Below are 57,546 nucleotides of genomic sequence, written 5' to 3' on the forward strand. Positions count from 1 at the left end.
ATATGAAATGTTAAGTATGCTATTTCTGAAAGGCCAGGCTCCCTTTAATCTTCAAATGATTCCGATTATTAAATAATATGTATGAAGTATGAAATAATACCTCATGCCTCATACCTCATACCTCATAAAGTTTAAATGATGAGTTTTTTGGGCGCAAGGTTGAGACATGGCGGATTAGGAGTCATCGCGGTGAAATGACTTAATTCAGGAACTGCGTGGGGTGAGTTCACTTTTCAAGAACAGAGGATAGCTGATCAATGTAATGGCCGTGTAGGGTATTATTTCATACTTATGAATGCATAATTATTACTTATTAGACGTTGTTAATGAATGTTGAATTAACATAAATTTCAGGTGCATTGATATGGCAGCTCCAGACTGAACTGCTGGCCCTTTAGAAAGGGGGGAGTGAGAATAATAAGTAATATTTACTCCTTTTAAAGTATTAACTCACAACTCACTCTTGACGGTTCCTGCCACCTCTAACGTAATAAATATGAGTTCATATCTAATAAGTTATAAGAAACGATAAATCAATACCAAGTGTGATTTCACACTTCACACTTCACACTTAATGTTTCATATTTCATATTTCATATTTCATGTTTAACCATTCATACTTAACACATAATCATCGAATATGAATGCTGACCTGTGCCCAGATTTATTCACAGAAACAGCGGGTAAGGCTTTGGAACAAAAATGGGTAATAATTTTTTGTTTAACCGGGTAACCCGATCCCGAAATCCTGCTCCATTTTTTCAGTAAGCAGGGCCTGGCGCCGCGCCGCCAGTGTCTACGTCGTAACAAATCAGCGCAGCTGTGGCCGCCTCAGCCTCAGGGTTTATATCCTCATCATATCTGAACCACACCAATACAGAGTTGCATAAAAACTTTTTTGTTCATGATTCGTGAACAAACATCAGGCGTGAACAAATGAAGCCTTAACGACTTGTCACAAAAGCTGCCGAAAATATGCCCTACGGCATCAGATTAGATTATGAACTTACTGAAGGGGAGGGCGGTACTGATGGAAGCGCCACACTGACTACCTCATATGGGCAGAAAACACATTTTACTCTGGAAGTAAAAACGGTCCACCGAATGGAGACCCTTTCTGGCGTTGAAAGACGGACTCTCACGCCAGTCAATAGTTTGCCGGTGTTGCTTATTTGTAATCGGCTTTCCCCGGCGCGGGTGGATTACTGCTCGCAAAACCGCATTAACTTTATCGACAGCGCCGGAAATGCGTGCATTGATGTACCGGGACTTTACATCATCATCCAGGGAAGGCAGGAAGAAAAAAAGGTTACTGCAGCAGGAGGGATATTCCCTGCTGGGGTCATGAAACTTCTGTTTGTTGTGCTTTCCGAACCTGATGCACTCAATAAAACCTATCGGCAGCTGGCAGAATTGTCGGGTCTATCATTAGGAATGGTCAGTAAAGCGTTCGATGTTTTAGAGCAACGGCGGCATTACCGCAAGGCCAAAAGCGGCAGACGTATCATGGATACTGATGGGCTTTGCGTTATGTGGATTAAAGATTCCGCTCTCTTCAGTGACTGAAACCTTGCTGCTGCGGATCCAACATATCTGCGGCGCTCAGGGTATTCATTACTTTATTGCGGGTGCAACGGCGCGCGAAATCCTGCTTCACCATGTGTATGGGAGAGCCATCGGCCGCCGTACCCGTGATATTGATTTCGCAGTTTTTGTTCAGGAGTGGCAACTGTTTGACGACCTGAAGCAAGCATTAACTGCAGCGGGTGCAAACACGATAAAAGGGAATGCCCATCGTCTAGTACTGGAGGATATTGAACTCGACATCATTCCTTTTGGCGGCGTTGCTGAGGCAAATAAAATTGCCTGGCCACCAGACCGGGAAGTTGTAATGGCGGTTGATGGTTTTGAGGAAGCATTCAGCCATACGATATTGATAACAATGCAATCTGGTGAAGAGATCCCTTTCTGCTCAGTGCCTGGTCTCGCGCTGGAGCAGCCACTCGCCTTTGTCGACGAGGTGCGCGCCACGTTCGCCAGGCTGCGTTAGCATGTCGGATCCGGGGTCCGGAACGTTAGAAATCAACGTGACTTATAGCGAACGTAACCTACAACCGGCCCGGCTCTGTACGAAAACATTCCTCCTAAAAGGCCAGCAGAATACGGGTCTTTTCACACTCATTTCTCCCGAAACCCGCCATCGGTTTGTTTGTTTTATAACAAACTGTACGCAGATTGTTTTCTCTGCTTCTAATATTTCCAACTCATTAAATTTAAAACGCATATTTTTCAATGGGTTTACAGCTTTGGCATGGTGGTACAAACACTGCAATAGCCTGTATGTCAACTGGACACTACAGGAGAGAAAACAATGGCAATGCGTCAATGTGCAATCTACGGGAAAGGGGGTATTGGGAAATCCACCACTACCCAAAACCTTGTAGCGGCTCTGGCCGAAATGAATAAGAAGGTCATGATCGTCGGCTGTGACCCTAAGGCTGATTCAACCCGCCTCATTCTGCATGCGAAAGCACAGAACACCATCATGGAAATGGCCGCTGAAGTAGGCTCCGTGGAAGATCTGGAGCTGGAAGATGTGATGCAAATCGGCTATGGCGGCGTGCGCTGTGCGGAATCAGGCGGCCCTGAGCCTGGTGTGGGTTGTGCCGGACGCGGGGTGATCACCGCCATCAACTTCCTCGAAGAAGAAGGCGCGTATGTGCCGGATTTGGATTTCGTGTTTTACGACGTATTGGGCGATGTGGTCTGTGGCGGTTTCGCGATGCCAATTCGCGAAAACAAAGCGCAGGAAATCTACATCGTGTGCTCCGGTGAAATGATGGCGATGTATGCCGCCAACAACATTTCCAAAGGCATCGTGAAATACGCGAAATCGGGCAAAGTTCGCCTGGCCGGGCTGATCTGTAACTCCCGCCAGACGGATCGCGAAGATGAACTGATCATCGCGCTGGCTGAAAAACTTGGCACGCAAATGATCCACTTCGTGCCGCGTGACAACATTGTGCAACGCGCTGAAATCCGCCGCATGACGGTCATCGAATACGACCCGACTTGTGCGCAGGCAGATCAGTATCGTGCACTGGCGAACAAAATCGTCAACAACACCAAAATGGTGGTGCCGACACCGGTCACCATGGATGAGCTGGAAGCCCTGTTAATGGAATTTGGCATTATGGAAGAAGAAGACCTGACCATCGTCGGTCGTACCGCCGCCGAAGAGGCGTGATTTCGTCCCCTTTATCCAGAGATGCACAGACCTGCGGGAATGTGCACCTTTTCAGGCAATCAGCGGAGTCTTTATGACCAGTGAAACACGCGAACGTAACGAGGCATTGATCCAGGAAGTGCTGGAGATCTTCCCCGAGAAGGCGCTTAAAGATCGTAAGAAACACATGATGACCACCGACCCGGCGATGGAATCTGTCGGCAAGTGTATTGTCTCAAACCGCAAATCACAGCCGGGCGTGATGACCGTGCGAGGCTGCGCTTACGCCGGTTCCAAAGGCGTGGTCTTTGGCCCGATCAAAGACATGGCGCATATCTCCCACGGCCCGGTTGGTTGCGGCCAGTATTCTCGTGCCGGACGCCGTAACTATTACACCGGCTGGAGCGGCGTGAACAGCTTTGGCACCCTCAACTTCACCAGTGATTTTCAGGAGCGGGACATCGTATTTGGCGGCGATAAAAAGCTCGACAAACTGATCGACGAACTGGAGATGTTGTTCCCGCTGACCAAAGGCATTTCGGTGCAGTCGGAATGTCCGGTCGGTCTGATCGGCGATGACATTTCTGCCGTCGCCAAAGCCAGCAGCGCCAAAATCGGTAAGCCGGTCGTGCCGGTACGCTGCGAGGGGTTCCGCGGTGTGTCGCAATCGCTCGGCCATCACATTGCTAACGATGTCATCCGCGACTGGGTGCTGGATAACCGCGAAGGCAATGAATTTGAAACCACGCCTTACGACGTGGCGATTATCGGCGACTACAACATCGGCGGTGACGCCTGGGCCTCACGTATTCTGCTCGAAGAAATGGGGCTGCGTGTGGTGGCGCAGTGGTCCGGCGACGGCACGCTGGTGGAGATGGAAAACACCCCGAAAGTCGCACTCAATCTGGTGCACTGCTACCGCTCGATGAACTACATCTCCCGTCATATGGAAGAAAAACACGGCATTCCGTGGATGGAATACAACTTCTTTGGCCCGACCAAAATTGCGGAATCTCTGCGCGAAATCGCGGCGCGTTTTGACGATACCATCCGGAAAAACGCCGAAGCGGTGATTGAAAAATATCAGGCGCAAACGCAGGCGGTGATCGACAAATACCGTCCGCGTCTGGAAGGCAAAAAGGTGCTGTTGTATCTCGGCGGTTTACGTCCGCGCCACATCATCGGGGCGTATGAAGATCTGGGAATGGAAATCATCGGTACCGGCTATGAATTCGGTCATAACGATGATTACGACCGCACCTTACCGATGCTCAAAGAAGGCACGTTGCTGTTCGATGACCTGAGCAGTTATGAGCTGGAAGCGTTCGTTAAAGCGCTGAAACCGGATCTTGTCGGGTCAGGCATCAAAGAAAAATACATTTTCCAGAAAATGGGCGTGCCGTTCCGCCAGATGCACTCCTGGGATTATTCCGGCCCTTATCACGGCTACGACGGTTTCGGCATTTTTGCCCGTGACATGGACATGACGCTGAACAATCCGGGCTGGAGTCAGCTGACCGCCCCCTGGTTGAAATCGGCCTGACAGAGACGACAAACATTCCGTCAGTTCACAGATTTGTGGCGCGGAAGGAGAGAAACATGAGTCAAGATCTTGGCACCCCAAAATCCTGTTTCCCGCTGTTCGAGCAGGATGAATACCAGAATATGTTTACCCACAAACGCGCGCTGGAAGAAGCACACGGCGAGGCGAAAGTGCGGGAAGTGTTTGAATGGACCACCACGCAGGAATATCAGGATCTGAACTTCTCGCGTGAAGCGCTGACCGTCGACCCGGCGAAAGCCTGCCAGCCGTTAGGCGCGGTACTTTGCGCGCTGGGTTTTGCCAACACGTTGCCGTATGTCCACGGTTCACAAGGCTGTGTGGCGTATTTCCGTACCTATTTTAATCGTCATTTCAAAGAGCCGGTGGCCTGTGTTTCCGACTCAATGACCGAAGATGCCGCCGTTTTTGGCGGAAATAACAACATGAATGTCGGTCTGGAAAACGCCAGCGCGCTGTACAAGCCGGAAATTATTGCTGTCTCCACCACCTGTATGGCGGAAGTGATCGGTGATGACCTGCAGGCTTTTATCGCCAACGCCAAAAAAGACGGATTTGTGGATGCCGGTATGCCAATCCCGTATGCCCATACACCGAGTTTTCTGGGCAGTCATGTCACCGGCTGGGACAACATGTTTGAAGGCTTCGCCCGTACCTTTACCACCGACGCCACGCGGGAATATCAGCCGGGCAAACTTGCCAAACTGAACGTGGTGACCGGTTTTGAAACTTATCTCGGCAACTACCGGGTTATTCACCGCATGATGAGCCAGATGGGGGTCGAATGCAGCGTCTTGTCCGATCCGTCTGAAGTGCTCGACACCCCGGCTGACGGCCAATACCGCATGTATGCCGGCGGCACCACGCAAACCGAAATGCGTGATGCACCGGATGCCATCGACACCTTGCTGCTGCAACCGTGGCAATTACAGAAAACCAAAAAGGTGGTGCAGGGCGACTGGAATCAGCCGGGCACCGAAGTCAGTGTACCGATTGGCCTGGCGGCGACCGATGCCTTGCTGATGACGGTAAGCGAACTGACCGGCAAACCGATAGCTGACGCGCTGGCGACTGAACGTGGCCGTCTGGTGGACATGATGCTCGATTCTCACACCTGGCTGCATGGCAAGCGTTTCGGTCTCTACGGTGACCCGGATTTTGTGATGGGCATGACCGCATTCCTGCTGGAACTGGGCTGTGAACCGACCACCATTCTCAGCCATAACGGCAACAAGCGCTGGCAGAAAGCCATGAAGAAAATGCTGGCTGATTCGCCTTACGGACAGGACAGCGAAGTGTATGTGAACTGCGATCTGTGGCATTTCCGCTCGCTGATGTTTACCCGTAAACCGGACTTTATGATCGGCAACTCTTACGGAAAATTCATTCAGCGTGACACGCTGGCCAAAGGCGAACAGTTCGAAGTGCCGCTGATCCGCATCGGTTTTCCGATTTTTGACCGGCACCATTTGCACCGTCAGACCACCTGGGGATACGAAGGGGCGATGAGCATCCTGACGCAACTGGTGAATGCGGTACTTGAACAACTGGATCGCGAAACCATGAAGCTCGGCAAAACCGACTACAACTTCGACCTGATCCGCTAAAACCCTCGCCCCGTCACTGAACTGTGCCGGGGCTTTTCTCTTTACCGCCGGGGCGCGTGTCGCCGGGAGGGGCTTATGCCGATGGTTATTTTCCGACTGCATAATAACAGTCTTTATTGCTATATCGCGAAACAGGATATGGAAGCCAAAGTGGTGCAACTGGAGCATAACCATCCGCAACAGTGGGGCGGACGTGTTTGTCTGGAAGGAGGAAAAGCCTATTACGTGGAACCTCAGCCGGGCATTCCGTCGTTTCCCGTCAGCCTGCGGGCAACACGATCAGAACTGTGAGAGGAGTGAATCCGATGTCAAAAGACGATCTGCTGTTCTGGCGTTTATTCGCCGTGGTGCAATTATTCCCGGAAATCCCGCCGCCGGAGGTGCTGGCCTGGCTGACACAGGGCAGTCGCGAAGGTGACGGCAATATCGGGCTGGCGCATTTACAGGCCATGAGTCTGGAAGAGCTGGAGGCGACATTTCCGGGAGATGCCGGAAAGGTGACTGTCAGCCGCTGGCAGTCGCTGATGAGCTGCCTGCAGGGGCAACTGCCATCACATCTGACTCTGGCTGAAAATCGCCGCCAGCCACAGCAGTTAAGGGTGGCATTTTCGTCTTTGGACGGCATCACGGTGAATGGTCATTTTGGGCAGTCGCATCTGTTTTTCATTTATGCGTTCGACAGCGACGGGCCGTATCTGATGGCGCTGCGCCGTACGCCGGTATCGCCCGAAGGTGAAGAGTCCAATGAAACCCGTGCGCGGCTGATCAGCGATTGCCATTTGCTGTTCTGTGAAGCCATTGGCGGCCCGGCAGCGGCGCGGGTCATCCGCCATAATATTCATCCGATCAAAGTGCTGCCCGGCGTGAGCATTGCGTCACAGCTTGCTGCGCTGCAACGCATGCTGACCGAAAACATGCCGCCGTGGCTGGCGCGCCGGTTAGGCAAAAGTAATCCGCTGGAAAACCGTCTGTTCAGTTAACGTCCCTCTGCGGGGCGCGGTCTGCGCCCCGACATCCGTTGTCTCCTTTGTTTTCTTTGTGTCGTTTGTCATAAACACGACAATGAGATCCTGTTTAAAATCAGCAGGTAATCCGCTGGCCTGCTCCTTGCAACCTTCACCCTGATACTTATCTGTCATGACGAGGTTGCGATGAAGGCAAAAGAGATTCTGGCGCTGATTGATGAGCCAGCCTGTGAGCATAACCACAAGCAGAAGTCGGGTTGCAGCCTGCCGAAACCGGGCGCGACGGCAGGCGGTTGTGCGTTTGATGGCGCGCAGATTGCGCTGCTGCCGGTCGCGGACGTTGCGCATCTGGTGCACGGCCCGATTGGCTGTACCGGCAGTTCATGGGACAACCGTGGCAGCCGCAGTTCCGGGCCTTCCATCAACCGCATGGGCTTCACCACCGACATGAGCGAGCAGGATGTGATTATGGGGCGCGGCGAGCGACGCTTATTTCACGCCGTGCAGCACATCGTCAGCCATTACCATCCGGTGGCGGTCTTTATTTACAACACCTGCGTACCGGCGATGGAAGGGGATGACGTTGAAGCCGTGTGTCGCGCCGCATCGGCCGCCGCCGGTGTGCCGGTTATTTCAGTCGATGCCGCCGGTTTCTACGGCAGCAAAAATCTCGGTAACCGCATTGCCGGGGACGTGATGGTCAAAAAGGTGATCGGCCAGCGCGAACCTGCGCCGTGGCCGGAAAACTCACCGATCCCCGCCGGACACCGCCACAGCATCAGCCTGATTGGCGAATTCAATATTGCCGGCGAGTTCTGGCACGTTCTGCCGCTGCTCGATGAGCTCGGGATCCGCGTGCTGTGCAGCCTTTCCGGGGATTCCCGTTTTGCTGAAATCCAGACTATGCACCGTGGCGAAGCCAACATGCTGGTGTGCTCGCGGGCGCTGATCAACGTCGCCCGCAAAATGGAAGAGCGTTACCAGATCCCATGGTTTGAAGGCAGTTTTTATGGCCTGCGTTCCATGGCTGATTCCCTGCGCACGATCGCCGTGCTGCTCAAAGACCCGGATTTACAGGCGCGCACAGAACGTCTGATTGAGCGCGAGGAGGCGGCGACACATCTTGCGCTTGCGCCTTACCGTGCGCGGCTCAGCGGGCGCAAGGCACTGCTGTATACCGGTGGCGTGAAATCCTGGTCGGTGGTCTCGGCGTTACAGGATTTAGGCATCACGGTGGTGGCGACCGGCACCCGAAAATCAACCGAAGAAGATAAGCAGCGTATTCGCGAACTGATGGGTGAAGACGTGCTGATGCTCGACGAAGGCAATGCCAGAACCTTGCTCGACACCCTCTATCGTTTCGGCGGCGACATCATGATCGCCGGGGGCCGCAACATGTATACCGCGTACAAAGCCCGCCTGCCGTTCCTGGATATCAATCAGGAGCGCGAGCATGCGTTTGCCGGATATCACGGGCTGGTAAATCTGGCCGAACAGTTGTGTATCACCCTGGAAAGCCCGGTCTGGGCGCAGGTCAACCGTCTGGCGCCGTGGCGCTAAACAGACACATTGTGAGCGATGTTTCGACTCATTGTTTTGGAGACTGTGTATGGCTCAAATTCTGCGTAATGCCAAGCCGCTTGCCACCACGCCTGTCAAAAGCGGGCAACCGCTCGGGGCGATCCTGGCCAGTCAGGGGCTGGAAAATTGCATCCCGCTGGTTCACGGCGCGCAAGGTTGCAGCGCGTTCGCCAAAGTTTTCTTCATCCAGCATTTTCACGATCCGATCCCGTTGCAGTCCACGGCGATGGAATCGACCACGACTATCATGGGCTCGGATGGCAACGTCAGTACTGCGCTGACCACGTTGTGTCAGCGCAGTAATCCAAAAGCCATTGTGATTTTGAGCACCGGACTGTCAGAAGCGCAGGGCAGTGATTTGTCGATGGCGCTGCGTGAGTTTCGCGACAAAGAACCGCGCTTTAATGCCATCGCCATTCTGACCGTTAACACGCCGGATTTTTACGGCTCGCTGGAAAACGGCTACAGCGCGCTGATGGAAAGCGTGATCACTCAGTGGGTGCCGGAAAAGCCGCCGACCGGCATGCGTAACAAGCGCGTGAACCTGCTGGTGAGCCATCTGCTGACGCCGGGGGATCTGGAATTACTGCGCAGCTATGTCGAAGCCTTTGGCCTGCAACCGGTAATGCTGCCGGATTTATCACAGTCGCTGGACGGACATCTGGCGAATGGCGATTTCAATCCGGTCACGCAGGGCGGCACGTCGCAACGCCAGATTGAACAAATGGGGCAGAGCCTGACCACCATTACCATTGGCAGTTCGCTCAACTGCGCCGCCAGTCTGATGGCGATGCGCAGCCGTGGCATGGCGCTGAACCTGCCGCACCTGATGACCCTGGAAAACATGGACAGTCTGATCCGCCATTTGCATCAGGTGTCAGGCCGCGAGGTACCGGCATGGATTGAGCGCCAGCGTGGACAACTGCTGGACGCCATGATCGACTGCCATACATGGCTGCAGTCACAGCGTATTGCGCTGGCGGCAGAAGCGGATTTGCTGGTGGCGTGGTGCGATTTCGCTCAGAGCCAGGGAATGCGCGTCGGGCCGGTGATTGCGCCGGTTAATCAGCAGTCACTGGCCGGGCTGCCGGTCGAACAGGTGGTGATCGGCGATCTGGAAGATTTACAAACCCGGCTCGACAGCTACCCGGTTTCATTGCTGGTGGCGAACTCCCACGCTGCACCATTGGCGGAAAAAAACGGTATCGCGCTGGTACGTGCCGGTTTCCCGCTTTACGACCGTCTCGGGGAATTTCGCCGCGTGCGGCAGGGCTATACGGGTATTCGCGACACCTTGTTCGAACTCGCGAACCTAATGCAGGCGCGCCATCACATGCTGGCGGCGTATCACTCACCGCTCAAGCAAGTGTTCAACCTGAGCCCGGTACCGGAGGCCAGTCATGAGGCGCGCTAACCGTTATCTCGATACCGTCAGCATCACGCAGTGGCCGATGCAGGTGGCATTCGCAAGTTCCGATTATCACCACGTCGACCAGCATTTCGGTGCCAGCACCCGGCTGGTGGTGTACGGCGTAAAACAGGATCAGGTGCAACTGCTGCGGGTGGCGGAATTCAGCGCCGAATCTGGCCATCAGCAGGAAAAAATCGCCTGCCGGATGGCGGCGCTGGAAGACTGCGTGACGCTCTATTGCCTGGCGATTGGCGATTCAGTTTTCCGCCAGTTGCTGGAAATTGGCGTACGGGCGATCAAAGTGCCGCAAGACACCGACATCGCACATTTGCTCAAGCAGACGCAGCAACACTGGTCGGCTGCAGAGCGTCAGGTGACGCGCCGCAGCCGCGACCCTGGCCGTTTCGACAAACTGCTGGCGGGGGACGAATGGCAGGAGGAAGACCGCCCGTAACCTTGTGTCATCTGTATGACAAACCTGACAAATAGCGCGACATCCGTGTGGGATTTGATGCGGGCATCAGGGGCTATGTGGTTGAAATAACGCTGATAATGTGACTGGCATCACAATTGCTCAGTAGTCATAAACCCGTACAGGAGGTGACCCGATGATGGTAATTGAACCGGCGGTTTTTGACCGCTTGCTGGCGTTACAGCGGCAACTGTCGCCGCAGGGGGGCGGCCTGCGGATGACATTAGGCGGCGACCCGTGCGGCGGCTGGCAAGTGGGGCTGCACTGGAGCGCGGCCTTTCGGCCGCGTGACCACGTAGAAATGATTAACGGGTTACGCCTGCTGGCGGATCCGCTGCACTGGACGCTATTACAACATGCCACGCTGTCTGCCGGTGAACAGAACAGCCGCGCCGGAATACGGGTGGTTTTGCCAGCGGCATCCGCTTGTCACTGCGAAAGCGGCAGTTGTACGACATCACCCGAACCGGACTAACCAAAGGGGTTAAAGACATGTGGAATTATTCTGAGAAAGTGAAAGAACATTTTTTTAATCCGCGTAACGCCAAAGTCGTGGACGACGCGAATGCCATCGGTGACGTCGGTTCACTGAGTTGCGGCGACGCGTTGCGCCTGATGCTGAAAGTGGATCCTGAGACGGAAATTATTCTTGATGCCGGATTCCAGACCTTCGGCTGCGGCAGCGCCATTGCGTCCTCGTCGGCGCTGACCGAACTGATTATCGGCCGCAGCCTGACGCAGGCGCAGCAGGTGAGCAACCAGCAAATCGCCGACTATCTCGACGGTCTGCCACCGGAAAAAATGCACTGTTCGGTGATGGGGCAGGAAGCGCTGCGGGCTGCCATCAATAATTTCCGGGGTGAAGCGCCGGATGAAGATCATGAAGAAGGCGCGCTTATCTGCAAATGTTTTGCGGTCGATGAAGCGCAGATCCGCCGTGCGGTGCTCGCCAACGGCCTGACCACGCTCGAAGATGTGATCAACTACACCAAAGCCGGGGGCGGCTGCACCTCCTGCCACGAAAAAATCGAGCTGTGTCTGGAAGAAATCCTAAAAGAACATCCGGTAAAAAACCCGGTGGCGGCAAAAGTCAGGGATGAAAACTGGCTGGCGGTGGAAGAAGTCGTGGCGTCTTTGCGCCCGCACATCAGGGCTGACGGCGGCGACATGTCGCTGGTGCGCGTCGACGGGCAGGAAGTGACGGTGGAGCTTTCCGGCAGTTGCAGCGGCTGCATGATGACTGACATGACGCTGGCCTGGCTGCAACAGAAACTGGTTGAGCGTATGGGCCGTTATATACGCGTGGTCTCCGCCGCCTGACTGGGAAAAGAACAAACACATCCGCCCGGTAATGAGGAACAGACAATGAAAAATGTGTATCTGGATAACAACGCCACCACCCGTATTGATCCGATGGTGCTGGAAGCGATGATGCCGTATCTGCGCGATTATTACGGTAATCCGTCCTCGATTCATGATTTCGGTGGACCGTGCCGGGCGGGGCTGGAGTGCGCCCGCGAACAGGTGGCGAGCCTGCTGGGCGCGGCGTATACCAGCGAAATTATTTTCACCTCCTGCGCCACCGAAGCCACGTCGACGGCCATTTACTCGGCCATTGCGCTGGCACCGGAACGCCGTGAAATTATCACCACCGCCGTTGAACATCCGGCCACGCTGGCAGTGTGCGAACACCTTGAGCGTCAGGGTTACATGATCCACCGTATCGGCGTCTCCGAAGAAGGCGCGCTGGATACCGCCCATTATTACGATGCGCTGAGTGAAAACGTCGCGCTGGTCACCATGATGTGGGCGAACAACGAAACCGGCGTGCTATTCCCGGTCAGCGAAATGGCCACTGCCGCCCATGAACGCGGCATTCTGTTCCACTGCGACGCCGTGCAGGCGGTGGGCAAAATTCCGATTTCGCTGCGTGCCACCGATATCGACATGCTGTCCTGCTCGGCGCATAAAATTCACGGGCCGAAAGGTTGTGGCTGCCTGTATCTGCGGCGCAACACCCGTTTCCGCCCGCTGGTGCGCGGCGGCCATCAGGAGCGCGGACGCCGTGCCGGGACCGAGAATATCGCCGGGATTGTCGGTATGGGTGCGGCCTGTGAACTGGCGGACGTGCATATGCCCATGATGGCGTCGGTGCAGGAAATGCGGGACCGGCTGGAAACCGGCCTGCTGACCACCATTTCGCACACCTTGCTGATGGGCGCTAACCAGCCGCGCACGCCGAATACTGTCAACATTGCGTTTGAATATATCGAAGGTGAGGCCATTTTGCTGTTGCTTAATCATTGCGGTATAGCGGCATCCAGCGGCAGTGCCTGCACATCGGGTTCGCTCGAGCCTTCGCACGTAATGCGTGCCATGAATATTCCTTATACCGCCGCGCACGGCAGTATCCGTTTCTCCCTGTCACGGTTTACCCGTGAGCGGGAAATAGAATGGGCGATTGAACAGATGCCGGACATCGTGGCACGCCTGCGCACGCTGTCACCTTACTGGCGGCAGGATAAAGTGCAAATTGCACAGGGCGGCCTGTTTGCGCCGACCTACGGCTGAGACAGGAGACGGGTGATGGCGGCTTCAGAATCGGAACGGACTGGCGGCGGTAACAGGCCCGTGGCGGTCATAATCAACGACACCACTTTGCGTGATGGCGAACAAAGCCCCGGCGTGGCATTTCGCGCCAGTGAAAAACTGGAAATTGCCCAGGCGCTGGTGAATGCCGGTGTCCGTGAGCTGGAAGCGGGGACACCGGCGCTCGGCGAGGAAGAGTGCGTGCGGCTGGCAATTTTGCGCAGACAACTGCCGGACACGGTGATGATGTCGTGGTGCCGGATGAATTCAGCAGAAATTCACGATTCTGCGCGGGTGGGCATGGACTGGGTAGATATCTCGGTACCGGCGTCAGATTTACTGCGCGAGCAGAAACTACATCGGCCATGGCCTGCGGTGATTGCCTCACTTAAACCGCTGGTGCAGCTTGCGCACCGTCTCGGTATGCGGGTGTGTATGGGCTGTGAGGATGCCTCGCGCTCTGCCGATGAAACTTTGCACATGCTGGCGGAAGTGGCGGCGGATCTGGGCATAGAACGGATGCGGTTTGCCGATACGCTGGGCATTCTCGATCCCTTCAGTACCTTTACCCGTATTTCGGCATTACGCCAGCACTGGCACGGCGGGTTGGAAATACATGCGCATAACGATCTGGGTATGGCAACTGCCAACACGCTGGCGGCGGTCAGGGCGGGTGCGACGCATGTGAACACTACGGTGCTCGGGCTTGGCGAACGGGCGGGGAATGCGGCGCTCGAAAGCGTGACCTTGTCACTCGACCGTTGCCTGCATCTCGACTGTGGTATCGATTTCACCGAACTGCCGGCGTTGTGCCGCCTTGTGGCTGCTGCGGCGGGGAGAACCATTGACGTGCAGCATCCACTGGTCGGCGGGCAGGTTTTCACCCACGAATCCGGCTTGCATGTGGCGGCACTGCTGCGCGACCCGCGCAGTTATCAGGGCATCGATCCCTCTCTGGTCGGACGGGAATTTAATCTGGTGCTTGGCAAACACTCAGGCAGGCAGGCGGTGAGCGGCATCTGCGCGCGTCTGGGGTATATCCTCAGCGAGACACAAACCCTGTTGATATTGCAGGAGGTGAAACGCTTTGCCGAACATTTCAAACGTAATCCGGGTGAGGATGAAGTGATCGCCATGTGCCAGATGCGGATGGACGATCAGATCCCGTTCGAAGGACAACTTCAGGCTCAGGGAGGCTGACATGGACTGGTTTACCTGTATTGAAGGTGTTGATGAGCTGGAATCGGCGCAGTCGTTTTTCGATTTTTTCGAACTGGAGGTGGACCCGGTCCTGTTACGCAGCCGCCATCTGCACATCATGGCGCAGTTTAACCAGCGGCTGACGGCAGCCGTGCCGGTACACTTTGTCGATGAGGAAGAATCAGACCGCGCTGACTGGCGGCTGGCCCGGCGTCTGCTGGCCGAAAGCTATCAGCACACCGTTGCCGGGCCGCTGAATACGCAGTCCGGGCTGGCGGTGTATCAGCGCAATAACGGCAGCTTTATCGACTGGAACGATTTGCTGGAGGTAAGGCCATGAAACCGGTATTTGAGGTCGACCAGCAGGTGAGAGTGACACGCATCGTACGCGATGACGGTACGTTCGCGGGTAAAACGCGCGGCGACTTACTGATCCGCCGCGGCAGTCTGGGATACGTGCGTGAATGGGGAGTGTTTTTGCAGGACACCATCGTGTATCAGGTGCATTTTCTCGACGACGATCTGATTATTGGCTGCCGCGAACAGGAGCTGATCGCCGGTGATGCCCCCTGGCTGGCGGGGGCTTTTCAATACGGTGACCGGGTCAGTTCGCGTCGCAGTCTGGTTATCCGTGGTGAAGTGGTGGTGCCGCAGGGCGGTATGGGCCGCGTGATGGGCTGTGAACCGCTGGACAGCATTTTTCATTATCAGGTTTTGTTTGCGCAGCGGATATTTCAGGTGCCTGAACATGCGCTGAAGCTCGAAGGGGAACTGGCATGAGTATACCTGTGTGGCACCGTTACAGCCGCTGGAAGCTGGCAAAACAGATGAAACTGAGTGAAGAACTCAACCCGACGCCAGCGCAATATCAGCAGTTTATCGAAGCCTGGCAGCGTCAGCAGGTGATAGAAGAAGCTGTGGCGCAGGTGGCCCTGGAACACGCGTTGAATATTGAACCGCAGTCGGTGGAAGTCACGCGGCAGGCGCTGGCCGCCGAGCTGCCAGAGCTGGAACTGACGGCGACCGAGACCGAAGAACTGCTGTTACATCAGACGCTGTTGCGCGAACAGTTAAACTGGGTGCAGCAACAGGCACCGCTGCCGGATGATGCGCAGGTTGAGGCGTGGTATCGCGGACATGCGCAGCATTTTGTTCGCCCCGAACAGCGTTACACCCGCCATCTGCTGCTGACCGTCGAGGGCAATTCTCCGGCGGTTCGTGAACAGATTAATGCCATTGCGCGCCGTTTGCGTGACGGGCATGCGCTGTTTGCCCGCCAGGCACTGCGCTATTCCCACTGCCCGAGTGCGATGGGCGGCGGCATACTGGGCTGGGTCGGGCGCGGCATTCTTTATCCGCAGCTTGAAGATGTGTTGTTTCGTCTCGAAGCCGGGCAACTGAGCAGCCCCGTTGAAACCGAACTGGGCTGGCATCTGTTGTTGTGCGAACAAATTCGCCTGCCGCAACCCTTGCCGAAAGCCGAAGCCTTAACGCGGGTGCGTCAGCAACTGATTGCCCGGCAACAGAAACATTATCAGCGCCAGTGGCTGCAACAACTGATCAACGCCTGAGCCTGTTCTCCTTCTTGTTGGTGCAGACGGGTTAATGCCCGTCTTGCACGAAAAATGAACATAAACTGCCTGCGTTGCATTATAACGGCGCATGGAAATCCTGCCTCCGGCCTTGTGCCACGCCGCGCTTTGCCTGGTTTGTGGTAAAAACTGGCCCGCTTTGCATCCTGATGCTTAAAACACCCCGTTCAGATCAACCTTTGGGCAGATAAGCCCGCGAAAGGCCTGCAAATTGCACGGTTATTCCGGGTGAGTATATGTGTGATTTGGGTTCCGGCATTGCGCAATAAAGGGGAGAAAGACATGAGCATCACGGCGTTATCAGCATCATTTCCTGAGGGGAATATCGCCAGCCGCTTGTCGCTGCAACATCCTTCACTGTTTTATACCGTGGTTGAACAATCATCGGTGGCGATTTCGCTGACCGATCCGCAGGCGCGCATTTGTTATGCCAATCCGGCATTCTGCCGCCAGACGGGTTTTGCACTTGAGACACTTTTGGGCGAGAACCACCGTCTGCTGGCCAGCCAGCAGACGCCGAAACATATCTATGACGAAATGTGGCGCACTTTGTTGCAGGGCAAATCCTGGAACGGCCAACTGATCAACCGGCGTAATAACCGTTCGCTTTATCTGGCGGATGTCACTATCACGCCTGTTTTAGGCGCGGACGGGCAGGTGGAGCATTACCTCGGCATGCACAAAGATATCAGCGAGAAATACGCGCTGGAGCAGCGGTTGCGCAACCACATCACCTTGTTCACGGAGGTACTGAACAATATTCCCGCCGCCGTGGTGGTGGTGGATGAGCAGGACAATGTGGTGATGGACAATCTGGCCTACAAAACCCTATGCGCTGACTGCGGCGGAAAAGAGCTGTTGGCCGAAATGGGCTATCCGCAACTCAAAGAGATGCTCAACAGTGGCGAACCGGTGCCGGTTTCCATGCGCGGCAACGTACGCTGGTTTTCTTTCGGTCAGTGGTCATTGCAGGGCGTTAATGAAGAGGCCAGCCGCTTTTTTACCGGCATTACCGCGCCGGGAAAACTGATTGTTCTCACCGACTGCACCGATCAGCATCACCGGCAGCAGCAGGGTTATCTTGACCGGCTCAAGCAAAAACTTACCAACGGCAAATTGCTGGCAGCTATCCGCGAGTCGCTTGATGCCGCGCTGATCCAGCTCAACGGGCCAATCAATATGCTGGCGGCTGCGCGTCGTCTTAACGGAGAAGAAGGCAACAACATGGCGCTGGAATTCGCCTGGCGCGAAGGCGAGCAGGCGGTGAGTCGCTTACAGGCCTGCCGTCCGTCGCTGGATTTTGAGCCGCAGGCAGAATGGCTGGTCAGTGAATTCTTTGACGATCTGAGCGCGCTGTACGACAGCCATTTTCTCAGTGATGGTGAATTGCGTTACGTGGTCATGCCATCTGATCTGCACGCTGTCGGGCAACGAACGCAAATCCTTACCGCGCTGAGCTTATGGATTGATCACACGCTGTCACAGGCGCAGGCCATGCCGTCTCTGAAGCTCTCGGTGAACATTGTTGCGAAGCAGGATGCGGGCTGGTTGTGTTTTGACATTACCGATAATGTGCCGCGTGAACGGGTGCGTTATGCCCGCCCGGAAGCGGCGTTTTCCCGTCCGGGGAATGGCATGGAGCTGCGCCTTATCCAGACGCTGATCGCTCATCATCGCGGTTCTTTAGATCTCTCGGTCCGCCCTGATGGCGGCACCTTGCTGACGCTACGCCTGCCGGTACAGCAGGTTATCACCGGAGGCTTAAAATGACCCAGTTACCTACCGCGGGCCCGGTTATCCGGCGCTTTGATATGTCTGCCCAGTTTACGGCGCTTTATCGCATCAGCGTGGCGCTGAGTCAGGAAAGCAACACCGGGCGCGCACTGGCGGCGATCCTCGAAGTGCTTCACGATCATGCATTTATGCAATACGGCATGGTGTGTCTGTTTGATAAAGAACGCAATGCACTCTTTGTGGAATCCCTGCATGGCATCGACGGCGAAAGGAAAAAAGAGACCCGCCATGTCCGTTACCGCATGGGGGAAGGCGTGATCGGCGCGGTGATGAGCCAGCGTCAGGCGCTGGTGTTACCGCGCATTTCAGACGATCAGCGTTTTCTCGACCGCCTGAATATTTACGATTACAGCCTGCCGCTGATTGGTGTGCCGATCCCCGGTGCGGATAATCAGCCTGCGGGTGTGCTGGTGGCACAGCCGATGGCGTTGCACGAAGACCGGCTGGCTGCCAGTACGCGGTTTTTAGAAATGGTCGCCAATCTCATCAGCCAGCCACTGCGTTCTGCCACGCCCCCGGAATCATTGCCTGCTCAAACGCCGGTCCGGTGCAGTGTTCCGCGCCAGTTTGGTTTCGAGCAGATGGTCGGGAAAAGTCAGGCGATGCGCCAGACGATGGACATTTTACGGCAGGTTTCCAAATGGGATACCACGGTTCTGGTGCGTGGTGAAAGCGGCACCGGCAAGGAGCTTATCGCCAATGCCATTCATTATAATTCACCCCGTGCGGCCGCGCCATTTGTGAAATTCAACTGCGCCGCGCTGCCGGATAACCTGCTGGAAAGCGAACTGTTCGGTCATGAAAAAGGGGCCTTCACCGGCGCTATCCGTACCCGTAAAGGCCGCTTTGAACTGGCGGACGGGGGCACGTTATTCCTCGATGAAATCGGCGAATCGAGCGCGTCGTTTCAGGCCAAATTGCTGCGCATTTTGCAGGAAGGTGAAATGGAACGGGTCGGCGGCGATACCACGCTGAAAGTTGATGTGCGCATTATTGCTGCCACCAACCGTAATCTTGAAGAGGAAGTGCGTGCCGGGAATTTTCGCGAAGACCTGTATTATCGCCTGAACGTGATGCCGGTTTCGCTGCCTGCACTGCGTGAAAGGCTGGATGATATCGCCGATCTGGCGCCGTTTCTGGTCAAAAAGATTGCGCTGCGTCAGGGGCGGGAACTGCGCATCAGTGATGGTGCGGTGCGTCTGCTGATGACCTACAGCTGGCCAGGCAACGTGCGTGAACTGGAAAACTGTCTCGAACGGGCGTCGGTAATGACCGATGAAGGGCTGATCGACCGCGACGTGATCCTGTTCAATCACCATGAATCCCCGGCGCTGTCCGTCAAACCCGGCCTGCCGCTCGCGACAGATGAAAGCTGGCTGGATCAGGAACTCGACGAACGCCAGCGGGTGATTGCCGCACTGGAGAAAACCGGCTGGGTGCAGGCCAAAGCGGCCCGACTGCTGGGCATGACACCGCGCCAGATTGCCTACCGTATCCAGATTATGGACATCAACATGCACCGTATCTGATCTGACATCCTCACACGGTGGCGTGCCGGCCTTGTTGCTTTTGAAACAATGTCGGCACAACGCCGTGAACCTGACAAAAAAAACGCGCATGTATTAGTTTTAATCTTCTGATAAATAACAATTTATATCATTTTTTCAGGCGGTATAACCTTTGCAGATATTCAGAACCTTCTGCTGATTAAGGTTTACCGCTATGACATCCTGTCCTTCCTCTGCGGGTTGCTCCGGCCAAAGCCCGTCCCGTGTAAATGAACAACTGGCCCGTAAAGCGGCGCAGCATCCGTGTTATTCCGTCAGCGGGCATCACCGCTTTGCCCGCATGCACCTGGCCGTCGCCCCGGCCTGTAACCTGCAATGCCATTACTGCAACCGCAAATATGATTGCAGTAACGAATCACGTCCGGGTGTCGTGTCGGAATTGTTGCTTCCCGAGCAGGCTGTCGCCAAAGCCCGTCAGGTGGCGGCGGCGATCCCGCAACTCTCCGTGGTCGGTATTGCCGGGCCAGGCGATCCGCTGGCCAATATCGGTCGCACGTTTCAGACCCTCGAACTGCTGCGCCAGCAACTGCCGGATCTCAAACTGTGTCTTTCCACCAATGGCCTGATGTTGCCGGATGTGGTGGACCGGCTGGTGGATATCGGTGTGGATCACGTGACGGTGACGATGAATGCGCTCGATCCGGCGGTCGCCGAAAAAATCTATGCCTGGCTGTGGTATGAAGGTGAGCGTTATACCGGGCGGATGGCGGCAGACTTGTTGATCGAACGGCAGGCTGAAGGCATCAGAAAGCTGATTGAAAAAGGTGTACTGGTAAAAATCAATTCGGTGCTGATCCCGGGAATTAACGACCAGCATATGCAGGCGGTCAGCCAGCAGGCGGGCGAATGGGGCGCGTTTTTGCATAACATCATGCCGCTGATTTCACGTCCGGAACACGGCACCGTTTTCGGGCTAAACGGGCAGGTGGAACCGGATGCCGATATGGTGGCCTCGGTGCGAAAATCCTGCGGTATGTCGATGCCGCAGATGACGCACTGCCATCAGTGCCGTGCAGACGCCATCGGCATGCTGGGTGAAGACCGCAATGCGGCTTTCCCGCTGGCATCCGTGCCGGTTAATCCGCCGCCTTACTTACCGGTGCTGCATCAGCGCGCGCAGCTTCACGCAAGCATTGTATCGCAGGGCGAATCCGAAGAAGCGGACGCCTGTCTGGTGGCTGTCGCAACGTCACAGGGGCAGGCTGTTGATCAGCATTTCGGTCACGCCGATCGTTTTACGCTGTACAGCCTGTCGGCGGCAGGTGTGATGCAGGTCGGGCAGCGTTTTACGCCACGCTATTGCCGCTCGCCGGATGACTGCGAGCCGGAAGATGCGGCGCAGAACATGGATGCATTGCTGGAACTGCTGGCAGATGTCAAAGCGGTATTCTGTGCCCGCATTGGCCTGACGCCGTGGAAACGTCTGGAAGCGGCGGGCATTGAGCCGCAGGTGGACGGTGCCTGGCAGCCGGTAGAAACCGCGCTGGCGCAATGGTGGCAGCAACGAAAGCTGGCCGGGGGTGAAATCAGCATTCGCGGGGTGGCGTAATGAACGGCGCGCAGGGGTGGTTAAGCCGGTTGCTGTCATTGCACCTGACCGGGCGCTCACGTTTTCCGCCGCAGATGGGGCTGGGAGACGTCGCCTGGCAGGCTTTACTGCAACATACCGGACGTGCTGCACCGGTGCTTTCAACGTTACAATTCGAGCAGCAAAAACTGCTCGGGTTGTTGCAGCAGGCACGCACCTGTGAGCGGGAACAACTGGCGCAGTGGCTCGCACAGTCACAGGTGCCGGAGGCCGCGCCGATGCATGAACTGATCGCCACAGCATCAATGGGGTTTGACCATCTGTGGCAGGATCTGGGGCTGGATTCCCGCGCTGAACTGCGCGACCTGATGACCGATTGCTTTCCCGAACTGGTCAGGATGAATCACCAGAACATGCGCTGGAAAAAGTTCTTCTACCGCCAGCAATGCCTGCAGTCGCTGGGAGAAATCGTCTGCCGTTCACCAAGCTGTAATGAATGCTGCGAATGGCACACCTGTTTTGCGCCGGAAGATTAGGCGCAACGCCTCAGGTTCTGCGTATTTCACCTGCAATGACCAGAGATAGTATGCGAAAACCGGATACCCACCGACAGAACAAAACCAGCCAGACGGCTGGTTTTATATTTTTTGCAGAGGTGCCATCACCTGAGGGTCAAAGCACTGCTGGTTTAAGCTTCTCCAGCCAGCTGTCAATACGCTCTTCTGTCAGGTCGTATTGATTTTCCTGATCCAGTGGCAGGCCGACAAACTCATTGTTTTCCAGCAGTGCAGCGGAAAACGAGAATTTATAGCCTTCACGCGGCCAGTTACCGACAACACAGGCGCCACGCGCAATGACGAGGTCATAGAGGATCCGCATTGCGCTAACAAAATTTTTGGAATAGTTAAGCTGATCGCCCAGCCCAAATAATGCCACCGTCTTACCGGTCAGATCAGCTTCAGACAGCGTGTTGGTGAACTCCTGCCAGGAGTCGTACTGACTGCCTGCATCCACACCAGGTAGCTCACCATCGCCCAGCGTTGGCGTACCTAACAGCAGGACCGGGTAGGATAAAAACTGTTCGCGGGTTGCGCGCCGGACATCCAGGGGCGCGTCGGCAATCCCGTCCAGTTTCTGGTGGATAAGCTTCGCAACTTTTCTTGTTTGTCCGGTATCAGACCCAAAAAAAATACCGATGGTAGCCATAATCATCTCCTGATATATCACATGTTTATTAAAAGATTAGTGCCATGACGACTCGCCGTTTTCTCTCAGGATGACGCGAGTTTTTTATAGCCTTCAAGTCTTTCGCGTGCATCGTCTTCGGTCTTTTTAAACAGAAACTCGGCAAATTCCGGATACAGCTTTTTCAATGACGAGTAGCGCACTTCGCCTGCCAGAAACGCCTGGAAATCCTCTTCAGGTTCCTCTGAATCGAGAATGAACGGATTTTTACCGGCCTCTTTCAGTTGCGGGTGATAACGGTAATTAGCCCAATATCCTGCCTCGACAGCGCGCCTGGCTTCACGCTGACTGCATCCCATACCGATACGCAAACCGTGGTTGATACAGGCGGCGTAAGCGATAATGAGTGAAGGTCCCGGATACGCCTCGGCTTCGGCAATCGCCCGCAATGTCTGATTTTTGTCGGCCCCCATTGCGATTTGAGCGACATACACATAGCCGTAACTCATCGCCATCATGCCCAGATCTTTCTTTCGGGTTTTCTTGCCGCTTGCAGCAAATTGCGCAATGGCTGCCGCTGGCGTCGATTTAGACGACTGACCGCCCGTGTTGGAATAGACCTCGGTATCAAACACCAGAACGTTGACGTCCTTACCCGATGCCAGCACATGATCCAACCCTCCGAAGCCGATATCGTAGGCCCAGCCGTCACCGCCAAATATCCAGTGAGAACGCTTCGCCAGATAATCGCGGTGGGCATAGATACTGTCGGTGTGCGGGTTTTTCCCTGGCGTCTGCGAAGCCAGAAGTGTCACCACTTTTTCCGCCCGCTCACGGGTGCCTTCGCCCTGATCTTTATTTGCCAGCCAGTCACTCAGACAGGCTGACAGTTCTGCATCCAGTGGCACATCCGGCGCGTTGTCGAGCGCCGCTTTAACCTGTGTGGCGAGGGTATCGCGAATCGCATCCACACCCAGCAGCATGCCAAGGCCAAACTCGGCGTTATCTTCAAAAAGTGAGTTAGCCCAGGTCGGGCCTTGCCCTTTGTGGTTAGTGGTATAAGGAATAGAAGGTGCGCTCGCGCCCCAGATCGATGAACATCCGGTCGCATTGGCAATCATCATTCTGTCGCCAAATAACTGAGTCACCAGTTTGGCGTAAGGCGTTTCACCGCAACCCCCGCAGGCGCCGGAGAACTCCAGCAGAGGCTGTTCAAACTGGCTGCCTTTCACGGTGAATTTATTTTGCGGATTGGCTTTGGGTGTCAGGCTGAGCGCATATTCCCACAGCTCAATTTCGTGTTCCTGCGATTCCAGCGGTTGCATCGACAGCGCCTTGCCTTTGACCGGGCAGACATCTGCACAGTTACCGCAACCGGAGCAATCGAGCGGAGAAACGGCGAGGCGGTACCAGGCATCTTCTGTTCCGCTGGCCCGTTTGGCGCTGAACCCTGCCGGTGCATTTTGCCTCTCTTCTTCAGAAATCAGGACAGGGCGGATAGCGGCGTGCGGGCAGATAAAGGCACATTGGTTACATTGGGTACATTTGTCCGTCTGCCACACAGGCACGTTAATCGCCACCCCGCGTTTTTCATATGCTGAGGTGCCGGACGGGAAGGTGCCATCCTCGATGCCGTCAAAAATGCTGACCGGCAACGAATCCCCTTCCTGGCGATTCATCGGGATCAGAATATCTTTAATAAATGCAGGCAGCTTTTTGGGGGACACGACTTTGTCCTCAAGATGCTTCCACGCCTGCGGTACGCTGATTTTCACCACTGATTCAATGCCGCTGTCCACCGCAAGATTGTTCATATCAACAATCTTTTGGCCTTTATTTCCGTAAGCATGCTCAATACTTTGTTTCAGGTATTCCACGGCGCGCGTCAGGGGAATGATGTCTGCCAGTTTGAAGAAAGCCGATTGCATGATCATGTTAAAGCGCCCGCCCAGCCCCAGTTTTTGGGCTATTCCGACGGCATTGACGATATAAAATTGAATATCGTTTGCTGCGATATAGCGCTTCATGGCGACGGGCAGTTTCTCATTCAGCTCCGCGACATCCCAGCTACAGTTCAGCAGGAAAGTTCCTCCCGGTTTCAGCCCTGCCAGCAGGTGATATTTGTTAACGTAGGATTGTTGTGAGCACGAAATAAAATCAGCTTTATCGATTAAATACGGGGACCTGATCGGGTTATGACCAAAGCGCAGATGCGACATCGTGACGCCGCCGGACTTTTTAGAGTCATAAGCAAAATAGGCCTGCGCATACATATCGGTTTTGTCGCCGATAATTTTGATGGCACTTTTATTGGCTCCGACGGCCCCGTCTGAACCCAGTCCCCAGAATTTACAGGCGGTCGTTCCGCCGGATGAGGTATCAATATCACGGTCTGAGAGGGGCAATGAGGTAAAGGTGACATCGTCGTTTATCCCCACCGTAAAGCCATCGCGCGGGCGTTCAGCAGCCAGATTATCGAAGATCGAAATAATATGGGAAGGCAGAATATCTTTTCCGCCCAGCGCGTAGCGGCCACCGACAATCACCGGGCGCCAGTCGCTGTTATAAAACGCACTTTTCACGTCGAGGTACAGGGGTTCCGCCAGTGAACCGGGCTCTTTCGTCCGGTCGAGAACGGCAATATTACTGACACTCTTCGGAATGTATTTGAAGAAATGCTTCAGGGAAAAAGGCCGGTAAAGGTGCACGGTCAGCACGCCGACTTTCTCACCGCGGGCATTGAGATAATCCACCGTTTCCTGAATGGTTTCGCACACTGACCCCATCGCGATAATCATCCGGCCAGCATCCGGCGCACCGTAATAGTTGAACAGATGATACTCGCGACCGGTGAGTGCGCTGATTTTGGCCATGTATGACTCCACCATTTCCGGCAGAGCCATATAGAATTTATTCGATGCTTCACGCTCCTGAAAATAAATATCCGGGTTTTGTGCCGTACCGCGGATGACAGGATGGTCCGGATGTAACGCATTCTGGCGAAAACGCGCCACGGCATCCCGGTCCAGCAATGCGCCCAAATCTTCATAATCGAGAACTTCGATTTTCTGAATTTCGTGAGAGGTGCGAAAACCATCAAAGAAGTTGATAAACGGGATGCGCCCTTTAATGGCGGTCAGATGTGCCACCGCCGCAAGATCCATCACTTGCTGAACGCTGCTTTCTGCCAGCATGGCACAACCGGTCTGGCGAACAGCCATAACATCCTGATGATCCCCGAAGATATTTAACGAGTTGGTTGCCAGAGCTCGGGCACTGACATGAAAAACTGCGGGCAGGAGTTCACCGGCAATTTTGTACATGTTGGGTGTCATTAACAACAACCCTTGCGAAGCGGTATAAGTGGTCGCCAGCGCACCAGCCTGCAAGGCACCGTGTATCGCCCCGGCGGCGCCAGATTCAGACTGCATCTCCATGATTTTCACCGTCTGACCGAACAGGTTTTTTTTACCCTGTGCGGCCCATTCATCGACACTTTCTGCCATCGGCGTCGACGGTGTAATCGGATAAATCGCGGTAACATCCGTGAAGGCATAAGACACATAGGCTGCCGCCGTATTCCCGTCCATGGTTTTCATTTTTCCCGGCATGATTCACTCTCCCGCTCAATGTTGCTCAATACAAGGTTTGAGAAAGGAACAAGCATGGGACATGCCAGACAGAAGGGTTGTATTAATCTATTGAATTAACAGGAATAGTTAGGGTGGGCTCTTAATAGGGGGTTGTCGCCATTGAATGTTTCAGCACACATTTGTGAGCAACTTGTCGGTACACTGACATTACCCGCAGGCGTGCTGCCTGCATCAATAATCGCACCCCGACTCATTATGACAACGCTGTTGCCAATAGAGGGACCGATACCCTTAACCGGAATGGCCAATGGTCGATGTTATTTTCACTGCAGGTTGAAACACCGGGAGAGACGCGGGCGTTCTATTTCCTGATGCGTGGCTGTGACCCGTCTAGATGATGGGTATCAGTCCTGTCTGCTGATAAGTCATCATCAGTTCATCAAACAGTTCAGTGTTCTTATGGATCCGTGCAATCAGTTGCGCGCCCGCGACGGCTGTATAAATAGCGAGGGCCTGCTTTTTGTAATCCTCGGAACTACCTGTACCTTTCTCACTAAGCACCTGGCTCAGCCACGCGACGTTTGCATCAACAAAAGCCTGTACTTCAACCTTAACGTCCTGAGGCAGGTCTTCATATTCAGCGGCCATGAAACTGGATAAACACAGCCTGTTATCATCTTCAAGGGATTGACGGAAAACAGCAGGATAACGCTTTAAGGCTTCGCCGGCACTGGCACTTGTGCTGCGTATGGTCTCAAGGTGCTGAGCGGTATCCTGCCAGTATCGGTGGGCAACCGCAGCGCCAAGGCTTGCCTTGCTGTCAAAGTGGTAATAGATACTGGCATTTTTGATACCCACTGCCGATGCAATACTGCGAAAGTTTATCCCGTTATATCCGTGCTTCTGAGCCGCATGTTTCGCCTCAGCCAATATTGCTTCCCGTGCATTTACGCTCATCATCGCCTCTTTCTTAAACACAAGTTCATATCATCACTATACACCTGCCGCCTTAGCCTGCCAACTGACAGGCAGGTGTTGACACTCACAAAATATAGGTCCAACATTAAACTACCAATTGACAGGTAGATATTGGCTATGACTTATCCACTCACATTAACTGGCGTTAAGGACCTTCCTCCGATGAAAATCTATGACTGGTATGACGGGCCTTATCCTGCACGTGTGCGCATTGCGCTTGCAGAAAAAGGATGGCTGTCAAAGACAGAATTTGTCCCGATCAATTTATGGAAGGGTGAGCATAAAAAAAACGAATTTCTCGCCATTAATTATTCGGGCACGCTGCCTGTTCTGGCGCTTGATGACGGCACGCTGATCGCCGAATGTACAGCCATCACACAGTATCTGGATGCACTGGACCCGTCATGCGCGCTGACAGGAACAACGCCGGAAGAGAAGGGCATCATTCATATGATGACGAAGCGTGCTGAAATTGAATTCCTTGATGCAGTAAGCGTGTATTTCCATCACGCTACGCCGGGGCTGGGGCCGGAGGTTGAATTGTATCAAAATCCGGAGTGGGGCAACCGGATGTGCGATAAGGCAATCAGAGGGATGCATTATTTTGATCGCGTTCTACAAACGCAGCCTTATGTCGCCGGTGACGCTTTCTCAATGGCGGATATCGCAGTGATCGGAGGGATGATTTTTGCCGCATTAGTGAAACTTCCCGTACCGGCAGACTGCAATGCATTGCGTGAGTGGTATACCAGAATGCAGGCCAGATCATCCGTTCAGCAATGGAAAGCGATGGTTGATGCAGAGCGCGCCTGCAGAGAAAGGATGTGAGTTCAGGTTAAGTTCAAACCGAACAGGCGATACATTGCACTCTTGCCACTGCCGGTCAGGTGCACCTCGCGATATCCCTGCGTGCGGGTTATCCACCCTTTCTGCAGAAAAAGTGTCATGAGTGCCGAGCCAGCATCACCGCCTAAATGGAAGCGTCTTTCGCTCCAGTCGAGGCATGGACAACAAGACTTACGGCGCGGACGTGAATTAAGCACCGCGCCAAGTTTCTCAAAATGTGTTTTGCCGACTGGCGTCAGCGCAGTGCCGTCAGCCTCAATCCATTTTTCCTGCTGCATAAAATCGTAAATTTTTACAGCCAGTTCTCCTGCCAGATGATCGTAACAGGTTCGTGCGTAACGCAGAGATACCGGCGTCCTGGATTGAGGGGAAATGAGGGGATGCATGGACACTCCCATGAGATTCTCCAGTAACCCGGCGATATGATGGCACGCAAGGCTGTAATACCGGTGGCGCCCCTGAGTCAGACAGATGACCAGCCCGCTGCTGAGAAGTCGGGTAAGATGACCGCTGGTGGTGGATGCAGCAATATCCGCTACCACGCTGAGTTCCGTTGCTGTCCACGCGCGGCCATCCATCAGTGCACACAGAATGCTGACCCTTGATGTGTCAGCGATGGCAGACGCAACCAGTGACATCGATTTCTCTAGCGAATTATCCGGCTCACTGTCATATGCGGTTTTCAGAGGGGTCATTCAGGGTGTATTGCCCATTTTTGAGTGACTTTAGCCGCCCGGATATCGTCATCCGTGACCAGAATAAGCCGGTTACTGTGATCGCTGTACTGTACCAGAATGTTAATGCCATTTTGGGCCATTGTGTCAGCTATTTCTCCGAGTTCTCCTGGCCGTTCCTGAGATAATTTCCTTATCAGAGGGCGGCATACGCGGATGACATCAAAGCCGGCATCCGTCAGAACCTTGCGGGCTTTTTCACCGTCTTCAACCAGGAAATGTGCATGTCCGGCTTCAGGCGTCGAAAATACACCACCTCCTTCAAGTCCTACACCGTTTGTACCCAGCACGCGGCCAAGTGAGCCAAGCGAACCTGGGGTATTACTGAGAATGACGTGAATATCATACATGCTGATGTGCTCCCGTATCAGAAGAGTAATCACGGAATACACGGGCAACGCGTATTCGGTAGAATGAGAAAATTGACTGTTTACCTTCTTTCTGCGCTGCCAGATGCATAACATTTTGTTTCCAGCCCGCCACAGACTCCTCATCTTCCCACCATGACAAAGAAAGGATTTTTCCGGGCGTACTCAGACTCTGGAATCGCTCAATAGAGATAAATCCCGGCGTGTCTGATAATAAGGGTTTCAGCTCAGAGGCAAGCTGAAGATACCTTTCCTGAGCCTCTGGCAGGGCGTCTGCCTCAAAAAGCACTGCAATCATTAGTCTGCTCCGTCGTTAATTTCCAGTCAGTTTATTGCCGACAGAAGCCTGATGCTTCGGTCGTCGCCGAAGCATCAATGTGTTGTGAAAAACGATTAATGATTAATGATTTATATCGATGCCATAATTCCCGCCAATACATCCCCCGGCCTTTCAAGCACGGCCAGATGAGTTCTGGCATTCTCCAAACGTTTCACTTTAAAGAAATCATGCGTTGTAGCGAAACGCTGCTGTAAAGCAAGGTATTCGTCGTTTCTGTCGAGGGAATAGATATGGGTAGCCTTCGGTGGGTTTTTGAGTTTTTCGAGGCGTTGCAGCGGTGAACCGTATTTATGGTAGGCATCGGCGATCACCTGACCTGCAAGTCGCCAAAGCGGGTAGCTGGAGCCAGCCATTTCGGTTTTCAGATGGTGGTTCATGATGGGGGAGTCGCTTCCTGCCAGCCAAAATTCGTAAAGATGATCCCGCGCATATTGCCAGCGATCTTCATGCTGCATTTCTTTGATTGAAGTGAAAAACGCCGCCGCAGGCTGATTCATGATCCAATCAAGGAATATCACTGCAGGCACACGTTCTTTTAAACTTTCCACCAAATCTACAGCTATCCAACTGGCATGGGCAACGGAGACCGGTACTACGCGGGACAGGCTGAGATGTTCAATGAGGGTCAACGCGTCTGTTAATAACGCCGCACCGTCAAAATCCTGACCATCGGTCGATGATTTTCCATGACCACGCCAGTCAATAATGACAACACGGAAGAAAACGGCGGCCAGCTCAGAGAAGTCATTGAAGACGGTTTTTGGCTGGCACCAGCCCGGCATCAGGAAGAGCGTTGTGTCCCCCGTACCGATATCCTGATAATCGATATCGCCATGCTTTGTATGCAAAATAGGCATGTTTTCGCCCTGTAGTGAAGTGAGTGGATAACTAACCTATCCGATCCTTCATCAATTAAACAAGAAATTACTTGTTTAATTGGAGTGTTTAGCGATAAATGACCGGAATTGCCTGCGCCGGTTAATGCGTACGCTGCCATTCATCTGCAATATCTCCCAAGGTTTTTGGAACGTCACTACGTATCCAGGTTATGAAAATAGACATCTAAAAAGCATCAGCGATAACATCTCAGCGTGCATACTGTTTTGAAATCAATGGAGGGGGATAAGATGGCTGAAGAAAACATGCTGATTACTGACAGTAATGAGCTTGAGCAACTTTACGGCGTGGTAGCTAAACCTTCTTTAACAAAGGTGACTGACCATATTCATCCTGCTTACCGGCCTTTTATTGAGGCCTCGCCATTTGTGGCGCTTGCGACATCAGGACCGGAGGGTCTGGACGTATCACCGCGAGGCGATCCAGCAGGCTTCATTCACATCGAGGACGCTAAAACGATACTTTTGCCCGACCGCAGGGGGAATAACCGTATCGATAGTCTGCGCAATATTTTAAATGACAACCGGGTTGCGCTTCTCTTTTTAATCCCCGGCATTGGCGAAACATTGCGTATAACCGGGACAGCTGAAATCCGTAAAGACCCGGCTTTGCTTGATCAATTCTCAATCAATAATCATCCCCCTAAAACGGTGTTGCGCATTTCAGTGAACAGCGTTTTCTTTCAGTGCAGCAGGGCAATTATTCGTTCAAAACTTTGGGATCCTGCCACACAAATTGAGCGCCAGACTCTTCCCAGCACAGGCAGTATCCTGAGTATGATTTCGCAGTCAGAAATTGATGGTTTGGCTTACGACGAGGCCTTGCCCGGACGATTAAAAACCACACTTTACTGATGCTTGCGGAACGTGAGTCCCGGAAAGGTCAGGGGTAGCTGCTGGCAGATGAAAGTCACGCCACGATGCGCGGGGGATCCTCTGCTCTGTTCGTTAAGCCCGCTTCAGGCACGAAGCCGTCTGAAAGGAGAAACTCAGGCGCCTGTAAGCGGGAAGCAGATTTTGTATCAATAGTGAACCAGTCCGCCGTCTACCGCATACTGGCTTCCGGTTACGTAAGACGCATCATCGGAGAGCAGGAAAAGCGCGACAGCGGCAGCTTCATCAGCTGTACCGGCTCGTCTGAGGGGCACCTGGTTTACCACAAAATCCTCAAACTGTTGTCGCGATTCATCGGGCATGAAGTGCCTGAAATTAGTCTCGATGGGCCCGGGTACCAGTGTGTTGGCGCGAATGTTGCGCGTAGCAAGCGAGGCGGCCCAGCTTTTTACCATGGCGACAACGGCGCCTTTGGTTGCCGCATACAGGCTCGTCATTGCCGCGCCTTCATAGACCGAAGACGACGCGGTGACCAACACAGATGCGCCGGGATTCAGCCTTTGGGAAAGTGATGCAAGCTGGAGCATTGGCCCGCGAACATTGGCATTCATCATGCGGTTAAAGGCGTCGGCTGTCACAGATTCAGGGGCACCCACTTCCGCGTAACCCGCATTCAGCCATAATCCGTCAAGTTGTCCCCAACTGCTGACAGCCGTCGCGAGCGCATTAATATCAGCCTCACTGGCTGCATCACTTTTCAGGATCAGTGCAGTGTCCGGTAATAACTTGCGGGCTTGTGCCAGACGTTCTTCACTGAGTCCCGTGATGGCAACTTGCCCACCTTCTTTTACAATGCGCAGCGCACCCGCCAGTCCCATGCCACTGGTACCCCCCGTGATAAGAATACGTTTACCGTGAAATCTGCCCATAACCACTCCTTTTTTATTCTTAAAATCGTCGCTTACCTTACGAAAGTTACACACATCCGTCTTCTGTTCAACGATGCCGTGTTGAAGTGATGGATGACCTGTCAGGATCAACCTGGCCGGGATCTTAAAAAGTGCAGGGAACTAAAAAGGGTGTGCTTACAGGTTCACCTCTGGCACGGAGCGGACAATATAATCGTCCGCTGTGAGCGAAAAAAGGACGTATGCTTTCTCGCTCATATATCGATAAATGGAACAGGGCTTAATGAGAAATGGTGATATTCCAGAGCAGATTTTAGTGCAGTCAGTAATACGGCTTGCGGATTACATAAAAAGAGCCCGGTGTAAGCGAACAATATAATCTGCATTCGGATTGGATCGTTTATCGCCCATTCGTTCCTGAATTGCCTGCACAGCAATATCCCGACGCGCGGGCAGCCGTGATTTTTCCGTTGCGGCGAGCGCCAACTTCATTTCATTGTATGTGAGATCCGTACAGTAGCAGGGCGCGCCCGGCTGTTGACGCCATGACTCCTCAAGCGTGCCCGCATCGAAGGCGTCGAACCCTGTTTCATTGACAAGACTCATAACCACTTTTTTGTGCTCTTCGATATTCCCCGCCACAGGAATTGAAATACGTACTTCCGTTGCTTCTGCTGTACCTTTTGTCGCGAGAGAATCTGAACCTATTGCATTCCACACCTTTACCAGAGGGCGGTTCAGGAGATGCGCCACCCACAGGCTTTCGACCTGACCATCTGAGAACGTATCAATGTTGCCGTCGCGATGGGGATAATAGTTTGACGTATCAGCAACGATAACATGCTGGGGTAACTTTCTTATCAGAGGGGCGATATCCACAAGCTTCGCCATAGGTATGGACAGAATAACAACCTGCGCATTTTGCATGGCGCAGGCAGCATCGGCCGCTTCAGCACCCGTTGCAAGCACGTCGGGGGCTATCGTTTCAGGGCCGCGTGAATTTGCAACCTTAACGGAGTGCCCGGCAGATGCGAGACTGCGCGCAAGCGTTTTACCGATATGGCCTGTTCCCAGGACAGCAATGCGGTACTTTTCATTATTAGTCATAAAGTTACCTTTTGAATCAGGCCGTTACTTCACGGTTACGTTTGACGATAGCATCATGAGTGAGTTGAGCGCCTGCAGATGTGAATTCCTCGATTAGCGCATCTCTGTTCAATGGAGCGCGGGTTTTATTCGCTGCCTGCAGGGCCGCTTCAAGCTCTCCTGCTTTCAGCTCAGTGCAATAGGCTGGCGTGCCGGGCTGTTGCCGCCATGATTCGCTGAGCGTACCGGCGTCAACGGCATCGAAACCGGTCTGACTCACCAGTTCCAGCGCAACAGATTTTGCTGCCGGATTATCGCCGGCAACCGGAATAGCGATACGGGACGGAGAACCGGCCGCCAGCCCTTTATCTTTCAGCGTCTCGGCCAGAACAGCGTTCCAGGCTTTGACAAGAGGCCGCCTGACTATTTCACTGGCGTACACGCTTTCAGGTTTGCCTTCACGGATTTTTTCAATGTCTCCGTCGCGGAAGGGGTAGTAATTAGACGTATCAATGACAATTACGCTTTCCGGGATGTTGTGCAGGAGTTCAGCCAGTTCAGCATGCTTGTCAAAAGGTATGGAGAGGATGATAACCTCCACATCGCGTACTGCCTCCTGGCGCTCAACCGCCACTGCGCCTGCCTTGCGTGCCAGCTCTGAAATCGTTTCCGGGCCTCTTGAATTGGCCAGTTTGACCGTATGACCTTGCTCAGAGAGCTTATGTGCCAGCGTCGCACCAATATTTCCTGCGCCAATAATGCCTATTTTCATACCAGTACCTTTTATCTGCGTGGGGGGTTAGCGGTTATCAGCAGGATGGGCAAAATTATTCAGGGTATCTCGTAACTCCTCGAGCTTTGCATCCGATAACTGACAGGCTGATTTGATTCTTTCGGTCACGCGCCACAGCTCGTTTTGCAAAGCGCGTCCGTTATCCGTAAGGGTAATGAGCACCCGCCTTTCGTCCGCGCGGTCCCGCGTGCGGAGTATGCGACCGGCGGATTCAAGCCGTTTAAGAATGGGCGTAATGGTGCCGGTATCCATGCCGAGCTTATTACCGATCTCACCCACGGTGCGTGGTGTGCCGTTAAACAACTCCAGCATGACCAGATACTGCGGAAAGGTAAGCCCCAGCGGGTCCAGGAATGGCTTATGTAACCGGTTCATGCGGTTCGCCGCACCGTAGAGCGCAAAAGAAAGTTGTGTTCCTGTTTCCTGTCGCGACTGCATATTCATACTCCAGTCTCTTATCTTGTTGTTGATTATCTTGCGTACAAGATAAAGCATATAGTAACCCTTTCGTCAGTTAAAGTGTGATGAATGAGTAATTCGTGCGCTATTACAATGACCATAAATCAGGGAAGAAGGCTCAAGGCTGACGGGGTGCTATAGCTCTGCGTGATTCGAACAGGCCCGCCTTTGGTACGGAGCGGCTTGGTCCGAGGGACATGTCGTCTGCTAAGAACGAGAAACGGAAGTACGAAATCGTTCTGACTACCGGGGACGTATTTCAAAACATCCCGTGTGTTAATCAACGGGGGAGCAGATCAAAGAGGGAAAATTGATCCGAATATCTGGTCATGCCGCAGGAGGCAGTGACGCGCTTCAGCGAGCTGGGGGGAAATTCTTGAAACCGGCCTGCCGCTGTTGCCGCAAAAGATCCTTGCGCAGTTTCTCAGCGAAGGGCACTTCTACCGCCATCTTAAAAAAATGCGCATTCTCTATCAGCAGCGTCGTCGCATAATGCTTGAGGCTATTGAGACGAGCTTTCCGGGGCTGTCTGGATTTGAGCTGACCGATGGCGGGATGCACATTGTTACTTTTCTGCAGCGTGGCATTCAGGACAATGCGCTGGCCGTGCTATGGAGGCAGCACGAGCTCTACGTGCGGCCTCTCTCCAGCGGGTATGCGCAGACTCAGAAGCGTTACGGGCTGGTGATTGGCTATACCGATATCCGATCGTTTGAACAGGCGCAGCAAATCTTACAGCGTGTGGCAGACGAGACCCGTGCGTTGATGCAGTCGTAACGGTACTCTTTTACAGATGTGGTATGCGATGCGCCACCAGTCGCGTGGGTGTCCTGTGCAGACGGATACGATTTCCTTTTTCGGAAAAAGCAGCCATAGAAAATTTTTCTACGGCAGATAATTGAGGGATTTCAGGGCGATTTCGCTCACCGTAATCTTTCAGGCTTACCTGTTACTAAATAACCTCGCGTTGCACTAATTATTGAGCCAGTCAGAGGTGTACGAGGACCTTGCCGATGACTTCAGAAGATTCTACAGCGTAGTGAGCATCCGCTATTTGCTCAAGAGGCAGATTTAAGCCTATTACGGGTGAATAGTTCCCCGTTTCAAGGCAGGCATTAATATCTGCTGCGCTGGCTTGTTTCAGTTCACGAGGTACGTTGTATATATACACAAAGCGGAGTACACAACCGTGTGTCATGGCCTTAAGAAGTGGGACGGAAATTTCTTCTGTTGCGCGACTTGTTGCATAAGCGCTGATGACACCTCCCTGAGACAAACAAGCCAGATTGGTATCAAAATTCTCTTTCAAAGCCACATCGACAATATGATCAACACCGAGATTCTCAGTATTTGCCAAAATAGTACGTGCCACATCGTCAGCTGAACGGTTGAGCACCAAATCTGCACCACGAGTTCTCGCTATTTCTGCCTGTTTTGCATTGCTCACCGTGGTAGCGACCCATGCCCCCGCCCATTTTGCTAATGATATTGCTGCTGTTCCTACTGCGCCGGCCCCGCCATGAATAAGGACCCGACAGCCTTTCAGATCACCATCGGAAAACAGACAACGGTGGGCGGTGAGTGCGGGGATGCCGAGTGACGCACCTGTTTCAAATGAAACGTTGTCAGGGAGCCTGACGGCCTGAAGTGCCGGAACAGCAACAAACTCAGCCGCAGTGCCTGTCGCCCGGCCATATTGCGCCTCATAAAGCCAGACACGTTCACCGAGTCGTTCAGATGATACGTTCCCGCCCACTGCCTCAATCACACCTGCACCATCCTGATGGGGAATGATACGTGGATAGGGCATTTTCGCAGAGAAACCTGTTCTGGCCTTAATGTCCGTCGGATTGATTCCGGAGACAGAAATACGCACGAGCACTTCATCAGGACCTGGTGCCGGTTTGGATACTTCGCCAATTTTCAGCACATCATGAGCATGGCCCTGGGTTTCATAAAACGCAGCTTTCATAATTTATAACCCATTCATTATACGACTAAAAAATTCATGGCCATATCAGCCACCTCTGCGGAGATACTCTAGTGGTTATAAGCTCTGTTGGAAAGTAGGCACACTTTTGATATATAGAGATAAAAAGTATACTAATGGAGTGTTTGAGGATGACGACTCAGCAAGAACGGAATTACCGGTGTACCGTCGAAGCAACAATTGCAGTAGCGGGTGGCAAGTGGAAACCGCTGATCATTTACTATCTGCTCACGGGAACCAAGCGGTTTGGCGAGCTCCGTAAGCTTATCGGCGGGGTCACACAGCGTTCATTGACGTTACAACTCAGGGAACTTGAAGCTCATGGCATTATTTCCCGGGAAATATTTGCTGAAGTTCCTCCACGCGTCGAATATTCACTGACTGAGTTGGGTTTTACGCTTGAGCCGGTACTCGACACGATGAAGCGCTGGGGAGACACCTATATATTCTGGCAACAAAGAGATGATAAATAATCAAGATTCTATCTTTGGGCGTTGCCTTTGCTTTTATTGCGGCCCTTGTAATGCTGGTGGCGGGCATCCACTGATTGGATTAGTTGCGAATGATGTAGCAGCAATCCGGGATGCGTTTAGCGACTCAGGCCGAACTGAGCGGGCAGACAAGGTTTCATGTAACGCAACAACATGTGAACTGGCTTACATTTTTGACCTGCATCACAATTTATAGTGACAGAATTGTTAAACGACGCATCTCATTATCATGGCATCCATTAAAGACGTAGCGAAAAAAGCGGGAGTATCAACGGCTACCGTATCGCGAGTGCTGAATAATCACCCCAGCGTGATACCTGAAACACGCAAAGCGGTGCGTGATGCCATGGATTACCTGTGTTATGTGCCCAGTAAGAGCGCGTTCCAGCTGAGTGGTAAATGTTCCGGGCTGATTGCCGTCGTCGTGCCAAATCTCGTCAATCCTCACTTTTGCGAGTTGCTGGCGACATTTGAAGAAGAGGCAAGGTACATTGGAAAATCGGTGATTGTTAAGACACACCAGAATCAACCGCAACAGGATAAGCAGATTATCCACACCTTAATTGGTATGGGAATTGACAGTCTGCTCTGGGTGCCAACAGAAGCAGAGGCCGAACTTTCTGAATGGTTAACCGCTACCCATATTCCGGTCGCGGTAGTCACGCAGGTTTCACGTTTTTTTAATTCCGTCTCTATCAACCAGAGTAAAGGTGCGGAAAGTATCGCGGAACATTTTATACAAACCGGGCATACCACCTTTGGGTTTGTTGCCCAGGAGGGCGTTGATAATCGTAAAGTCTCCGCCTGGAGTAAAAAAATTACCGGTCAGGGGCTGACTTTCAATAAAGAGAACCAATTCTGGATAGCGAAAGGGGAAGGGGAGAGAACGTCGGGACATATCAGTATCCTTGACAAGATTATCGAGAAATTAACACTCCGGCGAAACGAATGTTCATGCCTTTGGGTATATAACGATGTCGCTGCCAGCTATATTATCGACGGATTAAAGAAGCAAGGGATTTCTGTTCCTCAGGATATTGCGATCGCCAGTTTCGATAACACCTTACTGGCGCAAACAAAGGGTATTACCAGCGTTGCACAGCCGATACATGAAATTGCACATCTGGCATTCCAGATGGTTAAAAACCAAAGCAAACAAGAAGGGATCGAAATGTATGAAATTGTCTCCCGGTTAATTATACGTGAGAGTAGCGTCAATATGGATATCACGACCTTTTAATTTCTATATTCCATTATTTAACGTTGCCAGTAGGATAAAACCTATTCCCTTTCTGTTATCAGTACGGGTATGGGTCATAAAAACCCGTGCTTCAAATTTATGACTGCGCATTATCGAGGTAATATTATGTCTGCCACTGTAATGGAAAAACAAAGTGCTTACACAAAGTTGAGTCTAAAAGAAAAGATCGGCTACGGAATGGGTGATGCAGGTTCCTGTATGATCTGGAGCGTGCTGGCACTTTATCTGACATGGTTTTATACCGATGTATATGGTTTATCTCCAGGCATCGTAGGGACATTATTCCTGGTAATACGTATTTTCGATGCCTTCAGCGATCCCATCATGGGGGCAATTTGCGACCGGACACACAGCAAATGGGGTAAATTCCGCCCCTGGTTATTGTGGATGGCTGTGCCCTTTGGTCTGGGTGCCATATTGATGTTCACCACGCCTGATTTAAGCATGAACGGAAAAATCATTTATGCGTGGGTGACTTATCTGATCATGTCGTTGATTTACACCGCCATTAATATCCCCTATTGCTCGGTCGCAGGCGTGATTACGCTGAACCAAAAGGAACGACTGGGTTGTCTGTCATGGCGTTTCTTTCTCAATGGTCTGGCGACACTTATTGTCTCCTCCTCCATTTTACCGTTAACCGACTGGCTGGGTAACGGTAACCGTGCATCGGGTTTTCAGTTGACGATGATGATTATGGGCGGAGCCGCGACCTTGATGTTTCTGTTCTGTTTTTCCAGTATTAAAGAGCGTGTGGTTTCTATTAAGCCCAACGATTCCCTGATGAAGGATTTAAAAGATATCGCCAGGAATGATCAATGGTTATTGATGATTTCGATTACGTTTCTGAACGTTTTCCCTGCATTTATTCGTGGTGCGGTGACTATCTATTATGCTACCTATGTCATGCAGGCCTCAGTAGGATTTATTACTTTATTTATGGCGCTCGGCGTTGCCTGCAATATGTTGGGCAGTGTGATAGCGAAGCCACTCACTGACCGATTTGATAAAATAAAGCTATTCCGGATTATTAATATCATCCTGGGTATCCTATCTTTCGCATTGTGGTTCGTCGACCCGAAGTCACTGACACCGCTGTTAAGCTTATTTATCATTATTAATATCCTGCATTTAATTCAGTCCGGTCCTATTCTCTGGGCCATGATGTCCGATGTTGATGACTATGGTGACTGGAAATTCGGTAAGCGCCTGACCGGTATATCCTTTGCCGGTAATCTCTTTATGCTCAAAATGGGGCTGGCTGTCGCCGGAGCCATCGTCGCCTGGATATTGTCATTCACCGGTTATGTAGCCAATAAACCTGAGCAAAATGCACAAACCATACAGGGCATCGTTATCATGTTCTCGTTGCTGCCGATGGTAAGTTATTTTATCAGCGCGTTCATGGTGCGTTACTTCAAACTCAATAATACCCTTGTTGAAAAAATAAAAGTTGATCTCGCAAAACGTGAACTGGAAAACGGTTCAGATCAGTCGCAGGAGTTTAAGGATATCCCCGTGCATTAATGTCAGTAAGAGTCCTTACGACTGCGCCGGATACGTTGCGCTACCAATTTATCACTTATTAATGTCAAAGAAGGATGTTACACATGCCAAGTCAAAACTATTATGATGTCACTGACTGGAATCAAGGTAATCCGTATGAAGATATTGGCGAGGTCATTAACAGTATTATCGCGGATATTAAAAGCAGGCAAACGGATACGAATGTTAATCAAGGCGGAAAGCCGGGGGCGGTTATCTATATTCCACCCGGTGATTATCCTCTCCTCACGCAAGTTGTTATAGATATCAGCTATCTGAAAATCATGGGTTCCGGGCATGGATTCACCTCTTCAAGTATCCGGTTTAATACGCCTGAGAGTGAATGGGTTAACTGGCACGAAGTGTGGCCAGGTGGAAGCCGTATCCTCGTTGAACTGCCCGCAGGTGTTGGCACGAAAGAATCCGACGGCGCCGCTTTTTACGTCGCGCGCAGCGGGGATCCGCGGATAAGTTCGGTCGAGTTCGCTGATTTTTGCATCGATGGTTTGCACTTTGTTGATGACGGTTCAGGAAATGATGATCCTGAAAACACCTATCTCAACGGTAAAACGGGCATTTATATTGCCAGCGCGCAGGATTCATTCCGCATCAGCGGCATGGGCCTGGTGTATTTAGAGCATGGCGTGACTGTCTATAATGCCGATGCTCTGGCGATACATAATAATTTCATTGCTGAGTGTGGTAACTGTATAGAATTACGCGGGTCGGGTCAGGCCTCAAAAGTCACCGATAATCTGATCGGCGCGGGTTATCGAGGTTACTCAATTTATGCGCAGAACTTTGGCGGCCTTCTGATCACTGCAAACAACATTTTCCCGCGCGGCAAAAGCAGTATTCATTTTTCGGGTGTAGTACGTTCGTCCGTCAGCAGTAACCGGTTCCATTCATTTTATCCGGGAATGCTGGTCTTTGAGGGCAGTTGTTCAGAAAACCTGGTATCTGCAAATCATTTCTTCCGTGAGCGTGAACCCTGGGGCCCGATGCAGCCTTACAACAATGGTTTAGATGATTTGTATGGCCTGCTGTATATCAGCGGCGATCATAATTCGATCATTGCCAATCATATTTCGGAAACGATAGATACTCAGTACATTACCCCGCCAGGAGCGAAACCGGTGATCATCCGAGTGGTAGCAGGTCAGGGGAATTATATTTCTGATAATCATGTTGTTGCTACAACCGAAGCATCGCAAGTGCAGGACGCTACAGGCTCTTGTTTCTCTACACAAGTGAGCTCATTACTGGCGACTCAGGGGTTGCAAGCGCTTGACGTGACCACGGTACAGATTGAAAAAGAGTCCATTCAAAATACCATTCTTGATTCCGGTAGTGATGCTCAGGTTGTAGTGGACAAGGCAGTCAACGCCTTCAGGTCTACTCCTGTTCCGGGCCTGCCGGTGTAATAACGGCAGTAACGCCCGTCATTATCGCTATTCCTGCATCAGACGGGCACTCCCGTCTGATCCACCCTAACTGAGTCTCTATAATACAAATCAACCTTCAGCTTTTAATCTTTTCGCGGGTCGCTAATAGGCTGCCGTACGAGTATTACATAAGCCAGCGCTCCCAGCGCCGTAACACAACCACAAATGATCAGTGCCAGACGGAAAGAGTGGGTGGTATCCACGATAAAACCCGTAACAATCGGCGCAAACGACGCGCAGAGAAAGCTGGCAAAGTTTTGAATGCTGCCGACCGATGCCGTCATGCGTGATGCCACTGCGACATGAATCAAACCCCAGCATGAGGTACCGGCAAAATGAATACAGAACAGCGCCATGCCGATGAGAAGCACTGCGCTCATGGATGTTGTGGCCTGCGGCACTAAAAAGGTAAAGGCCGCTGAACAGAGCATGCCCGTAATGATGCAAATTTTGCGGCTCCTGATCGGGGCCATTCCCCGTCTCACCAGCCAGTCTGTGACGAAACCGTTAATCAACATACCGGCCGCACCAAACAGGAAGGGGATAGCCGCCATCATCCCGGTGCTTTTTAAGTCAAGGTTATACGCAGTTTGCAAGTAGCCGGGGAGCCAGGCCAGATACAGCCACGCGGTGTAGTTAATGCCACTGAATCCCAGCATCATTCCCCACATGGTGCGGTTACGGAACAGGCTGCGCCATTCTGCAAAGCTCAGCGGGTCCCGACGCGCGTTAATACTGCCGGCATTCAGATAGGCCTGCTCTACGGTGGTCAGCTCCACGTTCTCGCGGTTCCGGTAAAGCATATACCAGCCGATGGCCAGGAACACACCCAAAATACCGATAGTAATAAACATCAGACGCCAGCCCATCAGGAGCATCATCGCTGCCAGAATCGGCGGGCTGATGGCTACACCAATGGTGGATGCGGCGTTGAAAACCCCCATAGGCTTTCCGCGCTCTTTAATGTTGAACCAGTCGTTGATCACCTTGACGCCACAGGGGTTCATTGGCGCTTCGCCGATACCCATGCCTATCCGTACCAGGATAAACTGTGTGAAGGTATGCACCATGCCTGACATTGCCTGGAAGAGTGACCAGAAAAACATGCCCAGGCCAAGCATAATACGCGGACCTTTGCGGTCAAGCAGGGGGCCGCAGGGCAGTTGTGCGAAACCATAAGCCAGGGAGAACACGGATAACAGTGCACCAATTTCAGTGGCACTCAGTCCCAGGTCATGACGGATAGTCAGGTTCGCGACAGACAGGGAACTGCGGTCAAGATAATTAATCACTGCGGCAAAAAATAGCAAGATCATTGCCGTTGTCTGGATCCGTTTAATACGTGCAGAGCGCTCTAATAAACCGTTTGGCGGAACTGGGATGTCCGCGAATGTGGTCTGATCAAACGTTGTCTGCCGGTCGAGGGTAATATTATTTTTTTCCACGCCAGACTCCTGAGATTTGATTATTACTTTTCATTAATGGATTAATGGAAAGGTCTCATTAATTCCTCAGGGGAGGATTGTTATCATCTCCTGACGAATCTTCCGTCGTATAACCGACGTGGTATTGAAAATAGGAGTGGCATTTTATTTTGCGTTTAACTTTTAACTGAAGCGTGCGCCTGATAATGGTTTACTGCTTTTAATCGGTACTTAATGGAAAACGGACGCAGTCTGATTGATGGAGCGGACCATCGATTGTTTGGCTGTCTGGAGGTGGTTACGCATCGCCAGCATGGCGTCCATATCGCTGCGGCAAATCAGGGCACTCAGAATGGTCATATGCTCATCAATGGCAATAATATTGCGCTGCTTCAGGTCACTTTCATCCCACTGGTAGTGGAAATGAAAGATGACAGAAATAATCTCAAGTGACTGATCGAAAAATATATTATCGGCTGCAGAAAGCAGTAACCCGTGAAACTCCCGGTCCAGGGAAGAGAACTTGCGAAAACTGTCGCCAATGCTGTCACGAAGGGTCCGGTGACGTTCAAGCAGCGCTTTTGCCTGAAACCAGCGGGGGTCATCAGCAGGCAGATTTAAAAAGCGCTGAAGGGCGTGGGTCTCCAGCATCTCCCTCAGTTCAAACAGTTGCTCCGCATAGCGTTGATCAAACCGTTTCATGCTCCAGTGACCCCGTTTCTCGCTTTCAATCAGGTTGTAGCGGCCAAATTTCAGGAGGTATTCACGTACTACAACCGGGCTGACACCCGCAGCACGCGCGAGCTGAAGTTCTGAGAACGATTCTCCGGCGCGAAGCTGACGCTGATTTATCATCGAGAAAAATGCCTGTTCGAAGATTTTTGTTTGTGCCTCCAGCGGTTCACCGGAGCAGGCAAAACCGTCGTTATTCTCTGGCTTACGCAAGATCAGGTAATCACTTCCTGCAGCCTGCAATACGCCACACTCGCAGAGATGAGCAAGAATATGACGGACTGTGGTGCGGCTAACGTTGTACATCTCCGCGAGTGAACTTTGGGATGGGAGCGGTGAAGGGATATGCCCCCGATCCATATCATAGATAACCTGGTTGACAACGTTATGACGTAACTTTTGTGACCGGCTCATGGGTGATCCTTATGTTTCTTGCTATTAAAAACGGTTTTAAAACCGTTTTATGAGTCGGGTTTCACAAATCAATTTTCTTATTTCACGATTTTTGTTTTTTTCATTGATACCTGGGTTAACAAAACAGGAGAAATGAATCATGACGACAATGAATGCCCTGATATGCCAGGAACCTACATCACTTATCTGGAAACAACGCGCAATTCCGGTTCCCGGTGATAATGATGCGCTGCTAAAAATTAAAACCGTGGGTATTTGCGGAACGGATATACATGCGTGGCGCGGGAAACAGCCTTTTTTCAGCTATCCGCGAGTACTGGGTCATGAAATATGCGGGGAGATAGTCAGGCTGGGCAAAAATATTCACCAATTTAATACCGGACAACAGGTTTCCGTTATTCCCTATGTCGCCTGTCATCAATGCCCGGCTTGCCTCACGGGGAATACCAACTGTTGTGAAAAGATATCAGTGATCGGCGTTCATCAGGATGGTGGGTTCTGTGAATATCTGAGCATACCTGCCAGCAATTTGCTTGATGCGGAGGGTATAGACCCCGAAGCCGCAGCGCTGACCGAACCTTTTGCTATCAGTGCTCATGCCGTTCGCCGCGCCGCCATCAGCCCCGGCGATCAGGTGCTGGTCGTGGGCGCAGGTCCGATTGGCCTGGGGGTGGCGGCCATTGCCAAAGCGGACGGGGCCCGGGTTGTGGTGGCTGATACCAGTCCGGAACGTCGTCAGCATGTAAAAGAAAAATTGGGATTACTGAGTATCGATCCCTCAGAAGAGAACTTTGACGTTCAGTTGTGTGGAGCATTTGGCGGTTCTCTGGCGCAGAAGCTTATTGATGCCACCGGCAACCAGCAGGCCATGAACAATGCAGTCAATCTGATCCGTCATGGCGGTAGCATCGTTTTTGTCGGGTTATTTAAAGGGGATCTGACTATTTCAGATCCTGAGTTCCATAAAAAAGAAACCACCATGATGGGCAGCCGTAACGCAACCCGGGAGGATTTTGAAAAAGTGGGCAGGCTGATGGCTGACAGAGTGTTAACGGCGGACATGATGCTGACGCACCGTTATCCATTTAGCGGGCTGGCCGAAATCTACGAAGAAAAAATCATCAATAACTGCCAGCTCATCAAAGGCGTTATTCAGTTCTGACATCTTTAGCTTAACCAACGTGGAAGCCAAAGGTAAGGCCCGCAGAATTATCCACGGGCCTTTAATGCTAATACATAACTACATAACATTCATACGATTAAGCTAACTAATCATTGTCATGGCTATGCTGTCCACCTTTTTTACCGGCTTCGCTTGCGCGTTCACGGTCATTCGCGAAGTTCCCCCCGCTTTTTTGTCCGCCTTTTTTACCGGCTTCAGATGCTCTTTCTGGATCTTCTGCAAAATTACCTGAACCACCACGATGTTCGGCCATAATGTCCTCCTATCGGATTTTAAAAGTTATTTACTTGTAACATCATCCTTAATGGGATTTCTTATAAAGATGATATTTCCTGAAGAGCATGTGCTCACTTCTAATAATAGCGTGTATTAATAATGCGTCAAGTCGGGTGTCGCTAAAAATTAAATAATCATCTCCGCGTGAAACAGCAAGAGTAATATCTTTACTTTTAATATCAGACATAATTCGTTGTTTTGTAAAATATAACATATGTTGCGTGGTGGAATGCTGGATTTTATTAAGAAAAGTCCCAATCGGGAGGTTGACTAAATAAGGTGTTGATATGAATAACCCGGTAATTCTATGATATTAGAGGGAGTTATAACGGGGTTTGCTTTCTCAGAAAAACGGGTATTTATCGCAGGTGAGTAAGCGATTATTTTACTCAATGAAACATAATTAATGATTTATTTGAATATCCGAAGGTCGCCTTTCGCTGCATGCCGTATACAGGTGCTGTGAGAGAATCAGACATAGTCTGGAGAGTTTACATTCAACGAGGAAAACGACTGGCAGATGCTCAGGCTGTGCTGTGATCATGAAAAATATCTGATTAATAATAAACATTTAAGCACAGGATTGAAATGAGCCCCCTCAGGAGAGGGCTCATTTCAGGGGCCGGGTCAGATATTTTTATCACCTGATTCCGGCGCATTATGAGGATCGTCTTTTTTGTAGTCTGGCTGCGGATTGTCTTTATCTCTTTTATGATCACACTGGCTATTATCAGGATCGCTATTCTTAAGCATATAGCCTCCAATGGGTTCTATGAATAAGTTATAAGTATAGTCAGAGGGAATAAATACTTCGCGCCGGGATAAGTATTTATAGGATTTTTCCGATCGGTGAGTTTTACGTATGCTGCGATATAAAATTTACTGATTTATAAAGGCCTGGTTAACCTAAAAAAGCTATTACCACTCCCTTTTATAAACTTGCGCATTATTACCACATATGCAGTTGAAGCAGCATGCCTGCACGGTGATAGCTTATTGTTTTATTACTTTTCTATTTTTCCGCGAAATACCCAAAAGGCCCAGCTATGGTAAAGAAGCGTGATCGGAATAATAAAGGCAATGCCGGTCAGAAGGAACGCTTGTGTTATACCTCCGGACGCCACCCTGTGTAAGTTCATTTCCCCCGGAATAAGCTCAGGGTAAATGCCTATCCCGGTCTGTATAACGATGGCAGCCAGTAAAATAAGAGTAACGGCCAGTTGTCTGAACGGGCTAAGCTTCTGTAATGCCAAAAGCGAAAAAAGCCATAACAGGACAATTGATAGGATCAACCCCTTACCCCAGGCCAGTTGCCATACCTGCTGCCACGGTGCAGGATTCATACATTGTATAAGTTAGTGCCGAACTGAAATTCCATCACTACGCCGGAAACGGCCCCAACGGCAACGGTGATGGCAAAAATTTTCAGCCAGAAGTGCAGGGCAGTACCCGAGGCTGCCTGTTTACCCCATAGCCAGCGGGTTTCGAACCATACCAGAAACGGAGCCAGTCCTAAGGTCAGTGCAGCCAGCGTGATGTGCATTCCCATAGTGAGCGCAAATTGTCCGCGTGACAGCAGCAGCACCCAGTCAGTTTCACTCATGCGTTTCTTTACCGGTATTTCGGGTCACAGGTTTCTGCTCTTCTTTCTGTATCTCTTCCCCAAAGGCTTTCAGGCCGTTAACGATCGGCATCAGACCACGCCATAAATCCTCATCATTGAGCAGTTTCATCATGCCGAGTACCCCGGGCGCCGTTTCTTCGTGTTTCGGTTCGTTACGCTCATTATCCTGGCGTACCGCCATAACGCCGGATTTGAGCGCCTGCAGCAGATGATTAAAATGCTCCGGCGGGATTTTGCTCAGCGTGATAAACAGCAGGGACAGGTTTTGCATGGCATTCTGGCTACCGGGCTGATTCATCCCGGCGACCAGAATACGCGCGATATCCGTATTTGCCCGCACCACATCGTTCAGCAAACGTAAAAACCCATGCTCATGCAGGCTCTCGGTTAAGGTATGCAGCATTTCCTGTGCGGTTGTTTCGGTGCTGGCAGGCGGCACCTGATATTCCTGTCGTTCAGCCATTAGAATTTCTCCGGATGTTCAACATGTTCAGGCGGCAGGCGATAACCATCCTGACGCCATTTATCTTCTGCTGGCACCTGGTTGATCGGGGTGCGCTGACCATAGCGGAAGTTTTCTCGCGGCAGGGGATCAGGTTGCGGAGTCCGCTCCAGTTTGGTCATCGTGACCGCGATTTCCTTATAAGCCGGGGTATTCACGTCCGGATCGTGGTGCTCTCCGGTCAGGCCATTCACGCCGGGTTTTCCATGATGAATGGGAATAAACAACACGTTACCGGCCACACGGTCCGTGATGAGCACCGGCACTTCCAGCGAGCCGCGGCGCGAAGTCAGGCGTACCCAATCCCCTTCCTGTAACTGACGCTCTGCCGCCAGCTGAGGGCCCACTTCCACATACCAGTTTGGCGAAAGGGAAGTGATCCTTCCTCCTTTGCCGGTCTGATTAGTTGACTGGAAGTGCTCAAGCATGCGGCCGTTATCGAGCAGCAAATCGTATTCGCTGTCGGATTCCTCCATGGGCGGATGCCACTCAAGCGGATACAGTCGTGCTTTGCCATCGGGAAATTGGAATTTGTCGGTATACAGCAGCGGCGTACTTTTACCGTCAGCACTGACTGGCCAAAGCTGAGAGTGCCATCCGGACAGGCGTTCATAACTGACACCGGCAAAAATCCCGGCGATATTTGCCGCTTCCTGCATAATCTGGCCAGGATGCTGGTAATACCAGGGATGGCCAAGTTTGGAGGCCAACATCGTCAGGATTTTCCAGTCCGGGAGGCTTTCACCCAGCGGTTTCATTACCTCATAAAAACGCTGGATACGCCGTTCGGTATTCACGAAGGTGCCTTCTTTTTCGACAGACGGGCAACCAGGCAGCACCACATCTGCAAATTCTGCGGTACGGCTCATAAAAATGTCCTGGACCACCATAAATTCCAGTTTGCTGAAAGCCTCATGAACATTCGTCGAATCTGCATCGGAAAATGCGGTCTCCTCTCCGATGATGTACATCGCCTTCAGCGCACCTTTATCGGCCTGTTGCACCATTTTATAATTATCGGCGCCCGCCTTGTCGGAGAGCGCGGCAGGGTCGACACCCCAGGCTTTTGCCCACTTTTCGCGCATCGCCGGATCGGTGACTTTTTCATAGCCGGGATAGACATTACTCAGGCAACCGAAATCACTGGCTCCCTGAACATTGTTGTGGCCGCGCATCGGATAACCCCCGGTGCCCGGACGGCCATAATTGCCGGTCACCAGCAGTAAATTCGACAGCGCCGTGCTGGTATCGGCTCCGTGGCTGTGCTGGGTGATCCCCATCGCCCACAGCAGACAGACGCTTTTCGCCTGGCCGATCATCTCCGCGGCTGATACCAGTGTTTCGACACTCAGACCCGTGATCTCACTGGCATATTCCAGCGTGAAAGGCATAAGAGAGGCATAATATTCTGCGACCTGATTGACCCGCTGGTTCAGGAACTCTTCATCGGCATAACCGTGGTCAAACATGTAACGTGACATGGCCGAAGCCCAGACCAGATCGGTTCCCGGCTTGATTTGCAGGAACAGATCTGCGCGGTCGGCCATTTCATGCCGCCGGGGATCGACCACCAGCAGTTTTTGCGACCGGTGTTTATGTGACTGCTTGATATGTGAGGCAATCACCGGATGGTTTTCCGCCAGATTACTGCCGATCGTGATAATCAGGTCAGCCTGCTGCATATCTTTGATGGTTCCCGCATCGCCACCATAGCCGACCGTGCGGAACAGCCCCTGTGTGGCCGGGTTCTGGCAGTAGCGTGAGGAATTATCTACATTATTGGTGCCAAAAATCAGGCGGGCAATTTTTTGCGTCAGGTAAGCTTCTTCATTGCTGGCCTTGCTTGAACCAATAAAACCGATGGCGTCTCCCCCATGACGTTGTGCGGTTTCACGCAACCGGCGGGCAACGGTCTCCAGCGCTTCGTCCCAGCTGGCAGGGCGGAAGCGTCCATTTTCGCGGATCAGTGGTGTGGTCAGCCGTTCCGGGCTGTTGACAAAATCCCAGCCAAATTTTCCTTTTACGCAGGTCGAGATACCGTTTGCCGGCGCCTCTGCCACAGGCTGCACTTTCAGTATATGGCGGTCACGCGTCCACATTTCGAAACTGCATCCTACGCCACAATACGTACATACCGTCTTCGTCCGCTTGATTTCCGCCTGCCGCAGCGCATTATCGATCAGGGAAATAGCCGTCACCGGCTCCGCGCCAATACTGTTCTCCAGGGCTTTAACGAAATCGATCAGCGGACGTTTAACCGGTTCAGGCATGGCGGTAAACGGACCGGCATCCGGTTGCATGGTTTTTTCCAACAGTGCGTTGCACGGGCACACAGTGACGCAATGCCCACAACTGACGCAGCTTGAACCGGCGATTTGAGTCCCGCCATCCCAGCGTACGCGCGGATGAGCTTCGGTATAATCGATGGTCAGCGTTTCATTCACCTCAACGTTCTGGCAGGCTTCAACGCAGCGACCACAGAGAATGCACTGATCCGGGTCGTAAGTATAAAAAGGGTTAGAATGGTCTTTCCCGTAGGGTTTTCGCTCGAAAGGGTAATACTGAATCGGGATATGCATATCGGCGACAGTATTGTGCAGGGTGCAGTCACCGGTGTTGTGTTCGCAAACCGTACAATACAGCTCATGGCGGTTAAGTATGCGATCCATCCCTTCTTCCTGCGCTGCGCGCATGGCGTCGCTCTGACTGTTCACTGCAAGACCATCATAGGTAGTGAGCGTGCAACCGCGCACTTTTTCACCATCCGCTTCTACCCAGCACACATCGCAGGTTTCCAGCGGTGGCAGCGCAGGGTGATAACAAACATGCGGCAGTTTTTTCCCCTGTTCTTGCAGAAAATCAATCAGCGGTTGATTAATCCTCCCCGTTAAAGGCTCGCCGTTATACAAAATCGTGCATGTTTGTTGGTTCATTAAACCCCCGCGTTCCGGTTAATGAAAAAGGCAATTTCCGCCCTGCTGGTTTGTAAGGTTATGTATATGAGCTTAGCTAACATGCTTTTTTCTTCAATTAATAACGCCAGATTTACATATTCTTCAGATAAATCTGTAAATCAGGAAAAAGGGAGGGCTAAGCGAAGGTACCTTATCTTATTGATATATTGGCGTCAGGATCATAAAAGCATGGAATTATCCCCGGCGTGGAGTGCTATATCAACAGGGCTTAGAACAGACAACCGTGAGAACCGTGGAACATGGCTGCCTGCTGAAACGTATTTCATCACATATCGCAGGATATATATCTTTGTATTACAACCTCTTATCGCCTGACTCCGGTGCATCTGCAGGATGATCTTTTTGATAATCTGGTTGAGGTTTATTCCTTTCCCGCTTATGAATATCCTTATCCCGTTCATGATCATGCCCGGATTTACTTTTATCTTGATCAGTGATGCCTGTCATTGCAACAACCTCCCGTCATATTAATCGAACTTAAATTATAGCCACAGGTATCGCGTGTAATGTGATTAAAAAGGATAACAATGGCGGTCCTGACATTTAAATGTATAGCAAGCCCCTGTTTGTATTAAATGATTATTCATCAGGAGTCTCTTATAATAAATTGTTATTATGGTACTCTGAACTTGCTTATCATGAAATATTATTCAGACTTTGAAAGGTGTTAAATTTAATTAGGAGGCTTGTATGAAGATCAATAATCAGGAGATTATCGATGAATGTTATCAATGCGCAGAAGCATGTGATCACTGTGCTACATCCTGCCTTAACGAAGAAGACATTGGCATGATGAAAGCTTGTATCCGGCTGGACATGCAATGCGCCGCGATTTGTCGTCTTGCCGCGCATTTTTTGGCGCTCCAAAGCGGCTATGCGCAACAGATATGTTATCTGTGTGCGGACATTTGTACCGCCTGTGCTGAGGAATGTTCGCAACATCAGCATGACCACTGTCAGTACTGTGCGAAGCGCTGCCGGCAGTGCGCCGATATGTGCAGTAAGGTCGCCGCGTAAATTTCCTCTCTTAAAAAGGCCTGCAATGCAGGCTTTTAACAAACCGTATTTAGTTACAACATTCACATGATTTCCTTCTACTACTCAGTGCAAATCTGAAGCTCCGAGCTGGCCCTTAATAACGGACCGTGCACAGCGGTAACACCCGTGTGGAACCTGGCCGCCCTGAAAAGCCGCGCCCGCGGGCCAAAGGCCCGGAACAGAGTGGCTTTAGGATGAATGTTGTAACTACTGCGGTTGTGTCGCTTTGAGAGGTTTTCCTTTGGTTTTAGAGTACACGCTCGTAAGCGCCTTTGCCGCTAACGCGGAGATACGCGCTGGCTTCGCCAGGACCACTCCGACCGCGTACATTAGCGTATCGTTGGTGTTAACAGGAATGGTCTTGCAGGGCGGGGGGGCGCCGCGTCACCGGCGACCATAAGCTGAGGTATCCTATGTGACACTATTTGTCGGCTTCATGTGCTAACGCACATAAATACAACTTAACCGCAATTTAATTAGGAATGTTTGATAATATACAACCGATACAAACAATTATGAAGTTGCTATAAGTACAGAGGAAACGGACCAACTGTACGATCAAATGTGCCGGATTGTTGGAGATTTAGTATTTACGTTACATGACCTGGCTATTGAACCTAAACACATAGTGATAGCGGATCTGTTGAGAACAGCGCTAACAGCAAAGATTGAGCGGCCAGAATCGATGATTAAATGTATGAAAGTGCCAATCAAAGTACTGGAAACGTACAGACCAGCCTGACGTTGTGTCGGATAAGCCGCAAGAAAGGGTGTCTTCAGGGGAAAAGCGCGCGGTGAGCGCATGTTATGGTAAATTGAATATCCATACGGACTTAATGGCATAAGCAAGGAATGATTATGTACGGTAATGATGAAATTATCAGCCATTTACAGGCCAATAAGATTCTTGCGTTAAAGCTCGATCACGCATTAACGGGTGTTAGAGAAGCGGTATCAAATCAGATTGAAACGATAGGTGCAGGCGCACAGCGTGCATTGTATTACACATCCTGTTTCACGGATGAATATCAGGACGTCTGTCAGAAACAAAAGACTGAGGATATTCGATTTTCTAAAGGAGTTTACCATCTTCTACAAAATGGCAATATTGCGTACGACATGCTTAAAATATATTTCGGAGAAATATTTAAATTTAAAACAACTGCTCAATTAGAACACATCAAGCAGCGGCTTATGGCTGTGAATGTCCATATTGCTGCAAGTTCACTCACAAATGTCGGGTTTTCTTTAGCTGTTGCATCATCCGTTACCATCGGCATGAATCTAAATCTTGAAATCAGCGCACTAGCAGGACGCAGGGCGGGCGGGGTTGTTGGTGGGCTTGGCATATATGGCATAGTCCAGAAAGCAGCAAATAGTGCAGATCGTCTTCGCTTTACTTACCCTGCGTACTACTCTGCGCTATATGCTCAAGAACTGGAAATGATGTACTTCCTGATAGAGCCATTGTTTGAGCGGGCTGGCGCATTTAAAGCACTGTGGGGATCGGATGGTGATATTACAGACATCATCATCAAGATGATTAGATAAAATATGATGAATTTTATCAGAAGGGTTTTTAAGAGATTTTTCAAGTCATTATTTACGATGTACGGACCCGCCGTACTAACACTTATATTTGCAGTTGTTCTAGTGCGTTTTCTCCCTGATGGCCCTTTATGGCCTGTGCCTCTATTTTTCGTGATCGTAATAGTTATTTTTTATCGCTACGTTAAATGATGATTAATTTATAAGGAAATTAAATGTCCACTCCCGCTCACTTATGGCTTGAAGATGAAAACGGCTCTCCCGTTGTCGGTAGCTGCATGATGCCACTGCGCTTAGGCTCTATCGAATTAAAATCATTCTCCCACGGCGTCACTATTCCCGTTGATCCAGGGGTCCGCTTGGAAAACGGAAAATATCCTACGCTAAGCATGTTTTTTGTACAGGCTACTATCCACTGAGCGTAATGCGCGGTATTTACCCTGTCCCAGTTTTAGGTTTGTTCGCCAGACGTAATCCCCGCTCAGGTTGATATGTTCCCATCCCAGTGGAGACAGATGAGAAATCAGTTGCTCATTAATCGCGATCCCTTTCCGCCTCAAAGAATCTATCGCTCTTTCTATATATACCGTATTCCACAGTGAGATCGCCGCAGTCAGCAATGTCAGACCGCTGGCTCGATAGCTCTGATTCTCCAGCCTCCTATCTCTGATTTCACCCAGCCGATGCATAAAGACCGCTCGCGCAAGGGCATTGCGAGCCTCACCTTTATTCAGCCCCGCCTGTACGCGTCGACGCAGTGAAGGATCCCTGAACCAGTCCAGCATAAACAATGACCTTTCGATGCGCCCAAACTCTCTCAGCGCCTTTGCCAGACCATTCTGTTTCGGATAGCTTGCCAGCTTTTTCATCATCAGTGATGCTGTTACCGTTCCCTGCTTTATAGAACTAGCCAGACGCAGCACCTCATGCCAGTGGGTTTCAATTTCCTTTAGATTCAGGCTGGTTGTCGAGATGATTGACTGAAGCCCCTGATACAACTCAGCTTTTCCATGAATAAACAGCCGTTTGTCATGAAGATCCCGGATCCTTGGCGCAAAAGCGAATCCGAGCAGATGCATTAGCGCGAAAACATGCTCAGTGAAACCTGCTGTGTCGGTGTAATGCTCTGTAATTTCCAGATCAGTTTCGTGGTACAGCAGACCATCAAGTACGTGTGTTGAATCCCGCACTCGGCTGATGACTTTGGTGTAAAACGGGCTGTATTGGTCCGAAATATGCGTATAAATCTGCATGCCTGGCTCCTGACCGTATTTAAGATTGACCTGACCAGCATAACGCCCGTGACTCCCCACCCGAAAGTTCTGTCCATCAGACGATGACGTTGTTCCATCGCCCCAGAATGCCGCCAGAGGGCGTTTTTTCTGGGCATTGACCAACTCGGCCAGCGCAGCTGAATAGGTTTCATCCCTGATGTACCAGGCCTGAATGCCCTCGAGCGACGATTTGGTCGTTCCCGGACAGGATTCGGCCATTTTTGTCAGTCCAAGGTTGATACCATCGGCCAGGATGGTGGTCAGTAACAACTTTCTGTCTTTAGGTCTGACGTGATTGTTTTTGAGGTGTGTGAAATGGCGGGTAAAACCAGTCCAGCCGTCCACTTCATCCAGCATTTCAGTAATTTTAGGGTGAGGGAGCATGCCATAAACCAGATCGCCAAAAGGGGATGCTGCTGAAGGGACACTGTTATCCAGCGGGGTAATTTTCACGCCTTTATCCGATATATCAACATCGGGTAAATCACCGGCCAGCGCCATCGCGTTAACTTCTTCCAGACGCGATGCAAGAAGCGTCAAACGGCTCTTGATGTATTCATGGCAATCGGCCGGAACAGCAAGGGGTAACTGGTTATCCCTGAGTGATTTTTCAAAATCGCCTGACGGGATCAGATAATCATCGAAATTCCTGTAGCGGCGTGACCCCTTTACCCAGATGTCACCTGAACGTAAGGCTCCCTTCAGTTCATTCAGCACGCAAAATTCGTAATATTTTCGGTCAATGCCGGTGGGGGTGATCACAACCTTTCTCCAGCTTTCCGGGATGAACCCGATTGGCGCGGAAGGCGGTACTTTTCGGAGTTGTTTTCTATACATATCTCTGACGGTATCCAATGCGTCACTGAGCTGCATTGCGGCGGGTGCAGCCCTGAACTGCAACACGGACAGCATCCGGGGGGCGTATTTACGCAGCGTACTGTATTTTTCTGTGATCAGATGCAACGGGTCGAAGTTGTCCTTACGTGACAGGAACCGCGTCTCTTCCACGCTGTTGATGAATTCCTGCCAGGGAAGGACGTCTTCTATTGCGGCCCAGGGATCTTCCCCGGATTCTCTGGCGTTAAGTAATGCCTGCCCGACGGTAGCGTATTGCTTCAGTTTACTCTGAATCAGCTTTCCCGTTTGCTGGAGTCGCTCGGCCTGAGTACGTTTTGCCCTGCTGAACAGACTACTCAGAATACGCTCGTGCAGATCAATAACTTCGTCAGTCAGGGTGGATCTGGCCTCCGATATGATACAAACCAGCGAGGCATAACGGCGAACATCCGTGAATCTTGCCAGATCCCGGCTATTCATTTTCCTGCCTTCGCGTGCGAGTTTCAGGAGTCGGTTCTGGTGAACGGAAAGTGCAATGCCGTCAGGGAGTACCAGCGACTCAATCGCATTTAACCGGTCGATATGTTGCAGGACATTTTTACCATTAATTTTTCCCGGAGGCTGGAGCAGCCAGGCCAGCCGTGAAGGTTGCTCACCCTCAGATACCAACAGACGGTCCAGTGCCGCTTTATGCCCTGGTTCAAGCTGCGCGGTAAGCGCAGAAAAAACCGCCCTGTCGGCAAGTGTTGTTGCTTCGGCCAGGGTTCGTTCGATCACTTCAACAGAGGGGAAAATAACCTTATTATTGTGGAGCCAGGAGAGCATTTCCTCCGCAAGTAAAAAACCTCTGTCTGTCCGCATGGCGTGGGGATAAAGGTGGCGAATACAGGTTTTTTGCAGCGCCCGGTTAAAAGGGGATAATTCCAGGTAGCGGTAGAGTTCAGCCAGATGTTCCCAGCGGGTGACCTCTCTTGATGCATACTCGGCCCACAAATCAGACTGGACTTTCAAATGAGCCGCCAGCCTGAAGACAACACCGTCGTGAGGTGAAATACTTTTGTCGGGAGGAAACCCTGGTCCTCGCAAATAACAGAGTAAAACTGCAAAGCCCAGACGGTTAGCTGGCCTGCGGTGTTTATTAATGAGCGCGAGGTCATGTTCACTCAGAAAGCACATGCGCGTCAGAAATACGTCATCATCCGGCACAATCAACAAGCGTTCTTTTTCTTCACTACTGAGTATTTGTCTCCGTGGCATAAATGCTTCCTCTGCATATAGTTTATATGAGTTATCGCTTTAAACTGACCGAAACCGGTCGGTTTCGTAGGGGTCAGTTTGGATATCGAAAATTATTGTACGTTAAGGCTATTTTTTGACCTTTCGACTTTAGCTGGTCTCAGCCGACGAAACTTACCGGAAGCCGGTATCCGGTTGCTTTTCCATATATAATCGCCTGTCAGATTGATGTGTTCCCAGCCTAACGGGGACAAATGCGACAGCAGTTGCTCGTTGATCTTCACCCCTTTGCGCTTCAGGGCATCGACCACTCTTTCCATATAGACGGTATTCCACAGGGATATGGCAGCCGTCAGCAGCGTCAGTCCACTGGCGCGATAGCTCTGATTTTCCGGTTTTCTGTCCCTGATTTCACCCAGCCGGTGTAGGAATACCGCACGCGCCAGCGCGTTACGGGCTTCTCCTTTATTCAGTCCCGCCTGTACCCGCCGACGAAGTGCCGGATCGCGGAACCAGTCGAGCATAAACAGAGTTCGTTCAATACGACCAATTTCCCTCAGTGCTTTGGCAAGTCCGTTTTGTTTGGGGTAGCTGGCAAGCTTTTTCAACATCAGGGATGCCGTCACGGTTCCCTGCTTTATTGAAGTGGCCAGACGAAGTACTTCACGCCAGTGAATTTCGATCTCTTTCAGATTCAGGCGGGTCGTTGATATCAGTGACTGAAGCGCCGGGTATTGGTCTGCTTTCCCTTTGATAAACAGCTTTTTGTCGTGGAGATCCCTGATCCGCGGACAGAACGCAAATCCCAGCAGATGCATCAGGGCAAAGACATGATCGGTGAAACCAGCGGTATCGGTGTAATGCTCCCTGATTTCCAGGTCGCTTTCGTGGTACAGCAAGCCATCGAGCACATGGGTTGAATCCCTGACCCGGCTGATTATGCAGGTGTAAAACGGGCTGTATTGATCCGAAATATGGGTATAAAACTGACGTCCAGGCTCTTGCCCATATTTCGGGTTAACCTGCCCTGCGTAGCGGCCTGAGCTGCCTGTTCTGAAATTCTGTCCATCTGATGATGACGTTGTCCCGTCTCCCCAGAATGCCGCCAGTGGTCTTTTCCCCTGCGCGTTTACCAGCTCTGCGAGGGCGGCTGAATAGGTTTCGTCGCGGATGTACCATGCCTGGATATCTTCCAGTGATGATTTGGTGCTTCCGGGGCAGGCTTCCGCCATTTTGGTCAGGCCAAGATTGATGCCATCCGCAAGGATGGTGGTGAGGAGCTGGCGGGCATCGGGACGGGTAATGTCATTTTTTATATGCGAAAAATGTCGGGTAAACGTCGTCCAGCTGTTTACCTCATCGAGAATTTCCGTGATTTTAGGGCGCGGTAGCATGCTGTAAACCAGCTCTGCCAGCGGTGAAACCTGTACCGGGACGCAGTTATCCAGCGGAGAGACTTTTACTCCCCTGTCAGATATTTCGACATCGGGCAGCTCACCAAGGGCAGCCATGGCATTGACCTCTTCAAGTCTGGACTGAAGCAGGGTCATACGGCTGGTAATGTACTCATGATAATCAGCAGATACGGGCAGGGGCAGCGCCGGTGTGAGTTTGTCAAAGTCCTTTTCGGGAATGAG

56 protein-coding genes and 1 pseudogene (1 of these 57 only partly in view) are annotated in these 57,546 nt (G+C 51.7%); 33 read left to right on the forward strand and 24 right to left on the reverse strand.

Annotation, left to right across the window (positions count from 1 at the left end):
- The first annotated feature begins 975 nt into the window (after positions 1-975).
- The 21 genes from J1781_RS11900 (at position 976) to J1781_RS12000 (ending at position 21,630) form a co-directional block, all read left to right on the forward strand.
- Entirely contained in the window at positions 976-1,566 is a 591-nt protein-coding gene (locus J1781_RS11900) for a hypothetical protein (protein WP_217233630.1), read from the forward strand.
- Positions 1,517-2,050 (forward strand): nucleotidyl transferase AbiEii/AbiGii toxin family protein, encoded by a 534-nt coding sequence (locus J1781_RS11905; protein WP_217233631.1) that lies wholly within the window; start codon positions 1,517-1,519, stop codon positions 2,048-2,050. Before J1781_RS11900 ends, J1781_RS11905 begins: the two co-directional genes overlap by 50 nt.
- A gap of 321 nt (positions 2,051-2,371) precedes the next feature.
- Positions 2,372-3,247 carry a nitrogenase iron protein gene (gene nifH / locus J1781_RS11910; protein WP_014333921.1) on the forward strand — a complete coding sequence of 292 codons (876 nt, stop codon included), beginning with the start codon at positions 2,372-2,374 and terminating at the stop codon, positions 3,245-3,247.
- Positions 3,248-3,320: 73 nt separating this feature from the next.
- The gene (nifD, locus tag J1781_RS11915; protein WP_217233632.1) at positions 3,321-4,769 is read left to right on the forward strand and encodes a nitrogenase molybdenum-iron protein alpha chain; all 1,449 of its coding nucleotides are present in this window, start codon (positions 3,321-3,323) and stop codon (positions 4,767-4,769) included.
- 56 nt (positions 4,770-4,825) lie between these two features.
- Positions 4,826-6,394 carry a nitrogenase molybdenum-iron protein subunit beta gene (gene nifK, locus J1781_RS11920; protein ID WP_217233633.1) on the forward strand — a complete coding sequence of 523 codons (1,569 nt, stop codon included), beginning with the start codon at positions 4,826-4,828 and terminating at the stop codon, positions 6,392-6,394.
- 75 nt (positions 6,395-6,469) lie between these two features.
- The gene (nifT, locus tag J1781_RS11925) at positions 6,470-6,685 is read left to right on the forward strand and encodes a putative nitrogen fixation protein NifT (protein WP_217233634.1); all 216 of its coding nucleotides are present in this window, start codon (positions 6,470-6,472) and stop codon (positions 6,683-6,685) included.
- Between the two features lie 14 nt (positions 6,686-6,699).
- Positions 6,700-7,374: a NifB/NifX family molybdenum-iron cluster-binding protein gene (locus J1781_RS11930; RefSeq protein WP_217233635.1), complete on the forward strand. Its 675-nt coding sequence runs from the start codon at positions 6,700-6,702 to the stop codon at positions 7,372-7,374.
- Positions 7,375-7,545: 171 nt separating this feature from the next.
- Positions 7,546-8,919 carry a nitrogenase iron-molybdenum cofactor biosynthesis protein NifE gene (gene nifE / locus J1781_RS11935; protein WP_014333916.1) on the forward strand — a complete coding sequence of 458 codons (1,374 nt, stop codon included), beginning with the start codon at positions 7,546-7,548 and terminating at the stop codon, positions 8,917-8,919.
- 49 nt (positions 8,920-8,968) lie between these two features.
- Positions 8,969-10,354 carry a nitrogenase iron-molybdenum cofactor biosynthesis protein NifN gene (nifN, locus tag J1781_RS11940; protein WP_217233636.1) on the forward strand — a complete coding sequence of 462 codons (1,386 nt, stop codon included), beginning with the start codon at positions 8,969-8,971 and terminating at the stop codon, positions 10,352-10,354.
- On the forward strand, positions 10,341-10,805 hold the full coding sequence (locus tag J1781_RS11945) for a NifB/NifX family molybdenum-iron cluster-binding protein (RefSeq protein ID WP_217138010.1): 465 nt from the start codon (positions 10,341-10,343) through the stop codon (positions 10,803-10,805). The genes nifN and J1781_RS11945 overlap by 14 nt, the downstream gene beginning before the upstream one ends.
- A gap of 154 nt (positions 10,806-10,959) precedes the next feature.
- Positions 10,960-11,298, forward strand: coding sequence for a hypothetical protein (locus J1781_RS11950; RefSeq protein ID WP_217233637.1), 339 nt, complete (start codon positions 10,960-10,962; stop codon positions 11,296-11,298).
- A 17-nt stretch (positions 11,299-11,315) separates the two neighbouring features.
- Complete coding sequence (gene nifU, locus J1781_RS11955) at positions 11,316-12,143, forward strand: Fe-S cluster assembly protein NifU (RefSeq protein WP_014333912.1); 828 nt, start codon at positions 11,316-11,318, stop codon at positions 12,141-12,143.
- 45 nt (positions 12,144-12,188) lie between these two features.
- Entirely contained in the window at positions 12,189-13,394 is a 1,206-nt protein-coding gene (nifS, locus tag J1781_RS11960) for a cysteine desulfurase NifS (protein WP_217233638.1), read from the forward strand.
- A gap of 15 nt (positions 13,395-13,409) precedes the next feature.
- The gene (gene nifV, locus J1781_RS11965) at positions 13,410-14,612 is read left to right on the forward strand and encodes a homocitrate synthase (RefSeq protein WP_217138008.1); all 1,203 of its coding nucleotides are present in this window, start codon (positions 13,410-13,412) and stop codon (positions 14,610-14,612) included.
- 1 nt (position 14,613) lies between these two features.
- Positions 14,614-14,952: a nitrogenase-stabilizing/protective protein NifW gene (gene nifW / locus J1781_RS11970; RefSeq protein ID WP_217138007.1), complete on the forward strand. Its 339-nt coding sequence runs from the start codon at positions 14,614-14,616 to the stop codon at positions 14,950-14,952.
- Positions 14,949-15,392, forward strand: coding sequence for a nitrogen fixation protein NifZ (locus J1781_RS11975; RefSeq protein WP_217138006.1), 444 nt, complete (start codon positions 14,949-14,951; stop codon positions 15,390-15,392). The genes nifW and J1781_RS11975 overlap by 4 nt, the downstream gene beginning before the upstream one ends.
- On the forward strand, positions 15,389-16,183 hold the full coding sequence (gene nifM / locus J1781_RS11980) for a nitrogen fixation protein NifM (protein WP_217138005.1): 795 nt from the start codon (positions 15,389-15,391) through the stop codon (positions 16,181-16,183). Before J1781_RS11975 ends, nifM begins: the two co-directional genes overlap by 4 nt.
- Positions 16,184-16,486: 303 nt before the next feature.
- Positions 16,487-17,974, forward strand: coding sequence for a PAS domain-containing protein (locus J1781_RS11985; RefSeq protein WP_217233687.1), 1,488 nt, complete (start codon positions 16,487-16,489; stop codon positions 17,972-17,974).
- Complete coding sequence (gene nifA, locus J1781_RS11990; protein WP_217233639.1) at positions 17,971-19,527, forward strand: nif-specific transcriptional activator NifA; 1,557 nt, start codon at positions 17,971-17,973, stop codon at positions 19,525-19,527. The genes J1781_RS11985 and nifA overlap by 4 nt, the downstream gene beginning before the upstream one ends.
- A gap of 193 nt (positions 19,528-19,720) precedes the next feature.
- A complete protein-coding gene (gene nifB, locus J1781_RS11995) occupies positions 19,721-21,115 on the forward strand; it encodes a nitrogenase cofactor biosynthesis protein NifB (RefSeq protein WP_217233640.1) in 1,395 nt (464 codons plus the stop codon).
- On the forward strand, positions 21,115-21,630 hold the full coding sequence (locus tag J1781_RS12000; RefSeq protein WP_014333903.1) for a nitrogen fixation protein NifQ: 516 nt from the start codon (positions 21,115-21,117) through the stop codon (positions 21,628-21,630). The genes nifB and J1781_RS12000 overlap by 1 nt, the downstream gene beginning before the upstream one ends.
- A 136-nt stretch (positions 21,631-21,766) precedes the next feature.
- Here J1781_RS12000 and J1781_RS12005 read toward each other — a convergent pair whose 3' ends face one another.
- From J1781_RS12005 to J1781_RS12015, 3 genes are all read right to left on the reverse strand, one after another.
- Positions 21,767-22,300, reverse strand: coding sequence for a flavodoxin (locus J1781_RS12005; RefSeq protein WP_047608110.1), 534 nt, complete (start codon positions 22,298-22,300; stop codon positions 21,767-21,769).
- Between the two features lie 65 nt (positions 22,301-22,365).
- A complete protein-coding gene (gene nifJ, locus J1781_RS12010) occupies positions 22,366-25,890 on the reverse strand; it encodes a pyruvate:ferredoxin (flavodoxin) oxidoreductase (RefSeq protein WP_217233641.1) in 3,525 nt (1,174 codons plus the stop codon).
- Positions 25,891-26,262: 372 nt separating this feature from the next.
- The gene (locus J1781_RS12015; RefSeq protein ID WP_217233688.1) at positions 26,263-26,829 is read right to left on the reverse strand and encodes a TetR/AcrR family transcriptional regulator; all 567 of its coding nucleotides are present in this window, start codon (positions 26,827-26,829) and stop codon (positions 26,263-26,265) included.
- Between the two features lie 183 nt (positions 26,830-27,012).
- Here J1781_RS12015 and J1781_RS12020 point away from each other — a divergent pair, with 183 nt between their 5' ends.
- Positions 27,013-27,678 carry a glutathione S-transferase gene (locus J1781_RS12020; protein ID WP_217233642.1) on the forward strand — a complete coding sequence of 222 codons (666 nt, stop codon included), beginning with the start codon at positions 27,013-27,015 and terminating at the stop codon, positions 27,676-27,678.
- 2 nt (positions 27,679-27,680) lie between these two features.
- Here J1781_RS12020 and J1781_RS12025 read toward each other — a convergent pair whose 3' ends face one another.
- The 5 genes from J1781_RS12025 to J1781_RS26500 form a co-directional block, all read right to left on the reverse strand.
- The gene (locus J1781_RS12025) at positions 27,681-28,391 is read right to left on the reverse strand and encodes an ArsR/SmtB family transcription factor (RefSeq protein WP_217233643.1); all 711 of its coding nucleotides are present in this window, start codon (positions 28,389-28,391) and stop codon (positions 27,681-27,683) included.
- Positions 28,388-28,780 carry an amino acid-binding protein gene (locus J1781_RS12030; protein WP_217233644.1) on the reverse strand — a complete coding sequence of 131 codons (393 nt, stop codon included), beginning with the start codon at positions 28,778-28,780 and terminating at the stop codon, positions 28,388-28,390. Before J1781_RS12030 ends, J1781_RS12025 begins: the two co-directional genes overlap by 4 nt.
- The gene (locus tag J1781_RS12035; RefSeq protein ID WP_217219738.1) at positions 28,773-29,096 is read right to left on the reverse strand and encodes an antibiotic biosynthesis monooxygenase family protein; all 324 of its coding nucleotides are present in this window, start codon (positions 29,094-29,096) and stop codon (positions 28,773-28,775) included. The genes J1781_RS12030 and J1781_RS12035 overlap by 8 nt, the downstream gene beginning before the upstream one ends.
- 110 nt (positions 29,097-29,206) lie before the next feature.
- Positions 29,207-29,995 carry an alpha/beta fold hydrolase gene (locus J1781_RS12040; protein ID WP_217233645.1) on the reverse strand — a complete coding sequence of 263 codons (789 nt, stop codon included), beginning with the start codon at positions 29,993-29,995 and terminating at the stop codon, positions 29,207-29,209.
- 121 nt (positions 29,996-30,116) lie between these two features.
- Positions 30,117-30,200: a DUF6434 domain-containing protein gene (locus J1781_RS26500; protein ID WP_370278370.1), complete on the reverse strand. Its 84-nt coding sequence runs from the start codon at positions 30,198-30,200 to the stop codon at positions 30,117-30,119.
- A 65-nt stretch (positions 30,201-30,265) separates the two neighbouring features.
- On the opposite strand from J1781_RS26500, the gene J1781_RS12045 reads away from it, so the two are divergent.
- A complete protein-coding gene (locus tag J1781_RS12045; protein WP_217233646.1) occupies positions 30,266-30,889 on the forward strand; it encodes a pyridoxamine 5'-phosphate oxidase family protein in 624 nt (207 codons plus the stop codon).
- Positions 30,890-31,056: 167 nt separating this feature from the next.
- Here the strand turns inward: J1781_RS12045 and J1781_RS12050 are convergent, their stop codons facing one another.
- The 4 genes from J1781_RS12050 to J1781_RS12065 form a co-directional block, all read right to left on the reverse strand.
- Complete coding sequence (locus J1781_RS12050) at positions 31,057-31,797, reverse strand: SDR family oxidoreductase (RefSeq protein ID WP_217233647.1); 741 nt, start codon at positions 31,795-31,797, stop codon at positions 31,057-31,059.
- 321 nt (positions 31,798-32,118) lie between these two features.
- Complete coding sequence (locus tag J1781_RS12055) at positions 32,119-32,883, reverse strand: NADPH-dependent F420 reductase (RefSeq protein ID WP_217233648.1); 765 nt, start codon at positions 32,881-32,883, stop codon at positions 32,119-32,121.
- A gap of 16 nt (positions 32,884-32,899) precedes the next feature.
- On the reverse strand, positions 32,900-33,649 hold the full coding sequence (locus J1781_RS12060) for an NADPH-dependent F420 reductase (protein WP_408004159.1): 750 nt from the start codon (positions 33,647-33,649) through the stop codon (positions 32,900-32,902).
- A gap of 12 nt (positions 33,650-33,661) precedes the next feature.
- A complete protein-coding gene (locus J1781_RS12065) occupies positions 33,662-34,093 on the reverse strand; it encodes a MarR family winged helix-turn-helix transcriptional regulator (protein ID WP_238483234.1) in 432 nt (143 codons plus the stop codon).
- A gap of 417 nt (positions 34,094-34,510) precedes the next feature.
- Here J1781_RS12065 and J1781_RS12070 point away from each other — a divergent pair, with 417 nt between their 5' ends.
- The gene (locus J1781_RS12070; RefSeq protein ID WP_238483523.1) at positions 34,511-34,891 is read left to right on the forward strand and encodes an aminotransferase-like domain-containing protein; all 381 of its coding nucleotides are present in this window, start codon (positions 34,511-34,513) and stop codon (positions 34,889-34,891) included.
- A 211-nt stretch (positions 34,892-35,102) separates the two neighbouring features.
- Here the strand turns inward: J1781_RS12070 and J1781_RS12075 are convergent, their stop codons facing one another.
- On the reverse strand, positions 35,103-36,086 hold the full coding sequence (locus J1781_RS12075; RefSeq protein WP_217233650.1) for an NADPH:quinone reductase: 984 nt from the start codon (positions 36,084-36,086) through the stop codon (positions 35,103-35,105).
- A 149-nt stretch (positions 36,087-36,235) separates the two neighbouring features.
- Here J1781_RS12075 and J1781_RS12080 point away from each other — a divergent pair, with 149 nt between their 5' ends.
- The 4 genes from J1781_RS12080 to J1781_RS12095 all read left to right on the forward strand — a co-directional run bounded on the left by J1781_RS12080 (position 36,236) and on the right by J1781_RS12095 (position 40,825).
- Positions 36,236-36,577 carry a winged helix-turn-helix transcriptional regulator gene (locus tag J1781_RS12080; RefSeq protein ID WP_217219725.1) on the forward strand — a complete coding sequence of 114 codons (342 nt, stop codon included), beginning with the start codon at positions 36,236-36,238 and terminating at the stop codon, positions 36,575-36,577.
- Positions 36,578-36,824: 247 nt separating this feature from the next.
- On the forward strand, positions 36,825-37,835 hold the full coding sequence (locus tag J1781_RS12085; protein ID WP_217233651.1) for a LacI family DNA-binding transcriptional regulator: 1,011 nt from the start codon (positions 36,825-36,827) through the stop codon (positions 37,833-37,835).
- 126 nt (positions 37,836-37,961) lie between these two features.
- Positions 37,962-39,383, forward strand: a complete 1,422-nt coding sequence (locus tag J1781_RS12090) for a glycoside-pentoside-hexuronide (GPH):cation symporter (protein WP_129955469.1) — start codon at positions 37,962-37,964, stop codon at positions 39,381-39,383.
- An 83-nt stretch (positions 39,384-39,466) separates the two neighbouring features.
- On the forward strand, positions 39,467-40,825 hold the full coding sequence (locus J1781_RS12095; protein ID WP_217233652.1) for a NosD domain-containing protein: 1,359 nt from the start codon (positions 39,467-39,469) through the stop codon (positions 40,823-40,825).
- Positions 40,826-40,929: 104 nt separating this feature from the next.
- Here J1781_RS12095 and J1781_RS12100 read toward each other — a convergent pair whose 3' ends face one another.
- The gene (locus tag J1781_RS12100) at positions 40,930-42,291 is read right to left on the reverse strand and encodes an MFS transporter (RefSeq protein WP_217219719.1); all 1,362 of its coding nucleotides are present in this window, start codon (positions 42,289-42,291) and stop codon (positions 40,930-40,932) included.
- A gap of 210 nt (positions 42,292-42,501) precedes the next feature.
- Positions 42,502-43,416 (reverse strand): GntR family transcriptional regulator, encoded by a 915-nt coding sequence (locus J1781_RS12105; RefSeq protein WP_129955472.1) that lies wholly within the window; start codon positions 43,414-43,416, stop codon positions 42,502-42,504.
- A gap of 139 nt (positions 43,417-43,555) precedes the next feature.
- Between J1781_RS12105 and J1781_RS12110 the strand changes: the two genes are divergently transcribed.
- The gene (locus J1781_RS12110; RefSeq protein ID WP_217219717.1) at positions 43,556-44,578 is read left to right on the forward strand and encodes a zinc-binding alcohol dehydrogenase family protein; all 1,023 of its coding nucleotides are present in this window, start codon (positions 43,556-43,558) and stop codon (positions 44,576-44,578) included.
- Positions 44,579-44,684: 106 nt separating this feature from the next.
- Here J1781_RS12110 and J1781_RS12115 read toward each other — a convergent pair whose 3' ends face one another.
- From J1781_RS12115 to J1781_RS12140, 7 genes are all read right to left on the reverse strand, one after another.
- A complete protein-coding gene (locus tag J1781_RS12115; RefSeq protein WP_129955354.1) occupies positions 44,685-44,852 on the reverse strand; it encodes a con-10 family general stress protein in 168 nt (55 codons plus the stop codon).
- 650 nt (positions 44,853-45,502) lie between these two features.
- A complete protein-coding gene (locus J1781_RS26320) occupies positions 45,503-45,628 on the reverse strand; it encodes a hypothetical protein (RefSeq protein ID WP_255466777.1) in 126 nt (41 codons plus the stop codon).
- A 251-nt stretch (positions 45,629-45,879) separates the two neighbouring features.
- Positions 45,880-46,218, reverse strand: coding sequence for a cytochrome d ubiquinol oxidase subunit II (locus J1781_RS12120; RefSeq protein ID WP_217233653.1), 339 nt, complete (start codon positions 46,216-46,218; stop codon positions 45,880-45,882).
- Positions 46,215-46,478, reverse strand: coding sequence for a cytochrome ubiquinol oxidase subunit I (locus tag J1781_RS12125; protein ID WP_238483524.1), 264 nt, complete (start codon positions 46,476-46,478; stop codon positions 46,215-46,217). Before J1781_RS12125 ends, J1781_RS12120 begins: the two co-directional genes overlap by 4 nt.
- Positions 46,471-46,962: a helical membrane plugin domain-containing protein gene (locus J1781_RS12130; protein ID WP_217158443.1), complete on the reverse strand. Its 492-nt coding sequence runs from the start codon at positions 46,960-46,962 to the stop codon at positions 46,471-46,473. Before J1781_RS12130 ends, J1781_RS12125 begins: the two co-directional genes overlap by 8 nt.
- Positions 46,962-49,934, reverse strand: a complete 2,973-nt coding sequence (gene fdhF / locus J1781_RS12135; RefSeq protein WP_217233654.1) for a formate dehydrogenase subunit alpha — start codon at positions 49,932-49,934, stop codon at positions 46,962-46,964. Before fdhF ends, J1781_RS12130 begins: the two co-directional genes overlap by 1 nt.
- 336 nt (positions 49,935-50,270) lie before the next feature.
- On the reverse strand, positions 50,271-50,423 hold the full coding sequence (locus J1781_RS12140) for a hypothetical protein (protein WP_217233655.1): 153 nt from the start codon (positions 50,421-50,423) through the stop codon (positions 50,271-50,273).
- 243 nt (positions 50,424-50,666) lie between these two features.
- Here J1781_RS12140 and J1781_RS26175 point away from each other — a divergent pair, with 243 nt between their 5' ends.
- The 4 genes and pseudogenes from J1781_RS26175 to J1781_RS12160 all read left to right on the forward strand — a co-directional run.
- Positions 50,667-50,993 carry a four-helix bundle copper-binding protein gene (locus tag J1781_RS26175; RefSeq protein WP_129955360.1) on the forward strand — a complete coding sequence of 109 codons (327 nt, stop codon included), beginning with the start codon at positions 50,667-50,669 and terminating at the stop codon, positions 50,991-50,993.
- Positions 50,994-51,540: 547 nt separating this feature from the next.
- A complete protein-coding gene (locus tag J1781_RS12150; RefSeq protein ID WP_331252978.1) occupies positions 51,541-51,756 on the forward strand; it encodes a DUF2767 family protein in 216 nt (71 codons plus the stop codon).
- A gap of 116 nt (positions 51,757-51,872) precedes the next feature.
- The gene (locus J1781_RS12155; protein ID WP_217233657.1) at positions 51,873-52,565 is read left to right on the forward strand and encodes a hypothetical protein; all 693 of its coding nucleotides are present in this window, start codon (positions 51,873-51,875) and stop codon (positions 52,563-52,565) included.
- Positions 52,566-52,777: 212 nt separating this feature from the next.
- Positions 52,778-52,912 (forward strand): annotated as a pseudogene (locus J1781_RS12160) (type VI secretion system tube protein Hcp); the annotation flags it as partial.
- A gap of 33 nt (positions 52,913-52,945) precedes the next feature.
- Here the strand turns inward: J1781_RS12160 and J1781_RS12165 are convergent.
- Positions 52,946-55,930: a Tn3 family transposase gene (locus J1781_RS12165; RefSeq protein WP_014333876.1), complete on the reverse strand. Its 2,985-nt coding sequence runs from the start codon at positions 55,928-55,930 to the stop codon at positions 52,946-52,948.
- 92 nt (positions 55,931-56,022) lie between these two features.
- A protein-coding gene (locus J1781_RS12170; RefSeq protein ID WP_217233658.1) for a Tn3 family transposase crosses the window boundary here: on the reverse strand, positions 56,023-57,546 show its 3' portion. 1,464 nt of this gene lie beyond the right edge of the window; the window shows 1,524 of its 2,988 coding nt (coding positions 1,465-2,988); the start codon falls outside the window, past its right edge; it ends in the stop codon at positions 56,023-56,025.

Origin of the sequence: Rahnella perminowiae, assembly GCF_019049695.1 — a bacterium.
GTDB lineage: Bacteria > Pseudomonadota > Gammaproteobacteria > Enterobacterales > Enterobacteriaceae > Rahnella > Rahnella perminowiae.

Bases quoted from the DNA above. Each gene is read 5' to 3' on its own strand.
- J1781_RS11900 (WP_217233630.1), top strand. From the start codon at position 976: ATGCCCTACGGCATCAGATTAGATTATGAACTTACTGAAGGGGAGGGC.
- J1781_RS11905 (WP_217233631.1), top strand. From the start codon at position 1,517: ATGGGCTTTGCGTTATGTGGATTAAAGATTCCGCTCTCTTCAGTGACT.
- nifH (WP_014333921.1), top strand. From the start codon at position 2,372: ATGGCAATGCGTCAATGTGCAATCTACGGGAAAGGGGGTATTGGGAAA.
- nifD (WP_217233632.1), top strand. From the start codon at position 3,321: ATGACCAGTGAAACACGCGAACGTAACGAGGCATTGATCCAGGAAGTG.
- nifK (WP_217233633.1), top strand. From the start codon at position 4,826: ATGAGTCAAGATCTTGGCACCCCAAAATCCTGTTTCCCGCTGTTCGAG.
- nifT (WP_217233634.1), top strand. From the start codon at position 6,470: ATGCCGATGGTTATTTTCCGACTGCATAATAACAGTCTTTATTGCTAT.
- J1781_RS11930 (WP_217233635.1), top strand. From the start codon at position 6,700: ATGTCAAAAGACGATCTGCTGTTCTGGCGTTTATTCGCCGTGGTGCAA.
- nifE (WP_014333916.1), top strand. From the start codon at position 7,546: ATGAAGGCAAAAGAGATTCTGGCGCTGATTGATGAGCCAGCCTGTGAG.
- nifN (WP_217233636.1), top strand. From the start codon at position 8,969: ATGGCTCAAATTCTGCGTAATGCCAAGCCGCTTGCCACCACGCCTGTC.
- J1781_RS11945 (WP_217138010.1), top strand. From the start codon at position 10,341: ATGAGGCGCGCTAACCGTTATCTCGATACCGTCAGCATCACGCAGTGG.
- J1781_RS11950 (WP_217233637.1), top strand. From the start codon at position 10,960: ATGATGGTAATTGAACCGGCGGTTTTTGACCGCTTGCTGGCGTTACAG.
- nifU (WP_014333912.1), top strand. From the start codon at position 11,316: ATGTGGAATTATTCTGAGAAAGTGAAAGAACATTTTTTTAATCCGCGT.
- nifS (WP_217233638.1), top strand. From the start codon at position 12,189: ATGAAAAATGTGTATCTGGATAACAACGCCACCACCCGTATTGATCCG.
- nifV (WP_217138008.1), top strand. From the start codon at position 13,410: ATGGCGGCTTCAGAATCGGAACGGACTGGCGGCGGTAACAGGCCCGTG.
- nifW (WP_217138007.1), top strand. From the start codon at position 14,614: ATGGACTGGTTTACCTGTATTGAAGGTGTTGATGAGCTGGAATCGGCG.
- J1781_RS11975 (WP_217138006.1), top strand. From the start codon at position 14,949: ATGAAACCGGTATTTGAGGTCGACCAGCAGGTGAGAGTGACACGCATC.
- nifM (WP_217138005.1), top strand. From the start codon at position 15,389: ATGAGTATACCTGTGTGGCACCGTTACAGCCGCTGGAAGCTGGCAAAA.
- J1781_RS11985 (WP_217233687.1), top strand. From the start codon at position 16,487: ATGAGCATCACGGCGTTATCAGCATCATTTCCTGAGGGGAATATCGCC.
- nifA (WP_217233639.1), top strand. From the start codon at position 17,971: ATGACCCAGTTACCTACCGCGGGCCCGGTTATCCGGCGCTTTGATATG.
- nifB (WP_217233640.1), top strand. From the start codon at position 19,721: ATGACATCCTGTCCTTCCTCTGCGGGTTGCTCCGGCCAAAGCCCGTCC.
- J1781_RS12000 (WP_014333903.1), top strand. From the start codon at position 21,115: ATGAACGGCGCGCAGGGGTGGTTAAGCCGGTTGCTGTCATTGCACCTG.
- J1781_RS12005 (WP_047608110.1), bottom strand. From the start codon at position 22,300: ATGGCTACCATCGGTATTTTTTTTGGGTCTGATACCGGACAAACAAGA.
- nifJ (WP_217233641.1), bottom strand. From the start codon at position 25,890: ATGCCGGGAAAAATGAAAACCATGGACGGGAATACGGCGGCAGCCTAT.
- J1781_RS12015 (WP_217233688.1), bottom strand. From the start codon at position 26,829: ATGAGCGTAAATGCACGGGAAGCAATATTGGCTGAGGCGAAACATGCG.
- J1781_RS12020 (WP_217233642.1), top strand. From the start codon at position 27,013: ATGAAAATCTATGACTGGTATGACGGGCCTTATCCTGCACGTGTGCGC.
- J1781_RS12025 (WP_217233643.1), bottom strand. From the start codon at position 28,391: ATGACCCCTCTGAAAACCGCATATGACAGTGAGCCGGATAATTCGCTA.
- J1781_RS12030 (WP_217233644.1), bottom strand. From the start codon at position 28,780: ATGTATGATATTCACGTCATTCTCAGTAATACCCCAGGTTCGCTTGGC.
- J1781_RS12035 (WP_217219738.1), bottom strand. From the start codon at position 29,096: ATGATTGCAGTGCTTTTTGAGGCAGACGCCCTGCCAGAGGCTCAGGAA.
- J1781_RS12040 (WP_217233645.1), bottom strand. From the start codon at position 29,995: ATGCCTATTTTGCATACAAAGCATGGCGATATCGATTATCAGGATATC.
- J1781_RS26500 (WP_370278370.1), bottom strand. From the start codon at position 30,200: ATGTCTATTTTCATAACCTGGATACGTAGTGACGTTCCAAAAACCTTG.
- J1781_RS12045 (WP_217233646.1), top strand. From the start codon at position 30,266: ATGGCTGAAGAAAACATGCTGATTACTGACAGTAATGAGCTTGAGCAA.
- J1781_RS12050 (WP_217233647.1), bottom strand. From the start codon at position 31,797: ATGGGCAGATTTCACGGTAAACGTATTCTTATCACGGGGGGTACCAGT.
- J1781_RS12055 (WP_217233648.1), bottom strand. From the start codon at position 32,883: ATGACTAATAATGAAAAGTACCGCATTGCTGTCCTGGGAACAGGCCAT.
- J1781_RS12065 (WP_238483234.1), bottom strand. From the start codon at position 34,093: ATGCAGTCGCGACAGGAAACAGGAACACAACTTTCTTTTGCGCTCTAC.
- J1781_RS12075 (WP_217233650.1), bottom strand. From the start codon at position 36,086: ATGAAAGCTGCGTTTTATGAAACCCAGGGCCATGCTCATGATGTGCTG.
- J1781_RS12080 (WP_217219725.1), top strand. From the start codon at position 36,236: ATGACGACTCAGCAAGAACGGAATTACCGGTGTACCGTCGAAGCAACA.
- J1781_RS12085 (WP_217233651.1), top strand. From the start codon at position 36,825: ATGGCATCCATTAAAGACGTAGCGAAAAAAGCGGGAGTATCAACGGCT.
- J1781_RS12090 (WP_129955469.1), top strand. From the start codon at position 37,962: ATGTCTGCCACTGTAATGGAAAAACAAAGTGCTTACACAAAGTTGAGT.
- J1781_RS12095 (WP_217233652.1), top strand. From the start codon at position 39,467: ATGCCAAGTCAAAACTATTATGATGTCACTGACTGGAATCAAGGTAAT.
- J1781_RS12105 (WP_129955472.1), bottom strand. From the start codon at position 43,416: ATGAGCCGGTCACAAAAGTTACGTCATAACGTTGTCAACCAGGTTATC.
- J1781_RS12110 (WP_217219717.1), top strand. From the start codon at position 43,556: ATGACGACAATGAATGCCCTGATATGCCAGGAACCTACATCACTTATC.
- J1781_RS12115 (WP_129955354.1), bottom strand. From the start codon at position 44,852: ATGGCCGAACATCGTGGTGGTTCAGGTAATTTTGCAGAAGATCCAGAA.
- J1781_RS26320 (WP_255466777.1), bottom strand. From the start codon at position 45,628: ATGCTTAAGAATAGCGATCCTGATAATAGCCAGTGTGATCATAAAAGA.
- J1781_RS12120 (WP_217233653.1), bottom strand. From the start codon at position 46,218: ATGAATCCTGCACCGTGGCAGCAGGTATGGCAACTGGCCTGGGGTAAG.
- J1781_RS12125 (WP_238483524.1), bottom strand. From the start codon at position 46,478: ATGAGTGAAACTGACTGGGTGCTGCTGCTGTCACGCGGACAATTTGCG.
- J1781_RS12130 (WP_217158443.1), bottom strand. From the start codon at position 46,962: ATGGCTGAACGACAGGAATATCAGGTGCCGCCTGCCAGCACCGAAACA.
- fdhF (WP_217233654.1), bottom strand. From the start codon at position 49,934: ATGAACCAACAAACATGCACGATTTTGTATAACGGCGAGCCTTTAACG.
- J1781_RS12140 (WP_217233655.1), bottom strand. From the start codon at position 50,423: ATGACAGGCATCACTGATCAAGATAAAAGTAAATCCGGGCATGATCAT.
- J1781_RS26175 (WP_129955360.1), top strand. From the start codon at position 50,667: ATGAAGATCAATAATCAGGAGATTATCGATGAATGTTATCAATGCGCA.
- J1781_RS12155 (WP_217233657.1), top strand. From the start codon at position 51,873: ATGTACGGTAATGATGAAATTATCAGCCATTTACAGGCCAATAAGATT.
- J1781_RS12165 (WP_014333876.1), bottom strand. From the start codon at position 55,930: ATGCCACGGAGACAAATACTCAGTAGTGAAGAAAAAGAACGCTTGTTG.